The organism is Oceanobacter sp. 5_MG-2023, from assembly GCF_030548165.1.
GTDB lineage: Bacteria > Pseudomonadota > Gammaproteobacteria > Pseudomonadales > Oceanobacteraceae > Oceanobacter.
This window is the reverse complement of record NZ_JAUORS010000003.1, coordinates 1-57,671: the sequence shown is the minus strand read 5'-3', so window position 1 is coordinate 57,671 and position 57,671 is coordinate 1. Positions and strand designations below refer to the sequence as shown.

Sequence of the window (57,671 nt, the reverse complement as noted above, 5' to 3'; positions counted from 1 at the left end):
ATCTACCAGCCCGGTTGATAGGTGACCGTAATCATCTGCATACCTTGCTGCACAACCTCTATTCCCAGTTGCTGGCGTACACAGAGCTGGGGGAAATCCGTACCCACTTGAGTCCACAGCTGAATAACCGCAGCCAGATCTATGGTGTATCAATCCAGATCCAGATCCAGGGCACCATCACTCACCGTGATGATTTGCGCATTATTCTGGAGCGGCTTAGCAATGCCAACCAAGCCAGCAGTCACACGCCCTGGGATCAGGGTGTCTGCTGGCATCTGATTCGTTTTATGAAAGCCTCACTGGAGATGGAAAGCCTGTCCAACCACTCCGCTTCCCTCACCCTGTATCTGCCGATGGAACCTGAAGATACCCCGACTCAGATAAATCGGGATCATGACGACAACCTGATTGGCATGAGCGTTCTGATTGTTGATGACAATGCCTCCCTGCGGAATGTGATTGAAAAACAGGTGCGGCGCTGGGGTATTCGAGTGGAAAGCACCTACAGTGGCAAGGAAGCACTGGCGATGCTGCGCAACCAGGCCGCCACAGGGCAGGCTTTTGATGCTGCCATTATCGACCAGGATATGCCGGTCATGAATGGTCTTGAGCTGATGCAACGTATTCAGGATGACTCGGCCATTACCCGCAAACCCAGGGTATTGATGCTGACGGGTCTCAGTATCAGCTCCGTCAGAAAGCAGGCACATGCGGTTGGTATTTATCACTTGCTGGCCAAGCCAGCCAGTGGCGAACGCTTGAAACGGGCGTTACTGGAGCTGAAATACCACCCGCAACAAGACTGAACAGACTTACTGGATAGACTTAATCTTAATGTGCCAGCACAGAGCGCCCGGTTGCCCACCGGCGCAAATGCTGTAATTGCTCCGCCATCGTCACCGACAGTGGCTGGGTAGCATTGGCGGCATCGATCAATTGCGCAGTGGTCAGCGGTTGATGTCGGGAGCTGGCACCGTCGGCCACTCCGGATTCCGAACTGGCATACCAGGCTGCCACCACCACCTGCTCAATTTCAGCCCCAGAAAAACCTTCTGTTGCTGCTGCCAGCAATCCCAGATCAACGGCATCGGCATCATGGCCCCGCTTGCCCAGATGAATGCGGAAAATTGCCTCTCGCACACCGGCATCGGGCAAGTCGACAAAAAAGATTTCATCCAGACGGCCTTTACGCATCAACTCCGGTGGCAAGGCATGAATATTGTTGGCGGTTGCGACCACAAACACCGGTTGTTGCCGCTCCGCCATCCAGGTCAGCAAGGTGCCCAGCAAACGCTGGCTGACGCCGTTGTCCTGGCCACCTTCACCCGCCAATGCTTTTTCGATTTCATCAATCCAGACCACACATGGTGACATCAGCTCCGCCAGCTGCAGGGCCTCTCGCAAATTACGTTCGGTTTCACCAAAAAACTTGTTGTACAAGGCACCCATATCAAGCCGTAACAAGGGCACTCCCCAGCTCCCCGCCACGGCTTTTGCCGCCAGACTTTTACCACTGCCCTGTACCCCGAACAGCAGCATTCCCTTGGGCCGCATATTGGCATCAGCTTGCAAGAACGCCTGCTGCCGTCGTTGCAGCCATTGTTTCATGGTATCCAGTCCGGCCACATCGCCAAAGCGGGCGGTGTCGTACTCAAACCCCATCACGCCATCCATATCCATTAACTGGAGTTTGGCCCGGCTGACTTCGGGCACATCGTCTGCCGTAATCGCACCGTCATCCACAATTGCCCCGCGAATCAAGCGCCGCGCATCGGAATAGGTCAAGCCCCGGAGGTTGGCAACCAACCGCTTCAGCGTCGCTTCATCGGTTTTGACCCGCATCCCGCTTTGAGCGGTATAACGACGCGCTTCTTCCTGCACCAGGGTCATCAGTTGCTGCTCATTCGGCAATTGCAGCTGGAAGCGTGCGCTCAGTCGCATCAACTCATCCGGTACGGTGAGGCGATGACTGAGCAAGACCAGTGTCTTGCCACCATTGGCATGCTGCAAGGCAATATCTTTCAGCAAGCGGACCGTTGCCGGTTCAGAGAGAAACGGGTGCAAATCACAAAAAACAAAAATCCCCCCCTGCTGCTGCTGCTTGATATGCATCAGCGCCCGGTCCGGTACTTCACTCTGCTCCAGTCCCGGGTCTTCACCAAACCCCAGTCGCCGCAAGCCATCGGTCAGGGTCCACTGTTGCAGTGCCATACCCCGTTTGATCGCCAACCGCGTCAGTAAATCCAGCGCCCGTGGTTCTTCGTGGGTTTCTATCACCAGAATGGGCGTATGGCGCTCCAGCATCAGGGCCAGGTCGTGTACATCCTGCATACTTTGATTCTCTCTGTCAGGCTGTCAGTAAGGGGAGGAATATCGATGATACGAATCATGCATCAGAACGCAGAAAAACGTAAACTGTCAGCAGATTCAGTTTTCCGGGGATGGCCTGCCATACCCGCATTGCGGAGAGACTTTTTATGAGCCAGCCAACCACTCGCCAATATTCCTTGCCTGACCGTTTGCTTGCCAGTGCCGACCAGGCCCTGCGTACTCTGGTACCGGGAGCCGCGGCCGCGTCACGTCCATCGCCGGCCCAGCAGCGTGAGCAGCATGAGATGACCGACGCCGAACGACAGCATGCCGCCGCCTTGATGCGTATTAATCACACCGGTGAAGTTTGCGCCCAGGCCTTGTATCAGGGGCAGGCATTAACTGCCAAGCTGGCTGATGTGCGTGAGGCAATGGAAACAGCCGCGGCAGAAGAAATCGATCACCTGGCCTGGTGTGAAGCCCGAATCAAGGAACTGGACGGCCATACCAGCCTGCTCAACCCACTGTTTTATGGTTTGTCCCTCGGTATTGGTGCCGCAGCAGGAAAGATCGGTGACAAGGTCAGTCTGGGATTTGTTGCCGCAACAGAGCAGCAGGTATGCAAACACCTGACGTCTCACCTCAGCGCCTTGCCAGTGCAGGATGAACGCAGCAAGGCGGTGTTGTTACAGATGCTGGAAGACGAAGCCAGACACGCAACCACGGCTCTGGAAGCCGGTGGTCACAAATTCCCCTTACCTATCAAGATGGCCATGAGCGCCGTGTCCAGGGTTATGACCGGGGCGACGTACCGGATCTGATCCTTGTTGTTTGTTATCGTGGCCGTGTATGGGGGTATCCGGTGTTTGCCCATACCTCTGTCCATAACCGCTGTCATCATAACAACCAGGGTTATTCGGTCGGTCGTTAGCGCAACAGGTTATGACGGCGTGCAATCCAGTAATCCATACTCAGATAGCGGCCACCACCGGTAAAAAACAGGCTCAGTAGCATGATAAAATAGGTCGCAGCGAATTCGATGCCATTATTCAATATGGCAAAGGCACCGCGACCTGTCAGCCAGTCGTAATGTCCGTGTTCCTGCAGAATCGTACGAGCGGCTTCCAGCCGTTCTGCCGATGCCATAATCCGCTCATTGGCCAACCAGCTGGAAGCATCGGCAATGGCCAGCCAACCGTGCTGCCAATGTACTGACAGCGCTGCCATTATCATGATTAACATCAGCGGAATCGATATCCAGCGAACGGCCAGGCCGACAATCAATAGCCAGGCTCCAAAAAATTCAAAGCCCGATACCAGTGCGACCAGCACTTCCGGCATGGGCAGGCCCAGCCCCCAGCCTGTATTGCCAAACCAGCTGACTGTCTTATCAAATGTCATCATTTTGTCCCAGCCGGACTGCATCAGGACCGGAGCGAGATAGAGGCGCATCAACAGAGGGGCAAGGCCATCCAGTGGTTGCGCCGATCGCAAGACCCGGTCGGCTGGACGATAGAGTATATCGATAAGACTCATGAAAATTCCTGTCTGATAAATAGAGGATCAGCGCGTACCAATCCTCATTGGGTTATCAAGCTGTCGACACCATTTGGCCTCTGACAAGAAGTGCTGGAACGGCGTTATTCGTTGTCTTTGTTGTGGCCCTGCCAACCCGGTGGCTTGTCTTCCGGGTCATCACCCTGCGCAAAAGAACGCATCATGCCGCGTAATGATTGCATTTGCTGGCCAAAATTTTTACAGCCAGCGCAGATCATCGTATGAATTTTTAGCTCTGCCGTTTCTCCCAACGATAACTTGCGTTCTTGTGCTTCCGACATCAGCCGTGTTGCTTCACGACAATTCATCATGATTATGCCTCCTGTGCCCCTGAGAACCAGTTATTTTCCAGGCATTCCCGTAACTGCAGCCGCGCCCGATACAGCAAGACGTGCAAATTGCTGACACTGACCGACTGGGCAGAACAGATTTCGTTGCTGCTCAGTTCGAGAAATTCCCGCATCATAAAGACACGAGCCTGCTGTGCGGGCAAATGATTCAGGCAAGCATCAAAAACTTGCCAGAACTGCCGCTCATAAACCAGTCGCTGCGGGGCACCCCAATGCTGTGGGCGTTCGTCAGCTTGCCAGTGCCCCCGATGGTCAAACAATTGGTCGTCCAACTCCTCACCATTCTTACAGCCATCGTCATCATCTGGCAGCATATGTTCCTGCGAACGATACTTCTGCCGCAAGATATCGGTGATTTTGTTCTTGAGAATGGCAAAGACCCAGGTTTTTAAAGCCGCCTGGCGTTTGAATGCATCGGCATTTTTCAGGGCACCGGCCAGCGCTTCCTGCACGGCATCTTCAGCGAGATGGTCGTCATTCAACTGCAGACGGGCGAACGACAACATCTGGTGACGTAATTGTTCCAGGAAATGGCGATCAGCGAGCGTATTGCTAGGAGTGTCAGTCAATGTATTCATCCATCTGGGAACATTTATTGGTTCTGTTCATAAAAACGGAAAGACAAAAACACGCTCCCTGTTGTCTCACCGCCCAATCAGAGCGGTGTTGGTGCCTCAACCATTGCATCAGTTGCCAATCGGGCATACAAGTTCAGATCCCGCCATTGCTCGTCAAATTCCAGCTGCGCTGGCAAGCAACCTTCATACTGATAACCCAGCTGATCCAGAAAGGCTTCATGCCGGGTCGAACCAGGTAACAGCGCCACTTCCAGTCGATGTAATCCCAGCTCATTAAAACAAAAAGCCTCTATCGCGCCGATAATGGTTTCCAGCTCGTCAGCCTCAACGGATGGGCTGACTTCCCACTGCAGCCGAGCGCTATTCAGCATCCAGTTGATACTGTCCAGTGTGACACGCGCCAGCAGTTCTGCCAGGGCATCGACATCGCCGCTGTGACACTCCACCAGCCAGCAGGCCCCTTCACGGCTTTTGAATTTCATCGAGGCTCGACGTAATTCATCCAGTGACTGTACCGATGCATACATCGGTGGTTTGGGAATATGGGCACTGGCATCAGGGTCTTTGAGCAAGCCATACAAGGCATCGCCATCCTGATCAATAACCGGTAACCGGATTACAAAAGGCCCCGCTTGCAGATTCCAGTTCATAGCCGTGCCTCCGCCGTTGTTGCTGGCAAAATATGGTGATAAAGCGTCTGGTCACAGTAGTCATCCTGCCCCAGACGCCAACCATCCCGCATCACCACGGAGCGCTGGAAACCGATGCTTTCCAGCATTGCCGGAATGGCGTCGCTTTGTCCCTGAATCCAGGCATACGCAACGCTGCGCAGGTGATATTTTTCCGCCATAAAGTTTATACAGGCAGTCAATGCCGCCGCCCGGTCAGCCATGGTTAAACGGGGTAAACCGTCGATTCGTAATGCCACTTTCAACAGGGATGGCTGCCAGTCATAGGCACTGGCCATCCCCAGCAACTGATAACCACTGTTGTCATCACCCAGTTCGATTGCCCACATCATGCCGCGCTGGGTGGCGGCCATTTGCACACTGAGTTCGATCATGCGATCCAGCTGCTCAGGTTGCTCCAACGGGCGCTGGCCAGGTAATTCCGGCTGTTGATAAACCACAAACAGTGCGTCTCGGTCTGTCGCTTCCAGAGGCCGCAGGCGGCCGCCGTTAAATTTCAGCGTCGGGGTAAATTTCATTCAATATTCCTGAGTGACGTGTCACAGGCGCTGTTGCTGCCGGGCTGTGACGGGTATTAATATCTGCAGTCAATCACCGCTTTATTCATCCCCATAGTCATCATAACCATGGGCCAGATTTTCAAACCGCGTGTACTTGCCAATAAAGGCCAGGCGGTCGGTACCAATAGGGCCGTTACGGTGTTTGCCGGTAATAATTTCAGCCACGCCTTTTTCCGGCGTGTCTTCGTTATAGACTTCGTCGCGGTAGATAAACTGAATAATATCAGCATCCTGCTCGATCGCACCGGATTCCCTCAGATCTGACATCACCGGGCGCTTGTTCGGCCGTTGTTCCAGCGAGCGGTTCAACTGCGACAAGGCAATCACCGGGCATTCAAATTCCTTGGCAATGGCTTTGAGTGAGCGTGAGATTTCGGAAATTTCCTGGGTACGGCCTTCCGATTTTCCTGATACCTGCATCAGCTGCAGATAATCCACCATGATCAGGGCCAGATCGCCGCTTTCACGGTAAATCTTGCGAGCGCGGGCACGCATCTCCTGCGGTGTCAGGGCGGCGGTGTCATCGATATAGAGTGGCAAGTCTTTCAACATGGTGACAGCGGCGGAGAGCTTGGGCCAGTCTTCTTCAATCAGCTTGCCGCTACGAATCCGGCTCTGATCAATCTTGCCAATCGACGACAACATCCGCATCACAATCGATTCTGATGGCATTTCCATCGAGAACACCAGGCAAGGGCGCTTGCTGGCCAGCAAGGCATTTTCGACCAGATTCATTGCAAAGGTGGTTTTCCCCATCGATGGCCGCGCGGCCACAATCACCAGATCGGCTTTCTGGAAACCGGAGGTGCGCTGGTCAATGTGATCAAACCCGGTGGTCAGCCCGGTCAGGCCATCGGGCTGGTTGAACATCTGATCGAGTTGATCGAGGGTGTTTTTCAGAATCGGGGCAATTTTTTCAGGGCCACCGTCTTTGCGATTGCCTTCGGCGATTTCGGCAATGGCTTTTTCAGCATCCGAGATCAGGGTCAGGGTTTCATCCCCACCTGGCTCGTAGGCTTTTTGCATGATGTCGCTGGCGGCTTCGATCAGGCGGCGCTGCTGCGAGCGCTCACGAACAATTTCGGCATAGGCATCGCAGTTCTCGATCGACGGTGTCATATCGACCAAACGGGCCAGATAAGAACCACCTTTGATGCTTTCCAGCTGGCCACGCTCTTCCAGTTCTTCTGCTACCGTCACCACATCAATGGCTTGTTCAACCGAAGACAAATGCTGGATAGCACGAAAAATCAAGCGATGATCATGGCGATAGAAGTCGTTGTCCCGCAGTGTTTCACTGACCGACTCCCAGGCGCGCTCATCCAGCATCAAGGCCCCCAGTACCGATTGCTCCGCCTCTACCGAATGCGGAGGGGTACGCTGGCTGGTGGTTGCCGTGTCATCGTTGTGATAGTCGTCAGTCATACCATCCTTCCTGAATACTGTCTGATCAATACACGCTGTGCTCGTCGCGGGCATGCTGAAACGCAACCTGGTGCCCAGGCATCAGGCATAAAAAAAGGCCCTATAGAGTCTTTCCCTATAGTGCCTTTTTCCTCGCAGCCGGTGAACCGGTATAACCGGTATCCACAGACTGACAGCAGTTACTTATTCAGCCACAACGTGCAGTTTCAGTACCGCTTCTACTTCTGGGTGCAGGTGAATCGCCACATCAAATTCACCAACTGCGCGGATTGGACCTGTTGGCAGACGAACTTCTGCCTTGGCCAATTCAACGCCGGCTTGAGAAGCCAGGTCGGCAATATCGCGGTTACCCAGAGAACCGAACAGTTTGCCTTCATCACCGGCTTTAACGGCAACAGACAGTTCGATTTCTTCGATTTTCTCTTTACGGGATTCAGCTTCAGCCAATTTGGCTGCTGCAGTCGCTTCCAGTTCAGCGCGACGCGCCTGGAAGTGTTCAACGTTTGCTTTGGTTGCAGGAACTGCCTTGCCTTTAGGGATCAGGAAGTTACGTGCATAACCAGGCTTAACGTTAACCTGATCACCCAGTTCACCCAGGTTAGCGACTTTTTCTAACAGAATAATTTGCATCTTGGATTCCTCATTACAGGGAGTCGGTGCTATTTGTCACCAGACGCCGTGTCTTTTAGTCGCATGCGGATATCTAGTACGCTATCCAGCACCGCTACGAAAATTAGTAATGTGTACATGTAAGGCCCAAACACGACCAGACCGATATAAATCGGCAACAGCCAGTTCGAGCTGGCGTTAGTGCCATGCACCACGCCATGGAACACTGCCAGGCCTGCCAACATCATGGCCACGGTTAACACCGGTACCATGCCAGACAATCCCGGCAACAACTGGCCTGCGGTAAGCACAACCAGTACGGCAGGCAGTGTGAATGCCAACGGCAAACGCAACTGTCGAAATTCAATGCCAAACCCTTTCGGGTTATACAAGGCACTCTGCCAATAGCGTCCCAATAACAGACACAAGATAATAACCAGTGTGTGCAAAGCGGCCAGTACCCCATGAATCATGGGGGCAACCAGAGGTTGCAAGCGCGCTTGTAAATCCGGATTGGATTTTAACGCTTCACTGACGGCAACCTCGCTACTGGACACTACCAACGGCAGTACATCGGCCAGCAACAAGGGCAAACACCAATAAATCAATTCTCCCAGTACCACCGCCGTCAGAATCGCCCAATCAAGACGAATCGAATAACGAAGTACCTGAGCAGCCAGGATTGTTCCTGCTGCTACCAGAACAGGGGTCGGATCACCTGCTGCCATCCATGCCAATGCTGGCAAGGAAGACCACAGGACCATCGGCAGACTGTCCCTGGAGGGCTGACGCAACAGCACCAGCGCCTGGAACGCTGCTCCCAGCCAAAACAGCATGGGGACAGCGTAAGCAATGGCCGCAACCAGAGTTACCCTCTGGCGGCTTTGCATGGCCCATTGAGCCAGATTTTTCATGCTTGATGCTCATGTTGATTAAGGTAAACGGGCTTGTGGCTCAGTTTATCCAACCAACAAGACCAATCAATTATCGTGCGCGTCTGAATACGGCAGCAGTGCAATGTAACGTGCACGCTTGATAGCAGTAGACAGCTGACGCTGATACTTGGCGCGCGTACCAGTGATACGGCTTGGAACAATCTTGCCGGTTTCAGTGACATAGCCTTTCAGGGTATCCAGATCTTTATAATCGATCTCTGTGACACCTTCAGCAGTGAAACGGCAGAACTTGCGACGACGGAAAAAACGTGCCATGAGTAACTCCTCTCTTAATCTTCGTCTTTGGCGGAATCGGCAGAATCTTCAGTAGCAGATTCTTCAGTCTCAACCGCTTTTTCACGGTTGTCTTCGCGCGGCTCAGGACGACGACGATCTTCGCGGCTTTCAGCAGCTTTGATCGGAGAAACATCAGTCACCGCTTCATTACGACGGATCACCAGGTTACGCAGAATGGCATCGTTGTAACGGAAGTTGGTGGTCAGTTCGTCCAGGGCTTCCTGGGTACACTCTACGTTCATCAGAATATAGTGTGCTTTATGAACATCGTTGATCGGGTAAGCCAGGTGACGACGGCCCCAATCTTCGAAACGGTGGATAGATCCTGCAGTGCCTTCGATAGTCGCGGTGTAACGCTCAACCATCGCTGGAACTTGTTCGCTTTGATCTGGGTGAACCAGAAAAACGATTTCGTAGTGACGCATTGTCAGCTCCTTATGGGTAAAAAGCCTTCCGGCCAATCCGGTAAGACAAGGAGTCCGTTTTTATTATCAGCCGCTGTGGCGCTGTAAACAGCACCGCGGATTTAACAATAGTGTACGGATAAAAAGGAGCGCGGAATTTACCAGAATAACGGTGAAAAAACAAACAGGAAACGTATTCCTTGCGAGTGCTGTGATCGCGGCGGGATGCACGGCCCCTTATTCCGGATTTTTGTGTTTGGTATGGCTGGCCAACCCAGCACAGGTACCGCACAGGCCTTGCTGCGGCATCCAGTCACATTGCTGCTACATAACCCGGGAGTTATTCTGCTTGCGGGCTATGAGGGTAGCTCGATTCCCATCTGCTGGGGCGCTGATCTGATTCCGTCAGTGCTTTCAGCCTTTGCGCTAAGCAACGCCCGTAACCAACAACAATGGCACTGTTATTGGTTACGGGCGATTTTCTTGCCGCTTTCTCACCGTTTTGCCTTTTTCTTTCTTGTTCTTTCCGCTCGCCACACGCTGCGTTTCATGCCAGCACCGTCACATTCAGGATAACGCCAAACGGCGCAATCTGCACAGCCTTGGGGTATATTGCGCAAATAGATCCCGACTCTTCAGAGGCACAGCTACAACGATGACTTCCACTCTCCCTGATATCGAAATTTACCTGTTAAAAGCCGAACCGGAGCAAGTACGTGCCTGGCTCGAATCCAGTATTGGCCCCGTCACCGACACAACCCTCAAGGGTAACAGCCACTTCTGGCGTTGTGAAAATATGGACATGGTGTTTACCGTCCGGGCAGAAGGTAATTTCGACAGTCTATGGATCAAGCAGAACCATACGCCATGGGCAGATGATCTCGAATGTGCCCGTTCGGCCCATCATGTGCTGGAAACCGAGATTCGCTGTGCTGCCCGCGTTTGGAAAGAATCTGAAACCGAAGACCAGCCAGGCTGGGTCAAGCTGACCCATGGACAGGAAAAGCCATTCGAATGGAAATAATCATTCTCTATTGCAAATAAGAATAATTATCATTAGAGTGGTCTTGACCTGATCAGAAAGAGACCACGCTTATGTCCGCCACGCTACTCGCCTTTCCGACGCAACCTGCCCAAATCAATGCCATCCCTGACTCCGGCAGTCGCAGCAATAACCCCTGGCCACAACTGACTTCCGGGTCCAGCAACAGCCGGCGACTGGAACAACTGGAGCAGTTGATTCCGCAGCAACACAGCGATGTGTTACTGACACTCTGGGTGAATGAATATCTGGATATCGGCTTGGAACTGGCAGAAGAGGCCGGCAGCCGTCACCTGCCAGCCTTACAGGAAAGCTGGCTGCGTCGCCTTTACAGCCACCTGCGTAACACAGCTTTTGCCGATGACTGCAGCCCTCAATGTCGACAACTGTGCCTCGAAAGCCTGTATCAGCCCTTTTTTGCCCTGCGCTACTTATATCGGCAGCAGCCACAAGGGCGTCTCTGTATCCGCCGCCTGAGTCAGGATTTATCAGCCTCTACCCGCTACCTGATTTAACTGGAGCCACATCAATGACAGATATCGCTATTCTGTACGACAGCAGCTGTCGTTGTTCGACGGCGACCGCCTGCGCACTGGAGCACCATATTCATTGGGCTCCGGTCGCGCTGTGCAATTTGCTTAGCTGTATTCCGGAAGATATCCAGCCCTACCACACCCTGGTGATGGCGCTGCCAATCCATGCTTTTGGCACTCCGGAAACCCCTTGGGCAGACGCCTGGCCTATTCTGGAAGAGTTGAGTTATCACGGTAAACAAGTAGTGCTGTGCGGCACGGGCAACGAATTCTGCTATGACGATGACCGCCTGCACGCCCTGGCGCAGCTCAGTACTCAACTACAACAGCTAGGGGCTGAATTGCTCGAAGGGCTGACCGATATGCCCATGACGCTGCTGAACCAATGGCTGACACAACAGCACCCATGCCGCTGGCAACCGCAAACCCGGTTGATCTACTCCGATGGCCTGTCAACCCGACAACAACCACTGTACGACAAAGAGCTGGAAGCACTGGTCGAACGTATTCGGCTGCGCTACCAATCCAGTGGCACCATGCCCATGGCACGACCTCACCCCAACAGGCTGGACTGACACCCGACTCCCTTATTGACCACTGCTGCCGACCCGTAATCCAATCACTACCGGGTCATGATCGGATGAACGATAGCTATCGGCCTGACCATAGTGATCAACTGACGCATAGCTCTGACCATTGGCGTCGGTTTCATAACCCATCAGTGCATCTTCCACCGAGTTGATATGCCAGGCGCCCGCACTGACTACATGATCCGCAAAGGTGGCCGTTGCCAAGGCATGGTCCAGACTGCCGAGCAAGCCGTTGTAACTGTAGGTATAAGGTTTCGCTTCGGTTGCCACATCCGAGCGCTTGAGGTCATGGTATCCCCCTGCCAGCAATACCTGCAGCGGGTCTTCCTGGCTGTAAGCATTCAAATCCCCCATCACCAGGACAGCGGTGGATGTCACCCCCGTTGGCTGTGTTTGCAAATACTGCAACAAGCCAGTAGCCGCCCGGGTACGCATAAGATTGCAGTTACCCTGGCCATCGGCACCTTCGTGTTGCTCATGACAAGCCGAGCCTTTTGATTTGAAATGATTGATCGACAGCGTAAACACAAAGTCATGAAACTCGAACGACTGGATCAGGGATGGCCGGTGTTTGCGGTCGTTGAATAACACGCCCTGCCGGTCACGTGGCGAATTGGCCGATGACAGCACCTGGGTCGTGCCTCGTAACCGAAGACGTCCAGGCCGATACAGCAATCCGACCGTAATGGCATCCGTACCAATACGCGGCGTGCCCGGGTCCACAAACGCATACTCATCGCCGGGAGCCTGCAAGGCATTCATGGCATCCAGCAATTGCTGAATGGCACTGTGCTTGTCGTAGCCGTCGTTTTCGATTTCCATCAAACCAATGATATCCGCATCCATGGCAGCCATCGCCGCGACCACCTTGCTGCTTTGTAACTGGAAGGCGGCGTAGGTACTGGCACCACGGGAGGCAGGAAAGCCGCCACCCTGGCCATCACCGTTAAAATAGTTCAGCACGTTCATGGAAGCGATACGCAAATTGGCATCCGCACTCACCGTTGGTGTCGAGGTACGGGCATGACTGGCAGCCATACGGTATCGTTCGGGAATCAGCATAAAATCGTTTTTGAAATGATGGATCACGCCGCTCAAGGTGGTAAATGAATCACCGATCCGTACCGGGTTATCGGCGCGGTAGCCGGTTGTCGCATCAGGAAAAGGAATAAATGTGGGGTAACGGCCACTCATGCCGTCATCCACCAACAACCGGTCCAGCACATAACGTTCAAGCAGTGCATCCACAGCCTCTGACCCTGGCGGTACGACATCGGTCGGCTGAAAATGCAAAGAGGAAGACACCACCAGCTGACCATAATTGCCTAACCCATAACCGGCACCATACAGGTCGGCAACCAGCAGCCGGGTGTGACTGTGCACTCTCATGCCTTCGAGGGCTTCCCAGTCGGCCAGATCCCTCACCGGCAAGACCAGCGGCTGCGCCCGAGGTAACGCTGTATCCCGGCGACACACCGTCAGGTCACGGATATTACCCAGCCGCGTCACTCCTGACGTTTTCCCCACGGTTCCCTCCAGCCGTACGGTATCACCGACACGAATATCCGCCCCTTTGCTTTTAACAAATATCCCTTCTGAACTGCGGGCATCGTTATCGGCATCGGCGTCTTCTTCCTGTATCCAGAAGCCCCCATAGCCCACTCGGGCATCCAGTGTGACCACGGCTTCCACCAACACCCGTCGATTATTCAATGGGCTGGTATCGTCACTGACATGGCGAATACGGCCCTGGATAGCACTGATCCGGGTAACGCCCGTTGGATCACCACACTGCCCGGACCGGGATTGTTCCGGCTGATCGTGGCACGAATTCCGCGCACCGGGAGTCGCTTCGTCAACCTGAAAGGCGGCACCGGAGCGAGCGGATGTGGCACAGCGCTGGGAAGAATGCCTGTTTTTGTCGCCCGCTGAACCTTCATCGACCTGCACCGGGTCAGCCAGCATCAGGACGCTTAATAGTCCGCGATCGTCCGCATCACGGGTACCGTACACCAGAGCATCCACCAGATTGCTGGCGGTGACAGCCGTACCTTTGGGGAAATCAGCCACCGAACCATGGTACAGGGCAACGGCATCGGCACCGTTTTGCAGAATATTGTTCCCTATTTCCAGGCCGCAACCAGCGATCGTGGCAGCGCTACCACAGACCACAAAATACCCTTCCGCATTTGTGCGCCTGGCCGACAAATCCAGCGCCAGATAGGCGCGGTCGTTGCTGCCGTTATACAGCACCAGTACGTAGCCGGTTAATGACGTCGCACCACGACCACCGTTGTACAGCTCGATAAATTCGGCGTTGTCATTGCCTTCGGTGTCGGCATCTACCTCATTGATCAGTAGTGTTGCCTGACAGCTCAGTGCCAGCAGCGAAAGGCCAACCGCCGCCAGTACCGAATAAAACGTGCGCATCATCGCAACCTGCTTATTATCAGAAGATGAAGAGAATGGGATACCGCGACATGGCACACCAGGCTACGGCATGCCAAACGAGCGATGGTAACGATGGCAGTCCTGTGCCATCGGGATAAACAGACAATGGATAACGTCAGCCCGATGCCGCTACGCTAGGATGCCATCCCGCTTAACGCGCAGGCCTGCCAACCAGCTTCCAGCGCCGCTTGTGGCAACACGTTCAGATCGATCAATTCCAGCCGGTTTTCAAAAGCAATGACACTGGCGTCTCCCAGCAGCTGCTCCGTCAGAGTGCCTTCGCGCAGATTGAATGCCACTACCCCGGCGTCGGTTGCCAGTACCGCCTTGGCTCGTTCAATCTCCAGGCTATACAACCAGTTCCGCAATGCCGCCAACGAAAACAGCCATGGCTGCGCAATCAACCAGCCTAACGCATGATAGCCATCACCCTGATGTGGCAAAGCCCGAAAAGATTCACCAGCTTCCAACTGCAACGGCTGAGTCAGATCCAGCACCGGCGGGAGCCTGAGTGTTGTATTATTTGCCGTTACGCTTGCTTCTGATGCTCCAGCCTCAGCACCGGCTGCGATCAGCAAGTCGGGAGACAGCTGCCCCTGGGTAATCCGGACAGCCTGGAGTTGCGGATTCTCTAACTGTCGTTCGGCCACCAAGGCATCAAACAGCCGCAGATCTTCCGGCTGACAGACATCGATTTTATTGGCCACCAGCACATCCGCTACCGCAATCTGATCGGCGTAAATCTCATGCTGGCGATATTTCGGCTGACTCAGATGGCGCGGGTCGACCAGCGTCACCGTGTTTGCCACTTTCAGCACATCCTGATAACCCGACTGGGAGAGTATTTTCAGAATCTGGCGCGGATGACCCAGACCGGTTGGCTCAATCAGCAAGACATCCGGCTTTTCCCGACTGATCAGACTGTTCATGCCAATCTGGAACGGCAGCCCCGAGACACAGCACAGACAGCCGCCAGGGACTTCCCGTACCACCACCCCGTCTCCCAGTGTTTTCAATATGGTGCCATCCACCCCGACTTCGCCAAACTCATTCACCAGTACCGCCCATTTTTCTCCGGCTGGACGATGCTGTAACAAATTCAAGATCGTGGTGGTTTTGCCTGTCCCCAGAAAACCGGTAATAACAGACACCCGCACCTGGGGAAGTGGCGGTCTTGATGCTGTTCCAGCACGAGAGACCGAACCCGCAGTACCGGAATCTCCCTTGTCGGAAGCAGAGCAAGATTGATCAGTGGCTGGTGTGTCAGGAAGGGCCATAGCAAAATCCGCAGCAGGTCAAAACGTTGCAGACTAACATAGACGCTGTATTTTGACTTGTTGCGCCTCGCCCTGGCCGCTTGCACAGCTTAGGCCGGGCAGCTTATCAAGCCATTGAGCAACACCTTTTGGCAGCGCCAGATCAACGAATGATCTGGCATATGCCGATCATGTACTGCAAGTCAGCTCAACTCGCGCATCACAATCAAGGGCGCAACACGAATGGTTTTGCGCAAGAGCAGCGTCGCCAGCCCGGAGAGTACCAAAGCCGACAGCAAGGGTAACCACAACCAGATCCAGCCCAGACCACTGTACGGAATAGCCAGTACCTGGGTGTACAAGGCCCAGCACAAAGCTTCGGCGGCCAGCAACGCCAGCAACGCGGCAATCAGTCCCATCAGAGAAAACTCACAAAGCTGGGCCTTGCGTATCATCCCACTGCTGGCTCCCAGGGTTCTTAGCAGGGCACCTTCCTGCAAGCGTTCCCTCAGGCTCGCCACCAGCGCCGAGACCATTACCAGCATAGCGGCGATCAACACCACCGCCAGGATCAGCTCCACCGCCAGGCTGACCTGATACAACAACGATTGCAACTGCCCCAGCAACGCCTGCATATCAAGGATATTGATCGCTGGAAATTCCCGGATCAGGCTGGTCAATTCGGCCTGGGATTGCTCCGGGACGTTAAAGCTGGTGATGTAGCTGGGCGGCAATTGTTCCATCAGGTCAGAGGAAAACATCATAAAAAAGTTAGGACTGAGTGAAGTCCAGTCGACTTCCCGCAAACTGCTGACACTGGCTTCAAACTCAACACCGGCGGCTCGGAAAGCCAGGGTATCCCCCAGTCGTACACCTAACCGCTCCGCCAGTTCAACTTCTATCGACAGTTGGCCGGAACCACTCATCGCTTGCCAGTCCCCAGCCACAATACGATTGGAGGACGGCAACTGATGATCAGCCGTCAGCGCCAGATCGCGATCAATCGCACCTATATTCTCCAGCCCCAGCTCCTGGATACTGCGACCATTAATGGTCAGTAATCGTCCCGGCACCATGGGATAAATGGTCTGGGCATCAAAGCCGCGTTCTACCAGCCCGCTTTGAAAGCCTTCCTTGTCGTAACTCTGGATATTCATGGCAAATACATTCGGGGCATTGGCTGGCAAGCTGTTTTGCCAGTCAGCCAACAGGTCATTACGCAGCATCGCAATCACGATCATGACTTGCAGTGTCAGCGAAAAAGCCAGTATTTGCCCGGCAGTCTGGCGGCTGTTACGGCTCAGGTGCTGCCAGGCAAAACGCCAGTGTAGCGCCAGGCTGGTATTTTCCAGTCGCTTGCGTAAGCCGGAGATACCCAGCTGCAATACTCCGAGCAAGACCAAGACCAGAAGCGATCCGCCCCCCATCACTAACAAGGTGAGTAACAAATCACGGGTAAACACCCACAGCAGCAGGGTCAATGACAACAACGCCAAACCGGTCATCAGCCAACCGGCCAATGGCACCGGTGTCAGATCCCGCCGCAACACCCGCAAGGGTGACACGGTTGCCAGCGGCAGCAGATGCGGCAAGCCAAATCCCAACAGCGTCACCAACCCGGAGCTGAGGCCCAACAACCAGGCCAGCGCCGGAGCGGCGGGCATCTCGGCAGGCAAAACATCCGCCAGTAACTGGATAATCCCCGCTTGCAACAGCAGCGCCAGTAACGCCCCGATCGCCGCTGCCGCCACGCCCAATGTCACCAGTTGCCAAAGGTAGAGCCGCAGCACATCAGCCCGGTGCAAACCAAAGGTACGCATCAGGGCGCTGATATCAAAATGCCGGAGGGCGTAACGCTGCGCTGAAATCGCTACCGCAATGCTGGCCAGCACCACCGCCAACAGAGAGGCCAACGCCAGATACTGGCGGGCTTTTGCCAGCGAACGGGCCATACGCTGATTGCCATCTTCCAGGGTTTCAAATTTTTCCTTGTCGCTGAGCGGCCACTGGTCTTGCAGCTGTGCCAGAGCATCCGGCTCCCCCTGCATCAGCAAGCGATAGCGCAAACGACTGCCCGGCCCCAGCAAGGCACTGCCCTGAACATCGTCCCAGTGCACCATCATCCGTGGCGACAAGCTGTACAGGCCACCACCACGATCAGACTCTTCCATGATTTCCCCAGTGACCCGGTAGCTTTTGTCCCCCAGTTCCAGTTCATCCCCCAGAGAGGCACCCAGCAACGCCAGCAAGCGCGGTTCAACCCAGGCTTCTCCCGCTGCCGGGCCATGATTCTGTAACACCGGTTCCGGATGACTGGCGGCGATCACCTTTAATCGCGCCTGCATCGGATAGCCGTTATCCACCGCCTTGATTGCTGCCAGCGTCATATTGTCGCCGTGTAACACCACACTGGGAAAAGTCATTAACTGAGCGGTTTCCAGACCCAGACCGACTGCCAGTTGCCGTTGTTCATCGGTAAAGGGGGCGGTGGATCGAACCCGCAAATCAGCCCCGAGCCAGGCACTGGAGTTATCATCCAGCGACAGCTCGAGGCGGGCACTGAACAGCGCAATGGCAGTGGTGGATGTCACCGCAATCAGCAGCGCCAGTAAAATCAGCGTTAATTCACCACTGCGGGCCTCACGCCATAGCAGCCGTAATGCCAGCCGCCACTGTGCCAGCAAGGGTAATCGGGTCATGGGTAATGTTGTCATGCCGAAGCCTCGGCGACAGTCACATCCTGCAGTTGGCCATCGGTCATACGTACCTGACGCTGGCAACGCTGTGCCAGTTGTGGGTCGTGAGTCACCAGCACCAGCGTGGTGCCGTAGTCAGCGTTCATCTGGAATAACAAATCTTCAATCTGTTTGCCGGTGGCGCGATCCAGATTACCGGTGGGCTCATCAGCAAACAGAATATCCGGCTGACCCGCAAAGGCCCGCGCCAGCGCCACCCGTTGTTGCTCCCCCCCCGACAACTGGCTGGGGTAATGACTGATACGATGACCCAGACCAACGCTGTCCAGCAACGATTTTGCTTCACGCTGTGGTTTTGTTTGCTGGCGAATTTCCAGCGGCAACATGACATTTTCCAGTGCCGTCAACCCTGGCAATAACTGGAAGTTCTGAAACACAAAGCTGACCCCTTGCGCCCGTACTGCCGCCCGCTGGTCTTCATCCAGCTGGTCGAGCCGGTGTCCGAGCAGTGACAGCTCACCAGCAGAGGGTAAATCCAGCCCGGCCATAATCCCCAGCAAGGTGGATTTACCACTGCCGGAGGTACCGACAATAGCCAGACTGGTACCTGCTTCCACCTGCAGGGAAACCGCCTTCAATAACGTCAGCGGTTGTCCTCCCGCTTGCACTGTTTTACCAACACGGGTTAACTCAAGGGCTAGGCTGTGGTGACCGTCTGTCGCAGAGGACGAGGCCGGTTTTTCAAGGGGATCAAGCGAGATGTCGCGGTTATTACGCATGGCTAATATCAAAATCCTGTTAGTGGCACTGGTCGTATTGACCGGCTTGCCGTCACTGGCAGAACCGGCGGATACCGGGCGTCACGCCGCCCCGATGATTCTCGTCGTTGGAGACAGTATTAGTGCCGGATTCGGCGTGCCGATTCAACAAAGACAGGTCACTCTGCTTCAGCAGCAGCTGCAACAGCGTGTTCCACTGGTCACGGTAGTCAATGCCAGTATCAGTGGCGACACCAGCCAGACCTGCTGATAATCGAACTCGCGGCAACGATAGCCTGCGCGGCACACCACCCAGCGTTATCCGCAGCAGATGATTGCCATGGCCGAACACAGAGGCATCATGCTGCTGGGTATGCAAAATTCCCCCCAATTATGGCACTCGCTACACCGACGGCTTTGCCAATATTTATAACGATGTCCCCATCAGCAAGAAACCCGCGAGCGCCGAATGTGAATAGCGTCACATTTATTGAATTGCTCAATAAAAAAATACCATTTATACATTATCATGCAGGAGCCTGAGAACGAGAAAAGCCAGAATAATACAAAGATGCCGCTTAATAGTTTCAGGTGATATTTAGGTGACTACTGCCTTGAAAAACACTGAAGCATGGGTTATCGTGATTTTTGAATCTGATTCAAAGTATATATTATGAAAAAATCGCACTGGAATACAATAAGAGAGCAATTCCCGCGAAAAGGTTTTTCCAGTGCAACACTATTCATCTGGATATGCGATTTTATTTTGCTTGGACTCTCTTTCTACCTCTTTCAACTAAAAGGGGTTTACATAATATTATCCTGGTTTTTTCTGACCACAGTTTTATTACACGCATATTTATTCCAACACGAAGCCACACACAATACTTTAACCAGGAAAATCACAACCAATGATTTTTTAGGACATTTATTTAGTTGGTTGATTTTTATGCCTTATTTGTCAAGAAAACGATCACACGTATTACATCACCGTTATACAGGGCATCCGACTCTCGACCCTGCCAACAAAAGAGCGATCGATTTCTTCTCCGTCCTTTCTGACAAAATGTCCAGAAAACTAGAATTTGTCTGGAAATATTGGATACCATTATTTGTACTAAATGACAGAATCGGCCTTTGGCGAGATCCATTTCAAGATATACATAAAAATTATAATTCCCTGTCACTAAAAAAAGAGCGAAAGTATTCTGTTATTTATTTTTCTTTATACCTGTTAGCACTAATAATACTGTTTAGTTCCTCTCTCTTGGTAACGGCATTATTTTGGTATATTCCCGCACTTATATTATTGTTCTATCTCGAAGAGCTCGTTAATTTACCACATCATGCAGAAACACCACTATTAGACAAGGAAGACAAACCGTTGCATTTTTCTAAGCAATACTTGGTGTCTCATTCATGCAAGCATGTTCCAGTCTGGTCAAATTTTTTCTTGCTAAACTTCAACCGCCATATTCCGCATCATTTTTTTCCTTGGGTATCCTGGAATCAACTACCTCAATTAGATGAAAAAATCAGAATGAACATTGATCCGGGCTTGATAGAAGACAAAACACGTAATGAAATCAAGTGGTCCATAACCAATCGCAAGCGTTCCATTCTAGATATAATGGGGCATTATTTTGATAAGCGATAGTGTTTTTTGAGATTAGAGAACCCGGCCAATACAAACAAAATCCTTCAATCACAATTATATTACTCCATATGAAATTCAAATTAGTAGAAACTGATCAAGAACGCTATTTGGTACAAAAACTGTATCATGATTGCCTAGTGTCAGAAAACACCATACCTGCCCAAGCATCCGGAATTATCAATATGTATCCTCAACTAGAGGATCTGTACAATAGTGATGTAATATTCGTCAAAGAAGACGATAAAATAGTGGGGACAATCAGTGTTTCAAGAGATGTTCATATGGGCGCACCTGCTGATAAATACTTTCCCAAAGAAATGACACAGATACGTAAAAACAACAGCAATATTTGTAATGTTTGGCGTATTTGCACACACCCGGACTACAGGTCAAAGAACAGTTTGATAAAACAGCTTGTAAAGCAAGCGATACAGATTATCATTAAAAAAGACTATGAAGAGATTGTTATAGCAGTCAATCCTGAAAATGATTTTTTTTATAAGAGAGTTTTAAAATTCACTGAAATCGCCCGGATAACTCAAATGCCCAACGAACTGATACCGGCAGGTGTGGTGCTAATGAAGGTACCTCTACAAAATTTACCAGAATATTGGAAAAAAGGTGTGTCATACTTTTAATCAAGCTATCAGATCACTGGCTTTCATCCAGGTCAATTCGACTGAGTTTTGGCGATAATTCTTCGTTCATCGCACCGCGTTTATCGCCGCAAATCATCCCTCCGGTTGCATCCACCAATACCAGACAGTCATTCAATGGCATCGGGATACCCGCTGGTGAATGTTGTTTCTGATGGCCAATCAATAGCAGAAGGTCAGGGCATTATCGATTGACGGCATTGGCTTTTACTGCGGTTTTCACGTGATTTATTCGACGACGAACAGATGTGTGATCCAGTGTTTCTGGCGGCTGCAGCCATGTCTGCCCGAGCAAACCGTTGTAACAGTACATTGCCCTTGAACAGCCAATGCCAGCGCAGTAGCCCCATATCGTTCCGGTTCTTCCCCTGCTGAATATCAACAAACAGCGCCACATGATAGTGATTCGACATCACTGCATAAGCGGCCTGACTAATAATTTACCGGACAACCATGTTGGAAAATACCGCGGTGTCCGAGCAGTGACAGCTCGCCAACAGAGGGGAAACCCAACCCGGCCATAATCCCTAACAGCGTCGGCTTGTCACTGCCCGAGGTGCCCACCATCGCCAGACTGGTACCGACTTCCACTTTTCCTCTTGCAGAGAAACCGACCCCTTTAACAGGGTCAGCGGTTGTCCTCTTGCTTGCACTGTTTTGCCAACACAGGTTAACTCAGAGCTGGACTGTGGCTACCACCAGCCACAAAGGACGATGTCGATTTTTCAAGGGGACTAAGCGATATGTCACTGTTATCACGCATGGCTGGTATCAAAATCCTGTTAGTGGGGCTGGTCGTCTTGACCGGCCTGCCGTCATGGGCTGAGCCAATAGACACCGGTCACAGCAAGAATCCGGTCGTCCTGGTCATTGGAGATAGTATTAGTGCCGGATTTGGCGTGCCGGTTCAACAGGGATGGGTCACTCTGTTCCAACAACAGTTGCAGCAACGTGTTCCACACGTCACGGTAGTTAATGCCAGTATCAGTGGCGACACCACCCAGGGCGGTGTGGCGCGTTTGCCTGCGCTGATACAAAGCCATCAGCCAGACCTGCTGATTATCGAACTTGGTGGCAACGATGGCCTGCGCGGTACGTCACTCAGTGTCATTCGCAGCAATCTGGAACGGATGATCACCATGGCAGAGCATGAGGGTATTATGGTGATGTTACTGGGTATGCAGATACCCCCCAATTACGGCAGCCGTTATACCGAAGGCTTTGCCAATATTTACAGCGAACTCGCCAATCAGCAAGAAACCCTGTTACTCCCCTTTTTGCTGGAAGGCATCGCCACGCAGCCAGAGTTGATGCAGGCTGACGGCATTCATCCTGCCACCGCAGCCCAGCCAATGATGAGCACGGCCGTGATCGATGCCCTCGATATCTGGATACAGTTTGTTAACAACGAACTGTAACCAGGGTTGCATTTAATCGCTGAACGATTCAGCCCTTACTCGCCGACAGGAATCATGCACCATGAATTATCAACCCATGCTCGATCTGGCACTGTCACTGGCGCAACAGGCCGGTGATACCATTGCCCAACTGCGTAATGACCTGCAGATCAATTTCAAATACGACGGTGCTGAATTGGTTACCCAGGCCGACGTCGCCGCTGACCAGTTGATCAGTAACGGCATTCTGGCTGCCTTTCCGGATCATCATTTGTTATCGGAAGAACTGGGGCCGGAAAACAGCACCGAGTGCGAGCATCTCTGGATCATTGATCCGATCGATGGCACCGTCAATTACGCCCATGGCCAGCACCAGGTGGCTGTCTCGATTGCTTATTACCACCAAGGCAAGGCCCGGGCTGCGGTAGTGCATAGCCCGTTTCAGGGAGAAACGTTCCATGCTCTCGAAGGCCAGGGTGCTTGTATGAATAACCAGCCGATTCACTGCTCCGGCAAAACCGAGTTAAACCGCGCCCTGATTGGTACCGGCTTTCCTTATCAGAAAGATGATCTTGATTACCTGATCGGTCGTTTTGGACAAGTGCTCAAGCACTGTGCCGATCTGCGCCGGGTCGGTGCCGCCGCCCTCGATATGTGCTGGGTCGCCTGTGGCCGCCTCGATGGTTACTACGAAAACGTTAAAATCTGGGACTGCGCCGCAGCACAATTGATTGCCCGCGAAGCCGGTGCCCGACTCGGGCATATTCATCCCCTGCCAGACAGCACCAATCCACAGTTGGTCAGCAGTAATATCATGCTTGTGACCCCTGCGCTGTTTGAGCCATTACAAGCGCTGCTACGCCAGTCGGATGCCAGCTTCGGTCGCGACTAGACCACAGCCACCGTCCAGACAGCACTGACCGGCTTGCCGAGCCACTATCCGTCGGTCATTAAAAAACCCGTTGCCAAAAAATATCGGCAACGGGTTTTTTGTATCGATCACCTCCTCTCGGGAAGGTGGCCGGGATCATTACAGGCTCAGGACTTTCTCGCCACGAGAAATACCGGATACCCCTGTCCGCACGGTTTCCAGAACCGCAGCAGACCCAATCGCATCGATAAAGGCTTCCAGTTTGTCAGTCGCCCCTGTCAGCTGAATGGTGTACACACACGGAGATACATCCACGATCTGGCCACGGAAGATATCCGCCGTCCGCTTGATTTCTGCACGCTGGGCTCCTACCGCTTTCACCTTGATCAGCATCAGCTCACGTTCGATATGCTGACCTTCAGACAGGTCCACCAGCTTGACCACTTCAATCAGCTTGTTGAGCTGCTTGGTGATCTGTTCGATCTTGCGATCATCACAGTGTGTGGTCATGGTCAGACGCGACAGCGTCGGATCTTCCGTCGGTGCAACCGTCAGGGTTTCAATGTTGTAGCCACGCTGGGCGAACAGTCCGACCACCCGTGACAAGGCACCTGGTTCGTTTTCCAGCAGGATAGAAATTATATGTCGCATCATCTCAGGTACGCTCCGTCTTGCTCAGCCACATGTCGCGCATGGAACCCAAAGGCACCTGCATTGGATAAACGTGTTCTTCCGGATCAACAGCGACGTCAAGGAAGACCAGACGATCCTTGTACTTGTTCAGAGCATCGTCCAGCGCTTGCGGCAACTCGTCACGGCTTTTCACCTGAATACCGACATGGCCATAGGCTGCTGCCAGCTTGACAAAGTCCGGCAGCGATTTCATGTAGGAATTGGAGTGACGCCCTTCGTAGTTCATATCCTGCCACTGACGCACCATACCCAGAGAACCATTGTTCAGGCAGATGATCTTGACCGGAATACCGTACTGCAGGCAGGTCGACATTTCCTGAATGTTCATCTGGATCGAACCTTCACCGGTAACACATACCACTTCGTGATCCGGGAAGTTCATTTTCACGCCCATCGCAGCCGGAAAACCAAAGCCCATGGTGCCCAGACCGCCAGAGTTGATCCAGCGATTCGGCTTGTCGAACTTGTAGTACTGGGCAGCAAACATCTGGTGCTGACCAACATCAGAGGTAACGTAGGCATCGCCCTTGGTCGCAGTCCACAGCGCTTCGATCACTTCCTGGGGTTTCATCAGGCCGTTGTCGTTTTTCTCGTAACGCATGCCATGACGTGGACGCCAGTCGTTGATCTGTTTCCACCAGGAGGCAAGCGCATCGGCGTCGGGAGTTTCTCCGGCTTCGTCCAGCAACGCGGTCATTTCGTCCAGCACGGTACCCACTGGCCCAACGATCGGTACATCGGCAGTGATCGTTTTGGAAATCGACGATGGGTCGATATCGATATGAATGATCTTCGCATCCGGGCAAAACTTGTTGGTCGCATTGGTGACACGGTCGTCAAAGCGCGCACCAACCGCCAGAATAACATCCGCATGGTGCATCACCACGTTGGCTTCGTAGGTGCCGTGCATACCCAGCATGCCGAGGAAACGCTCACCGGTACCGGGATAACCACCCAGCCCCATCAGGGTACTGGTGCATGGGAAATCCAGACGGTCGACCAAGGCCCGCAGTTTGTCGGAGCTGCCATCGATAATGACGCCGCCGCCGCTGTATACCACCGGACGCTTGGCCGCCAGCAGCAACTCAACAGCCTTTTTGATCTGGCCGGAGTGACCACGCTGAGGGGGCGTGTAGGAGCGCAACTTGACCTTTTTCGGATAAACGTATTCGTAACGTTCATTCGGCATGGTCATGTCTTTTGGAATATCAATCAGTACAGGCCCTGGGCGGCCGGTATTGGCAATATAAAACGCCTTGGCGATCAGCTCCGGAATTTCTTCTGGCCGACGAACGCTGAAGCTGTGCTTCACTACCGGGCGTGAAACACCCAGCATGTCGGTTTCCTGAAAGGCATCGTCGCCCACCAAATGACTCATCACCTGACCAGAAATGACGACCATTGGAATGGAGTCGGTAAACGCTGTCGCGATACCGGTAATCGTGTTTGTAGCACCAGGGCCAGAGGTCACCATGACCACACCGGCCTTGCCGGTTGCACGTGCATAACCATCTGCCATATGGGCCGCCGCTTGCTCGTGGCGGACCAGGACATGTTTCACGGCACTTTGTTTGTAGACTGCGTCGTAAATGTGCAGCAGTGAGCCGCCCGGATAACCGTAAATGTATTCAACGCCTGCTTCGTGCAGGGCACGAACCAACATCTCTCCGCCGGAAAGTAATTCCACCGTACTATCCTCTTGCACAGGCTCTTGTCAGAGCATGAGTGATATAAAAATTGCAGGATCAACATCATCACACCCTGAAGGTGGATTGATCCCGGTGAGGATGAATAACTTGTAGTTGCTCATCAAGGTCCCGCAATCTGGTCATAAACGGCGGGTTGGAACCGAATCGGAGGATAACTCTGATCCAGAGGCCATGACTGCCAGAGTCCAGTACAGGGGTGTTGACTGTTCAATCCGGCAAAAGCGCTGCAATTTTAGCAGCATAGCGCCGTTTGTCCAGAGAACACGCGGGTCGCAGCATTCCGGAATTGCGGCTGTTTCCTTGACTTATTCCCCCGTTGCCATAGTGTTCGCTGCATCCCGGTTCTGTTGATTTATCAGGTTTTTATGAAATATCTATTTTCAACATCAGCGCTACTGCTAACCATATTGTTATCCAGCCCGTTACAAGCGCAGGTCTATCGCTGGACGGACGCCAATGGCCAGGTACACTTCGGCTCTCAACCGCCGCGGGACCAGCAGGTCAAGGCCGAAGCCTATGAGGTCCAGGTGTCACGCCCTGAAGCCGGTCAGGTTGCCGATGCCGCAGCACCAGCCAATGGCAAGCCGGAAAACGAAGCGCAACAACCAGACCCCGACGCAGGCAAGCCCAAAGTATCCAAAGAAGAGGCTGACAGCCGCTGCCAGCAGGGCCAGCAATACATGAACCAGCTCAGCAGCAATTACAGCCGTCGTTTCAAGGATGCCGAAACCGGTGAATTCCGCCCGTTAAGTGATGCCGAACGGCAACGGGAACAGGATAAGGCCCGTAAAATCATGGCGGATTATTGCCAGTAACGGAAAACACCGTCCGCGCTGGGCACTGCTCACAGATCCCGGAAACACGACAGCGCTTTATTCGCGCCAGATCAGACTGGCCTGGCGTCCGGTCTGGCCATCCCGGCGATAGGAATAGAAACGCTGCGGCTCACTGAAAGTACACCAGTCGCCTCCCAATACCCGCTCAACTCCGGCCTGCTGCAAACGCCAGCGGGCCAGGCCATACAGATCAGCGAAATAACGATCCCCCGCACCGGCTACAAAACAATCTGCCGGCGCATCCGCAAAGCAAGCCTTTACCTCTGGCCCCACTTCAAACGCCGTCGGCCCAATGGCCGGCCCCAGCATGGCGATCACCGGTCGACGGAAACAAGCCAGGGTCTGCTCCAGCACACCTCCCGCCAGACCACGCCAACCGGCATGGGCGGCGGCAACCTGCAAACCATCGTCGCTGACCAGCAACAGCGGCAAACAATCTGCCGTCATGACCGCACAGGCCATACCGGCTTCTGCACTCCAGCTGGCGTCGGCGCGCAGCAGCACATCGCTGCCACAGGCCTGTACGCAACGATTGCCATGCACCTGATCCAGCCACTGAATCGACTGCAGGCCCGGTAGTTGCCGGATCAGCGACAAGCGGTGCCGCAGTACCTGCTGTCGGTCATCACCTACGTGCAGCCCGAGGTTGGCCCCCTGCCACGGCGATGCAGACCCGTCACCGCACAACAGACGCCGGGTACTGAAAGCGATCTGTACCCCGTCAGGTAAAGACCAGTCCGGACGGATCAGCTCAACGGTTGTGCGCGTCACGCCGGTCTTCCTCCAGCATTTCCAGCAGTTCGATGATGTCATCGGGCAGATCAACTTCCCATTCCATCCATTCCTGTTCTACCGGATGCAATAGCCCCAGCGCCTTGGCATGTAACGCCTGACGGGGAAAACTCTGCAACAGGCTGCGCAGGGAAGAACCAATACCCTTGGTCAGACGCGTACGGGCAGCGTAGGTGGCATCACCAACCAGCGGATGACCGATATGCGTCATATGCACCCGGATCTGGTGTGTCCGGCCGGTTTCCAGCTTGCAGCGAATATGGGTGTGGGTCGGAAATTTATGCAGCACCCGGTAATGGGTTACCGCGTCTTTGCCAACCGGATTGACGGCCATACGGGTACGCTGGGTACCGTGTCGGCCAATCGGCTCGTCCACCTTGCCGCCACCGGTCATATACCCTTGTACAACCGCTTCGTACTCCCGTCCCATGGTGCGGTCTTGCAGCTGCGCCACCAGGTGAGCCTGGGCTTGCAGGGTCTTGGCCACCACCATCAATCCGGTGGTGTCCTTGTCGAGCCGATGCACAATCCCTGCCCGTGGAATATTGGCCAGTTCCGGGCAATGGTGCAGCAGGCCATTCAGCAAGGTGCCTTCGCGATTGCCGGCGGCAGGGTGCACTACCAGATCGGCTTGTTTGTTGAGCACCAGAATATGATCGTCTTCGTAGACGATATCGAGATCCATCGCCTCCGGCAGCCAATCACCTTCCGGTGACAATTCAGCTTCCAGCGCGAGGGTTTCGCCGCCAGTGAGTTTGTCCCGGCCACGCCAGAGCTTGCCATCAACGGTCAGCTGGCCGTCCTTGATCCATTGCTGCAGTCGTGAACGGGAATAATCAGGGAACAGTTGTGCCGCTACCTGGTCTAGTCGTTTGTTGCCCTGGTCGAAGGGTACCTGGGTACTGATAGAAATCTGATTGGTCATAGTTTGCCAAATCGGAGAGGGTCGATACGGTACCAGACCTCTGCGCCGCCAATTGGTTGGGGCTGTGTCGGGACTGTGTTTTAATACCGCGCTTTACTGAAGTATATCCACAATTAGGAATGCGCTCCATGACGTGCCGCTGGCTGTTGATTTTATTATCTGTCCTGATGGTCGCCTGCTCCGGAAATCCGGACAAACCCAGAGAACAGACCGAGCAACAATTGTATCAGGAAGCCCGAGCCGCACTGGACAAGGACAGCAATGTGCTTGCCATTGAAAAACTCAAGGCCCTCGAATCCCAATACCCTTTTGGTGAGTATGCCGAACAGGCCCAGCTGGAGCTGATTTACGTTTATTTCAAAACCAGTGATCTGGAATCTGCCCTCGAAATGGCAGAGCGGTTTATTCGCTTGCATCCGCTGCACCCCCAGATCGACTATGCCTATTACATTCGCGCACTGACAACCTATGAAATGGGCTTCACCATGGTCGAGCGACGCTTGTCCAACGATGTCGCCCAACGGGACCCGACGCCACTGCGCGATGCGTTCCAGTATTTTTCTGAATTATTAACCCGCTTTCCGGACAGCCCTTACACCGCAGATGCCCGGGCGCGCATGGTCTATCTGCGTGAACGACTGGCCAGCCACGATATTGGTGTTGCACGCTATTACATGAAACGCCACGCCTTTATCGCCGCAGCCAACCGGGCCAATAAAGTGGTCTCAGACTACCCTGGCACCACAGCGGTTGCCGATGGTCTGGTTATTATGACGGAAGCTTACCGGGAGCTGTCGATGGACAAGGAAGCCGATCGCTCACTGGCCTTGCTGAAGTACAATTTTCCTGACCATTCACAACTGCAGGATGGTGAATTTATAACCAGCGGTCTGGCTGAGACGGATCGTCGCAGCTGGCTGGAAATCATTACCTTTGGTCTGAGCAAGTAAATCCGCCAACCTGAACAGGCAGCGATCACATGAGCAGCCAGTCTGCTCATGTTCCCATCCTGCCATAGCGACGACCATGGCAGGACGCCAATCAGATACCGGCGCGCCAGCCACTGGTGATCGGGTAACGGCGGTCACGACCGAAGCCTCGCGGAGTAACCCGTACTCCGACCGGAGCCTGGCGACGCTTGTATTCGTTAACGTCCACCAGCCGCAGTACCCGCATCACATCCTCACGATCAAAGCCACTGGCAATAATGGCTTCGGCGCTCATGTCCTGTTCGATGTACTGTTCCAGAATGGTATCCAGCACCGGATAAGGTGGCAGACTGTCTTCGTCTTTCTGATCCGGGGCCAATTCTGCAGACGGTGGACGGTCGATCACCCGTTGTGGGATCACTTCGCCATCGCCGATGGTATTGCGGTAGTGTGCCAGCGCAAACACCCGTGTTTTATAAACATCCTTCAAGGCCCCGTAACCACCTGCCATATCGCCATACAGGGTGGCGTATCCGACGGCCATTTCACTCTTGTTTCCGGTAGTCAGCACCATGTATCCGGTTTTGTTTGACAGCGCCATCAGCAGGACACCGCGGCAACGGGCTTGCAGGTTTTCTTCCGTCGTATCAACAGGCAAGCCGGCAAAGTCCGGTGCCAGGGTGTTCATAAACTGTTCGTAGATAGGGGCAATCGATAACGACTGATAACGGACCCCCATTACCTCTGCCTGCCGGGCTGCGTCTTCCTTGCTCATGCCCGAGGTATAGGTAAAGGGCATCATGACGGCCTGCACCCGGTCAGCACCCAGGGCATCTACCGCAATCGCCAGCGTCAGGGCTGAGTCAATACCGCCCGACAATCCCAGAATCACGCCCTTGAAGTGGTTTTTATTGACGTAGTCACGCACCCCCAGCACCAGTGCGTCGTAGAGACTGGCCAGTTCATGATGATGGGCTTCCGGCAGCGGTGCGCTATCCATTCCCTGCAAGGTACCATCAACAAAGCGGATATCCGCCATGGCTTCCTGGTACGCCGGTAACTGAGCCACATTGCGCCCTTCTGCGTCCATCGCAAACGAGGCACCATCAAACACCAGCTCATCTTGTCCACCGACCTGATTGACGTACACAATTGGCACCCCCAGACGGCTGATATGCTCGCGCAGGATGCCCTGGCGTTCGTGGTGTTTGCCAATATGGAACGGCGAAGCGTTCAGGTTAAGAATCAGTTCGGCACCTGCAGCCACACTTTGCTCGGCTGGCCCGGTAAACCAGATGTCTTCACAAATCGTTAATCCCAGTGCAACACCGGCAATGGTCACCACCAACGGCTGATCACCAACACTGAAGTAGCGTTTTTCGTCAAACACCTGATAGTTTGGCAAACATTGTTTGGCGTAACGCCCCAGCGATATCCCCTGATGCCACACACCGGCGCAATTATAGAGTTGCCCATCTTGCCGCCATGGAAAACCCGCTACTATGGCGATGTCCTGGCTGGCGTCGGCCAGGCGTTGTATGGCGGCTTCGACACGTGGCTGCAAACTGGGTCGCAGCAACAGATCTTCTGGCGGGTAACCGGTCAGCGCCAGCTCAGAAAACAGGATAAGATCAGCGCCGCGCTGACGGGCGGCGTCCACTTGGCTGAGCATCTGATCGCAGTTGCCGGTAATATCGCCAACCAGAAAGTTGCATTGCGCCATGGCGATGTGGAGTGACTCTGTCATGCTGTCGCGTTACCTTATGCTGTTTTTCCGCGGTATTGTCTGGAAATTCTGCAAGTTAGGCAAACACATTAACGCCCGACCTTATGAACACCAGCAGGCAACAGGACAGTTAACATGCCATCCAACGTGAGTGATCTGGTCGTCAACGGCAAACGACTGCTGCAAATATACAGCTACTATTCATTATTGCTGGCCTTGTTGATTATGGCGGCTCATACCGTCGATGACGCTACCCTGATTGGCCATGATGCCCCTTATATCAGCCTGGTAGCGACGGTACTGTATGTTGTAATCGCCGCCAGTTTTGTTGCCATTGCCAGCCTGGGGCCCCATGTTCAACTGGCAACCAGCTATTTTTTCCTCGAAACCGCTCTGCTATCGATACTGATGTTTGCCTCCGGCGGGCTCGATACCGGGTTTTCCAGTCTGATCCTGCTTTGTGTGGTGATCGCCAACTTGCTAGCCCCGGGAGTCCTCGGCTTTGCGGTCGCCGCCTGGACCACGCTGGCCATTATGGTGATTCAGCATTTCTGGCCGGAACGTTATCAAACGGGTGAGTTGGTCAATTCTGGCATTTACGGCTTTTTGTGCTTTTTGTTGGCGGCCCTGACCCAGGCACTGTCCCGGCGACTGAACAGTGCCCTGGAACTGGCCAGTGACCAATCGGTACGGTTGCGCCGCCTGCAGAATATCAGCTGGCAGGCATTGGCTGACTTGCCCAACGGTATCATTGCCTGTGATCGCGACAACCAAATCCTGTTTTTTAACCAACAAGCACAACGCTGGCTTAATATCAGCGATGACGAAGAGTTGCCGGCACCATTGCTAACCGTGCTGGATGACCCCGGCCGCAAACACGCACTGACACTGCGGGGGGAGTCCCTGCAGGTCAGTAAAATGCTGTTGCCAGATTCCTTGCCTGGCGACTACTTGCTGTTTATCGAAGACCAGTCCCGTATCGCAGCAACAGCACAACAATTGAAACTGGCTTCTCTCGGGCGCCTGACCGCCAGTATTGCCCACGAAATACGCAATCCGCTCAGCGCGTTACGTCAGGCCAGCCAACTGTTGGCGGAAACCCCTTACCTGAAAGAAGAAGAGCTGTATCTCAGCCAGGTTATTGAACAGCATTGTATGCGAATCAATCGTACCGTCGAAGATATCTTGCAGCTCAGTCGCAAACGCCAGCCCTCGATTGAGGTCTTGCGCCTGAAACCCTGGCTGGAGCACTTTCGTGAGCAGTTTATCGGGATGCACAGGGAGCAGCCGTTCCAGCTGTTTATCCATTGCCACGATCAGCAGCAAATCGCCTTTGACCCGGATCATCTGCAGCAGATTCTGCATAACCTCTGCGCCAACGGTTTGCGTTATGCCCTCAAACAGCAGCCCAATGATGCCCGCCTGATGCTTTCGGCCAAACCCCAGAGTCACAACCGTATGTCACTGGATGTGATGGACAACGGCACGGGTATCGCCGACGACAAAATCGAACAACTGTTCGAGCCTTTTTTTACCACCGAGCATAACGGCACCGGCCTGGGGCTTTATCTCTGTCGTGAGTTGTGCGAAGCCAATCAGGCCAACATCCAGTATCATCGTATCCGGGCGGGTTCCTGTTTCCGCCTGACATTGAGAACGGACTTAACCCTATGAAAAAATACTCCGCCCTGATCATCGACGATGAACCGGATATCCGCCAACTGATCGCCCTGACCCTCAGTCGTATGGACATGGAGTGTTACCAGGCTGCCAACGTCAGTGAAGCACTGTCATTACTCAGCGAACGCCCATACCATTTCTGCGTCACCGACATGAAACTGCCGGATGGCAACGGCCTCGAGATCATCCAGCTCTGTCACGCCCGTTATAGCGATATGCCAGTCGCCATGATTACCGCGTACGGCAGCATGGACATGGCAGTTGAAGCCCTGAAAGCCGGCGCCTTTGATGTCGTCGCCAAGCCCCTCGATATTACTCGCCTGCGTGAACTGGTTGCCGCCGCCCTGCAACTGACCCGGGTGCCAGTGCATCTGGAGTCGCTGCCATCCAGTGATGCGTTGCTGGGACGCTCCACGGCGATGATGGCACTCAAGGAAAAAATCCAGAAAGTCGCCCGCACCCAGGCACCGGTTTTTATCCATGGCGAATCCGGTACCGGCAAGGAGCTGGTCGCTCGACTGATTCACCATCAAAGCTCCCGCGCCGATAGCCCGTTTATTCCGGTTAACTGCGGTGCGATCCCGAAAGACCTGATGGAAAGTGAATTTTTTGGTCACAAACGCGGGGCATTTACCGGCGCCAGTGCTGACAAGGACGGTTTTTTCAAAGCCGCGGAAGGTGGCACCCTGTTTCTCGATGAAGTGGCCGAATTGCCCATTGAAATGCAAGCCAAGCTGTTACGGGTAATCCAGGAAAAAGCCACCCGTGCCGTTGGCAGTGAGCACGAGATCCCTATCGATGTACGGATTCTCAGTGCCAGCCATAAAGACCTCGCCCAATTGGTCGAGCAGGAGCGTTTCCGCCAGGATTTGTTTTTCCGCCTCGATGTGATCCAGATTGCCGTGCCACGCTTGTCAGAACGACAGGAAGACATCCCCACCCTCGTTGGCCACTTTATTCGCAAATACAGCAGCGAATGGGGTATGCCGGAAGCCAGCATCGATCAGAAGGCCATGACAGCCCTGATCCAGTACCACTACCCCGGCAATGTCCGAGAGCTGGAGAATATTCTCCAACGCGCCGTTACCATGGCGGAAGGAGATGAAATCAGCCAGGCTGACCTGAACCTGCCCGATCAGGTCACTACCACTCCCAGCACGCTATTGATGCCCGCCATCGACCCGGCGGCGGCGATAGAAACCAGTAATCTGGAAGCCTACCTCGAAAATATCGAACGTAATGCCATTACCCAGGCACTGGAAGCGACTCGCTGGAACAAGACAGCGGCAGCCGAGAAACTGGGTATCAGTTTTCGGGCATTACGTTACCGTTGCAAAAAGCTTGATATTGATTAAACCGTGATCAGTCGATGGCATGAGTAACAACCGGTATCACTAAGCCATCTGCCTGAGTGACAAAAGCCGGATCCTCGCTAAGATAACCAGCAAACCCATCGCAATAGCCAGTCAGGGAGGACAGGCCATGACACGGTTTGCACACGGAATGACCTTGACCGAACTGATGGTCGTGATCGCCGTCCTGGCGATCAGTAGCGTGACCATTACTCCTGCCGCGACCCATATTATCCAGCAACAACTCGCGGATCGGGATATTTCCCGGATTCATATGGCCATTGCCAGCGCCCGAACTCGCGCCATCCTGACACAGACCTCCCATACGTTATGCCCGCTCGACAGCAGCAAGCGCTGCAGTTCACTCTGGAATGGCGAATTAACCCTGTTTTCTGACCGTGAGCGTAACCGCACACTGGATGATGACGACCAGGTGTTGCAGCGTATCCCCGCCGCCGATGACACCGTGCTGCGCAGCTACAACCGTATTGCCATCGCCTTCAGCGCCACTGGATTTGCTGGCGGCTACAACGGCTCTTTCGGTTATTGCCGCACCATGCCCGACGGCCAGTACAAAAGCGCCGCTTTTATTCTCTCGCGCATCGGCCGTTTGCGACCGGGCATCGACGCCAACAACAATGATCGCGTCGAGCTGGCCAACGGCCAAGACGTATCGTGTCGCTGAAACCTCACCGACACCAGGCCAGGGCCAGATACCATTTGTCGTCTTCACTACTCCGTTAGTCCAGCATCTCTGGGCCTCACAGGGTCGCAACAGGTACTGTCCTACAATCAGTACGTCGGCGGAGATTTATCATGCACATTCACTGGACCACACAACCATCCCGGCAACGAGGGTCAACCCTTCTGGTTAGCTTGGGGGTACTCACTGCGATTACCATTGGCGCCACCGTAGCCATGCAACAATCCACCACGCAAGTACGCATGGTGACCAGTATGAATGTTGAAAAACAGACCTTTGCAGCCTCTTATAGCCACCTTAGCCGAGCCGTAAAAAACCTGGGAAACTCCGGTGGTACCCTGCTAACCGATTTGATCACCCGACAAAATGCCAATATCGAGGCACAGATTAATGACGGTGTGGAGGAAAGCGACCTGCAATACAACTCCGAATACATCAATGCCTATTCCGATTTTGGCTGGCAGACCCCGGAGGTGGATTTACTCACCGGCGTCGCCGCCACCACCGTGCTGATTACCTACCCTTCCGACCAGATTGCACAGACTGACACCAGCACACCGAATCTGAAAAATACCGAAGGCTCGTCCGGATCAGCCAGCTCTGCCTATCCATTTGTATTAACGGCTACAACGGCCAGTTCAAGCGGCAATATTTCGTCGACCCAGCAGGTTGGCATAAAAAGAATTGGTGCTTCGGCTCAGTAACGACATTCGCGAGGATTATCATGAATACCCGACTTATTAGCTTGTTCTCCCTGCTGTTATTGTTCAGCCCGATCAGCCTGGCGGTCTCTCCCAACCTGATGCGACATGCTGAATTTCATGTACCGCCGCAAGATCTGATCACCTTTTCCAGTGCCGCCATCACCGTCAAGCTGTGTGATGAATGTCAGGCTGAAAGTATTGCCCTGAAAGCCGATACCGCCTTGTTTGAATATGAACAAGCCATTGACCTCAGCCGGGCATCTGAGATTTACCTGCGCAAGAACATCCCGGTTATTTTTATCGGCATCGACCGCCAGCAAAAACTGGTGGACTACATTAACTTTGGCGGCCATGCGCCGGGCGAACACTGAGGAGCCTTCTTATGAAACTCTACTGGCTAACACTGATCGCCCTGGGGCTGTTCAGTCATCGTCCGGTCCTGGCCGACGACACCGAAATTTACGTTCAGACCACCACCACCACAGCGCCGAATGTGGTCTTTATCATGGATACCTCGGGCAGTATGGGCAGCAGCGTCTACGAAGACGGTTCTTATGCCGGCTCTCGCCTGGATGTGGTTCGGGATGCCGCGATTGAGGTGATCAACAGCACAACCGGTATCAACCTCTCCTTGTTCCGCTTCAACAGTTCCAGCTCCGAGGGTGCCTGGATGAGTAGCCCGATGTTATCGATTGATGCTGAAGGCGTCCGTAGCATGGTCGAGGATATTCTCGATTCCTACTCTCCCGGTGGTGCCACCCCGATTACAGAAAGTGTTTATGAAGCGGCGGCCTACCTCCGTGGCGATGCCATGAAATACGGCAAAACCACCACCGCCAACTCCGATTTGTGTATGGTCTGGGAAGAACAGGAAATCGCTGTTACCGGCTCTGGTTCCAGCGGTAGCTCCAGCTCATCTTCTGGCAGTGTTGATACCAGCCTCTGGTGGTTTCAAATGATGGCCGGTGATGATACCTGGGCCATCGAAGACTACTATCTGAAAAACAACAACACTGACTGGAACTCCTGGAACAAGGTCCATAAAAACTACAAGGGAACCTTACTGGATAGCTACGGCGTAACCCAGTCGGAGTACGAAGCCAGTGAACCCGCCTGGTTTATGGTAATGGATACCTGGAGATGGCCATATGTGGTTGATACAGACACCGGGGCTTATACACCATGGGACGACCTGGACAGCTGGTTTCAAAACGCTCTGATCAAAACTTACGGCATCAGTGAATCCGACTATATTTCCTATACCGCTTCCTCTTCTGAAGATGATGATGGCGATGATTCAGGGGATGACAGTGAACCTGCCACAGAAACCATTCTGGTCTGTACCGAGTACCTGAACCTGGATGATACCCACGATGGTAACGGCAATTATATCTCGCCCATCACCGAAGAATGCCAAACCAACCACGTGGTGATTTTCAGTGACGGTGCGCCTTACTACGACACCAGTATCAACTCCAAGGTGAGATCATTACTGACCGAACTGCCCAGTGCCGATTTCCCCAATGACGATGACTTCAGCTCCTCTTGCACCGGTGACGGTGGTTGCGCCGAAGAACTGGCCTATTACCTGTATAACGCCGACAACAGCGATGACTTCAGTGGCCGTCAGCCGATTTATGTGCACACGATTGGTGGTTTTGTCGCCGGCAGCACCCAGGAACGACTCGATGATATGGCCTCTTACGGTGGCGGTGTTGCCGGTAGTGGTTCCGATTCAGACTCCCTGCGCCTGGCGCTGGTCAAGGTTTTTGAAAACATCTCCAAAACCTCCGGTACCTTTGCCGCCCCTGCCGTGGCGGTCAACGCCTATAACAGCCTGGAGCATCTCGACCAGCTGTATTATTCCGTCTTCAGTCCATCCACTGCTGCAGACTGGACCGGCAATATCAAACGCTACCGGCTCGACAGCAGCGGTGACATCATGGACGTTGATGGCGATCTTGCCATCGACTCATCCACCGGCTACTTTTCTGACAATGCCCGCAGCTACTGGACCCTGGATGAAGATGCTCCGGATGGCGAAACCGTCACCAAGGGAGGGATCGCCCGTCGCCTGTCTGATCCTGGCAGCCGCCGTATCATGACCGATATCGCAGGAAGCAGCATCAGCACGACGGACAACCGTATCAGCAGCAGCAATACGTCACTACCGGACAATCTGCCGAGCGTCGTACCGGATGACGAAAAATCCGACTTTATCCTCTGGCTGGCTGGCTACGACCCCGACTCATCCAGCACTACTCCACGACGGGAAATCGAAGACGCCCTGCACAGCCGCCCGGTATTGATGTCCTACAGTTCCGGCAGCAGCAGCAAAACCGCGCTGTTTGTTGGTACCAACTCGGGCTATCTGCACGCATTTAACACCGATGAGGATAATCCTGAAGAATACTTTGCCTTTATTCCTTCGGATCTGTTTGAAAGCGCTTATGCCTATTTTGACCAAAGTCCTGATCGGACCTACGGTATGGATGGGTATATCTCCAAATATCACATCGACAGTAACAGCAACAATATCGTCGACTCTGGAGAAAAAGCATATCTGTACAGCGGCATGCGCCGTGGCGGACGAAACTATTACGCACTCGACGTCAGTGATCTTGATGCCCCAACACTGGCCTGGACCATTGAAGGCGGCAGCGGTGATTTTGCTGAGCTGGGACAAACCTGGTCCAAGATGCTGCCAATTACCGTACTGTGGAAAGGTGAGCAAACCGATGTACTGGTCTTTGCCGGTGGTTATGACGAGGCTGAAGACGACTATACCAAGCGCACCGCCCACAGCATGGGTAACGCCATTTATATGGTTGACCCGACTACTGGAGAGCTGCTCTGGAAAGCCTCGAAATCCAGCGGCAATCTGAGGCTGAGTGATATGACCAGTGGCATAGTTGGTGATCTGGTACCTGCCGATAACGATGGCGATGGCGATGTTGACACTATGTATGCCGCAGACCTCGGTGGTCGTATCTGGCGTATAGACTTCGCCCAGGAAGACAGCCTGTCCAATAATGCCTCTACTTTTGCAACCGGCGGCATGATTGCCGACCTGGGTAATGACGAGACCGAAATCAATAACGTCCGGTTTTTCGCCACACCGGATCTGACTTACTCGTCACGGGATACTTTTCTGGATAAAACCACCGGTTACAGTTACGCCGCCAGTCGCTACCAGCTGGTCATCGGCTCTGGTTACCGGGCGCACCCGTTAAACACCATCACCAAGGACCGTATCTATATCATCAACGATTTTGATGTAGATGCGGCACCGGAAACGTACACAGCGCTAACGCAGGATGATCTGGTTGATTACGACGATATCGCAACAGCCGATACCGACGATCTCAAGAACGGGGTCTACCTCGACTTGTCAGGCAGTGGCGAAAAAGTACTTTCCAATGCCATCTCATTAAATTACTACAGCTATATCAACAGTTATCAGCCAACGGATGAGGCTTATCGTTCCGGTTGTGAGCCAGATACCGGCCAGAGCACCCTGTACGTCCTGTCATTGCAGTACACCGCCGGTGAACTCTCGGTCTACAAGGATGAGATTGAATCCAACTTCCCCGGTATCCAGGACACCCCGGTTGTTGTGTACCAGGAAACTGCACAGCCCGTTGATGAAGATGATGAGGAAGAAGATCAGGACAGCACCGTCATCACTTCCAAGCCCACTATCGTCAATGGCACCACTACCGTTGATGCCCTGGGCGCATCAGACCCGGTTGAACAAACCTTCTGGAGGGAATTGGAACAATGATTCAGGCCAGACGGGTTGCAGTATCAGCAAGGGGACCAGTGGCAGGGCTTACCCTGATCGAACTGATGATCACCATCGCGGTATTCGCCATTCTGGCTGCGGTGGGCACCCCTTCCATGACTCGTTACCTGAATAACCAGACTGCCGACCGGATTGCCCGACAGCTGCATACCGACATTCAGTATGCCCGCAGCCATGCCGCCAATTACAAGCTGACAGTTAATGTTCAGCCCAAATCCGGCAGCTGGAGCAATGGCTGGGAGGTCCGCGAGGCCACATCCAATACCATCCTGCGCCAGGCCAGCCTGGATTCCAGCGACGGTACCATCACGGCATCCTCCATGGGTTCCGGGCTTTTATCCTTCAATGGCGCCGGTCGCGCAACCGCCGTCGGAGCCTTGACCATCAAGATTACCGGCTGCAGCGGAAACAGGGTATACCGCATAGAAATACTGGCGATTGGTCAGATCATTCGATCGGAGAGTGCATGTTGATCCAAAGCAAGCGGAGCATATCCGCCACAAAAGGTTTCAGCCTGATAGAAATTCTGGTGACTGTCGCCATTACCACCGTCGGGCTGGTTGGACTGGTGGCTCTGTTGCTGGAGTCTGACCGTTCAGCCCAGGATTCGACCAGTCGCTCCCTGGCGGCCTGGATGATCGATGACCTGACCAACCGTATCATGGCCAATCAGGATGCCGTTGCCAGTTATGACACTGGCGCAGCGGCAGTCAGCTGCGCCGCTCGCCCGACCATGTGTGCCTACTATCACGATGGCACTTCACGCAAGGCCAGCGCCAATTGCAGCGGCGCTCAAATGGCGGCGTTTGATTTATGGGACGTGGCCTGCCCTTCTGATGTATCGGTAACAGACTCTGATATTACCCGCGCCGGTAATGCCGACTTTCTTGCACCGCCTTCCCTCGTTGTTGATGTACAGGCCGGACTCGGCGTCGGTGCTTCGTCAACCCAGGTGCAAATCACGATAACCTGGGATGTCAGAACCTCAGGTACCCTGGATGATGGCAGCACCAACTATCTGAACGAAGGCGACATTACCAACCGTACCGACTCTCTTTCAACGGAGATCGACTTGTGAAAACGTTACCGATAAAACAGCAGGGCATGACACTGATCGAGTTAATGATCGCTGGGATTATCTCGATCATTATCGGTCTGGCTGTGATGCAATTAATGGTCGGCTCCAACCGTGCATCTAACCGTATTGATGGCATGTCACAAGTGCAAGAGAGTGCCCGCTTCACCCTCACCTGGCTATCCAAGCAGGTTCGCCACGGAGGATTCAACCCAGACCTGTTTGGTGAGGCCATTCAACCCGTTGCCGACCTTTGCAGCGATGCCACCCTGATACCTCCAGCCGCCAATGCGGACTGCAACTGGGAATCCACAGATCAGGCCGGTGACCGACTGGCCATCCGCCGCACCTTTGAAGATTCAACGGCGAATACCTGGGACCAGACAACCTGTAGCGGTGTCGACCTGGCAGGGGCGGGCGTTGCTTCGGGTTCAGTGATCGTTGATGTGTACTGGGTTGCACTGGATACCAGCGGTGGTACTGATGATGAATATGACGATGTCTTGCGCTGTGCCAGCTATCTGGAAAATGATGCCGGTTCTGACACCATTCTCGGAGACGGTGTACAGACGATTGCCTCCGGGATCGAATCCTTTCAGGTGCTGTATACCGACCCGGGCGCAAGCAACACCAATGCCAGTCGTTATGTCAGCGCCGACCTCGCCACTCTGGCCGACGTTACAGCTGTCCGTATTGCTATCCTGACCAAAGCGTTCAGCGATGCAGCCCGAGTCGATGGTACCCGCAGCTATCTGGTACTGGATGCTGATCCGATTACCCGGACAGATAATATACCGCGCCAGATTCTTGAAACGACTGTATTTTTCCCGAACCGCTAACCTTCACCATGAAGGCTATTTCCCGATCGACAACAGGAAACCTGAAACCGATGAGATTGCCAGCCCACCTTGCTCCCAGCCGAGGTTTTACCCTGATTGAACTGATGATTGTGATCGCCATTATCGGCATTCTGGCAGCAATCGTTATACCTGGCTATCACAGCTATATAAGCCGGGCCATTCGTGCAGACACTGCCCAGGAATTATCACGTATCATGGCCGCCCAGGAACGTTATTATTCCGATGAGCTGACCTACACCACGGATTTGAGCAAACTGGGACTGACTCTCAGCAGCGGCTATTACCTGATCAAAAGCGGCGATACCACCGCCTACAAAGTGAGTGCTTCCAGTTGCTCTGGTGCTTTCCTGAGCCAATGTATCCAGATCACTGCCACGGCGGTCGGCAGCCAGGCAAGCGACGGCAATCTGGTACTGGACTCCACCGGTACCCAGACCCGTACCGTAGGCAGTGACGTCTTCGAATGGTAAAACACCGGCCAGCCGGTATTGGTTGACAGCCTGCGGCTATCACAAATGACGGCAGGCCAACCAACCACCGTCAGCAGGCGCCAGACCGGGCTCAGACTTCGCTCAAGCGCAGTTCCTTGGGCAGCGAAAACACCACGTTTTCTTCGGTTCCCTGAACTTCTTCAGGGGTCCGACCGCCCAGATTCACCAGGCACTGCACTACTTCTTTCACCAGCACTTCCGGGGCTGATGCACCGGCCGTCACCCCTACGTGGCCAATGTCGTTCAACCATTCAGGGCGGATTTCGCTGGCGTTATCAACCAGATAGGCCTTGGCTCCCATCCGCTCTCCCAGCTCGCGCAAGCGATTCGAGTTTGAGCTGTTGGGTGAACCAACCACCAACAGGACTTCACATTCAGCAGCCAGCTGTTTCACGGCATCCTGCCGGTTCTGGGTGGCGTAGCAAATATCATTCTTGCGTGGCCCCTGAATAGCAGGGAACTTCTGTCTCAGGGCATCAATTACCTTGGCGGTATCGTCCATCGACAAGGTCGTCTGGGTCACATAAGACAACCGGGAGGCGTCACGGACAGACAGGTTGGCGACATCCTCTTCATTTTCAACCAGGTAAATACTGCCACCCCGGCTGTAATCGTATTGCCCCATGGTGCCTTCCACTTCGGGATGGCCTTTATGTCCAATCAGCACACACTCGCTGCCATCGGCACTGTACCGGGCCACTTCAAGGTGGACCTTGGTAACCAGTGGGCAGGTGGCATCAAAAACCTTGAGGTGGCGGTCAGTGGCATTCTTGCGTACCGCCTGGGCCACACCATGGGCAGAAAAGATAACAATGCTGCCGTCCGGTATTTCATCCAGCTCATCCACAAAGATGGCGCCACGCTGGCGTAAATCGTTCACCACAAACTTGTTGTGTACCACTTCATGGCGCACATAAATCGGTGGCTCGAACAATTCCAGTGCCCGGTTGACGATATCGATAGCCCGATCAACCCCCGCACAAAATCCGCGTGGATTGGCGAGTTTAATTTGCATGGCTGATCTCTGTCGGTTTGACGTCAAGAATCTGAACCTCGAATGTCAGGATTTTACCTGCCAGAGGATGATTAAAATCCACCTCGACCCACTCGCCTTCCACACTGGCAATCACGCCTGGCAGCTCGGTGTTGGATGCATCCGCAAATGACACCACCAGACCGGGAGAAATCGGCAAGTCCGCGGCAAAGTCGGAACGCTTCATCCGCTGGACATTGTTCGGGTTATGCTGGCCAAAAGCGTGTTCAGGAGCAACACTGAAGGTTTCATGAGCTCCGGGGGCCAAACCTACAAGCAGGCTTTCAAAGCCTTCTGGCAAATTGCCATCACCAATCACCAGCTGCGCAGGCGTGGCATCAAAGGTTGAGTCAATCACCTGGCCATCTGCCAGTTTCAAGGCAAAATGCAGGGATACCGTGCTGCCACTGGAAATAATGTCTGCGGCCATGAGTTCACCTCTTGTTAGGCGTTTGTTGGGCGCTCGCCAGATACCGGGTTACGCCAATGTATGTCAGCCGTACGGATTCAATCGCTGCGACTGACGGAGTCAGAAGCCGGTTTCTGTGTGCTGATGCTGTCCCGTATCACGTCGATTGCCATCATGATGGCCCCTGCCGTAATGGCAGAGTCCGCAATATTGAAGGCAGGAAAATACGCGTTGTCCCAGTGCACGGAAATAAAGTCAATCACATGACCAAACAGCACCCGGTCGACCAGATTGCCCACCGCGCCCCCCAGAATCAGTGCCAGTGACACCGCCAGCCAGGGTTGGCTGCGCGGTAAGCGCCGCATCCAGACCATCAGCATGACACTGACGGCGGCTGAGATAAACGTAAAGAACCAGCGTTGCCAGCCCGGCTGGTCGGCCAGCAAACTGAATGCAGCCCCCTTGTTATACAGCAAGGTAAAATCCAGCACCGGTAACAGATATACCGGATTGCCATAGTGCAGCCAGGCTTCGGCCATTTGTTTGGTGGCCAGATCAATGACCAGAACCAGCAGGCTGAGCCACGACCAGATCAGGGCGCTGTTTTTTATCGATGTCATCAGGCGTACAGGCGAACTTCGCCCTCTCCCTCAACGTTGTCGATGCAACGGCGACACAGCGTTGGGTGGGCGGCATCGCTGCCAACCGTCTCGCTGTGATGCCAGCAACGCTCACATTTTTCTGCTGTCGAGGCGACGACACTGACGCGCAAGTCGCTCAGATCAGTGGCTTCGCCTTGCTCATCATCCCATGCTGCCACCCGGGCTGAAGACGTCATCAGCACAAAGCGTAATTCATCACCCAGTTGCTCCAGAGCCACTCGCAGTTCGTCATTGGCGTACAGCACCAGATCCGCTCCCAGGCTGGCACCGATCAGCTTGTCACTACGGGCTTTTTCCAGCTGGCCATTTACGGCTTCCTTGACCTTGAGAATGGTTTGCCAGTACCCGTTGTCGAAGCCGTTATCAGACACAACCGGAAAGTCGGTGTACCACTCGGCCAACAACACGGAGGCATCACGATCACCGGGCAAGTTGTCCCAGATTTCTTCCGCAGTAAAGGACAATACCGGGGCAATCCAGCGAGCCATGGCTTCCAGTACATGGAACAACGCCGTCTGGGCACTGCGACGCGGCAAGCCATCATGTTTGCCGGTGTATTGGCGGTCCTTGATGATATCCAGATAGAAGCCACCCAGCTCACTGACACAGAAATTCATCAACGTTTTGGTCAGCCCCTTGAAATCGTAATCCAGATAGAAGGCGATCACCTTCTCTTGCAGGGTGCGGGTGTATTCCACAATCCAGGCGTCCAGCGGCAGCAGTTGTTCACCGGCCACCAGATCTGTTTTTGGATCAAAACCATGAATATTGGCCAACAGGAAACGACAGGTATTACGCACCCGACGGTAGGCATCGGCGTTGCGCTTGAGAATCTCGTCCGAGACGGTCATTTCACCGCTGTAGTCGGTATCGGCCACCCACCAGCGCAGGATGTCGCCACCCAGGCTGTTAAGCACTTTCTGTGGTTCAACCGTGTTGCCCAGGGATTTGGACATCTTGCGACCGTTGGCGTCGACGGTGAAACCATGGGTCAGCACCGTTTTATAGGGGGCATGGCCATACGCCGCCACACTGGTCAGCAAGGAACTCTGGAACCAGCCGCGATGCTGGTCAGAACCTTCCAGATACATATCGGCCGGGAAAGTCAGTTCTTCACGACGCTGACAAACGGAAGTATGGGTGACGCCGGAGTCAAACCAGACATCCAGGGTATCCGTCACCTTGACGTAGTCGGCGGCTTCATCGCCCAACAGTTCCGCGGCATCCAGTTCAAACCAGGCATCAATACCCACGGCTTCTACTTTTTGCGCTACCTGTTCAATCAGTTCGGCAGTACGGGGATGCAATTCACTGCTGTCTTTATGGACAAACAGCGCGATCGGTACGCCCCAGGTACGCTGACGCGAAATACACCAATCCGGCCGGTCGGTCAGCATGCCTTCAATACGGGCCTTGCCCCAACCCGGGCGCCATTCCACTGCGTTTTCCACTTCGTCCATGGCCTGCTGCAGCAAGCCATTCTGATTCATGGCAATAAACCACTGGGGCGTTGCCCGGAAAATAATCGGGGTTTTGTGACGCCAGCAGTGTGGATAACTGTGGGTGATATTGGCTTTTTTCAGCAACGCACCACATTCATTAAGAATGGCCAATACCCGGAAGTTACCCTTGTTCGCGGTGCTTAACCCGGTCAGTTCCAAGGCTTGCAAGGTGGCGTTATCGATAAAATTGCCGTGGCTGTCGACCAGCATCTCGGCGGAGCGGATGCCGAAGGTCTGACATACACTGTAGTCATCCGCACCGTGCATTGGAGCGGTATGGACAGAGCCGGTACCGGAATCGGCGGTGACGTGCTCGCCGGTGATGATCGGTACGTATTTTTCGGCGCTATCGGCTGCTGGCATAAAAGGGTGTCGAACCACAAACGGAGCGCTGTCACCAGCCGCCAGTTGTTCCGGAGTCCAACCCAATACTGCGCCCTTGGCAGTAGCCACCACCTCGTAATCACTGGCATCAATGCCATAACGGGCCATTGAGTCAGCCACCAGGTCGGCCGCCAGCACCAATAGTTCATCCTGTTCTTTCAGCAGTACCAGCGAGTATTCCAGCGTCGGGTGTACCGATACGGCTTCGTTCGCCGGCAGAGTCCAGGGAGTGGTTGTCCAGATCACAATGCTGGCCGTTTTACTCGCCAGTGTCGCTTCGGCACCAAAGGCCGCCAGCAACTGCGCGGTATCCGGGAAAGCAAACTTCACATCAATCGCTACGGACTTTTTATCCTGGTGCTCAACTTCCGCTTCCGCCAATGCAGAACCACATTCCGGGCACCAGTTCACTGGCTTGAAGCCCTTGTGCAAGTGGCCCTTGTCGATGATTTTGCCCAGCGTACGAATGATGTCCGCTTCGGTTGTAAAATCCATGGTGAGATAAGGGTTATCCCAGTCTCCCAACACCATCAGGCGTTTGAAGTCCTCGCGCTGGCCATCGACCTGTTTGGCGGCGTATTCGCGGCAATGACGACGAAATTCACTGGCGCTGACCTTGTCACCCGCCTTGCCTACCTGCTCTTCCACTTTCAGTTCAATCGGCAAGCCATGGCAATCCCATCCCGGTACATAAGGAGCATCAAAGCCACTCATGGTCCGTGACTTGACGATCATGTCTTTCAGAATCTTGTTAACGGCGTGACCAATATGAATCTTGCCATTGGCGTATGGCGGGCCATCATGCAGGATAAACTTGTTACGACCGGCACGTGCCGCACGAATCTGCTGGTACAGCCCCATTTTTTCCCAACGAGCCAGCATGTCAGGCTCTCGCTTGGCCAAATTACCGCGCATGGGAAATTCGGTATCCGGTAAATTCAGAGTCGATTTGTACTGGCTGTCCACTTTATCGTTCATAACGGGTCACTTCTGATAAATTCAATTCGGTCGTCGTTATCCGGGTCGATCCCGAATCACGGAAAGAGTATGGCAATGTGGCGAAATAATGCTGGGCCGAGCGTTTGTCATCGTCAATAGCGGCTTGTAGTGATTCCAGGCCATCAAAGGCACGCTCACCACGAATACGATGCCAGAATTCGACCGTCAGATGCTGGCCATACAGATCACCGGAAAATCCGAACAGGTGAACCTCCAGTGACGGCTCAGGCTTCAGGCTGATGGTCGGTTTGATTCCGACATTGGCCACTCCCAGATATTCTTCGCCGGTCTCCTGGATACGTGTGGCCACGGCATACACTCCACACAAAGGCAGGCGGCGGCGATGGATCATCACATTGGCGGTGGGAGTATTCAGCGTACGGCCCAGTTCCCGGCCGTGGGCAACCCGCCCGGACATGCGATAGGTACGCCCCAGCAACTTGCGCACTTCGCCCAGACGGTTGGCTTCCAGCTCCTTGCGGATACGGGTACTGCTGACGCGTTCTCCGGCCACCAGAAAGGTCGAGGAGTTCTGCACCACAAAACCGTATTGCTGGCCAGCACTGGCCAGCAGCGCATAATCACCCCGGCGATCACAGCCAAAGCGGAAGTCATCTCCCACGATCAGATGGCGAATACCGAGCGTATCCACCAGTACCTGCTTGATAAAATCATCCGCCGACATTGATCGCAGCGCCTGATTAAACGGCAGGCACAGAACGTAATCGACGTGATCGGCATCAAGATCAAGTAATTTCTCGCGCAGATTGGCCAGTCGCGCGGGGGCTTGGTCCGCGGCAAAAAATTCCTTGGGCTGCGGCTCAAAAATCATTACCAGCGTTGGCACAGCCAACCCGGTTGCCGCGGCATGGAGTCCATGCAAAATAGCCTGATGCCCCAGATGCAAGCCATCAAAATTACCAATGGTGATCGCACAGCCAGAGAATTCCGCTGGAATATTATGTAAGCCTCGCAGCAGACGCATGAGCGATGACAGTCCTCAGTGATTCAGTTACCGGAACAAACAGATAACCAGACAAAAATACAAGGGGCTGGATTATAGCCAAGGCACCGCGCCGGGAACAGTCAAACACCGGAAACAGCCGCTATAGACTGAATTTAGCCTCGAACCACCCCATCAGGCGCAGCGGGCACCAGCCCTCTAGTCAAACAAGGCACCACGCAAGTGCCGGGGCCGCAGCCCGGCAACAAGCAACACCAGCACATAGACGACAACGCCCGAAACAACCACCAGCGTCATTTGTACCATACGCTCAGAAGCTGACCACAGCAGCCAATCGGCCACATCCCCCATGAGCCACCAGGTCACTCCCAGCAAGGCAGCATTTGCCAATGCCAGCTTGGCCATAAACCCCAACCAGCCTCGACTGTGTTGCAGCACCCCGGCTTTGCGCAACCCCAGATATAACATCAGAGCATTAAAGTACGATGAGATAGCGGTGGCCAGCGCCAGCCCGACATGGGCAAACGGCAACACCAGCGCCAGATTAAACACCATATTCACGACCATCGCCTGAATACCAATACGTACCGGTGTGCGGGTATCCTGCCGTGCATAATAACCGGGAGCCAAGACCTTGATCAGCATAAAGGCCAACAGGCCCGAGGCGTAAGCTTGCAAGGCGACCGACATTTGCTCAATGTCATAAGTCGTCATTTCACCGTGATAAAAAATGGTTGCCATCAACGGCTGAGCCAACAGCGCCAGCGCCAGGGCTGCCGGTAATGCCAGCAGCAACACCATGCGCACCGCCCAATCGAGCGTACGAGCAAAGCCCTCAGCCTGTTCTCCAGCGTGCTTACTCGACAGCGCAGGCAAGATCACCACACCAATGGCGATGGCAAAAATTCCCAGCGGCAGGTTATTGAGCCGATCGGCATAATACAGCCAGCTGACGCTGCCATCTTCCAGAAATGATGCCAGTACCGTATCCAGCAACAGATTAATCTGACTGACCGACACCCCGAACAAAGCCGGTATCATCAAGCTGACAATACGTCGAACCCCTTCATCATCCCGTTTTACCGTCGGCCGCACCAACAGCTGCAAGCGGGCGAGAAACGGCAGCTGAAACAGCAATTGCAGCAGTCCGGCAAAAAAGACTCCCCAGGCCAATGCAAACAATGGCTCCTCAAACCAGTCAACCATCAGCCATGTTGCGGCAATCAGTGTCAGATTCAGCAACACCGGAGTAAAAGCCGGGATGGCAAAACGGCCGTAACTGTTCAGCACCCCACCCGCAAAGGCCGTCATGGCAATAAACAACAGATAAGGAAAGGTAATACGCAGCAGATCCCCGGTCAGGGCAAATTTTTCCGGATTGGTAGCAAAACCGGGGGCAAACAACCAGGGCAGGTAGTCCGCCGCTAACAACGCCAGTGTCGTCACCGTCAGCAATGCCAGACCCAGGGTACCGGATACCCGCGACACCAGCAGTTGCACCTCATCCAGAGAACGACGGGTACGGTATTCACTCAGTACCGGAACAAAAGCGACCGAGAAGGCACCTTCGGCAAACAGGCGACGAAAAAAATTGGGGATTTTAAAAGCCACCAGAAAGGCATCAACCCGGGTGCCAAAATACTGTGCCACCACAATATCACGCACCAGCCCCAGCACCCGACTGAGCAAGGTGAACACGCTGACGACCGATGAAGAACGCAGCAGACTACTGCCTGTCGACCGGGCACCCGCTTCCGTGGTTGTTGACGATGCTGCTTTTTGTTTGTCCACGACGGATTTCTCTTGTTGTACAACCTGGTACGGGCTGCGCAGGATGCTTCACCCAGAAGGGCCTTGCCAACAGACAGCCACAAAAAAGCCCGCAAAAGCGGGCTTTTTTATCGTCGAAAGGCCTTAGCCTTTCAGCGCAACAACCTGCGAATTCAGACGGCTTTTGGTACGGGCTGCAGTGTTTTTATGCAGAATACCTTTGTTGACCATCTTATCGATATACGGTTGGGCTTTAACGAACGCAGCTTGGGCCTGTTCGTAGTTATCAGACGCTACAGCAGCGTGTACTTTCTTGATGTAGGTACGCACCATAGAACGCAGTGCGATCGTACGGGCACGGCGTTTGATAGCCTGACGGGCGCGTTTACGAGAACCAGCAGAATTTGCCACAGTCGGCTCCTTAATAAGGGGTTTAGTGAATTCCAAGAGGGCCGGGATTATCCCGGCCAGCCCCTTCCATGTCAACCAGAAGTCGCTTTATTTCAACAAACTGGCCGGTTTTCTTGCAACTTAGCCGATAACAACCTTATCGAACGATTTAACCAGGTCATCCACTGCTTTCATTTGTTTCAAATAAACTTCCAGCTTATCGAGTGGCAAGGCGCAAGGGCCATCACATTTGGCTTCTGCAGGGTTAGGGTGAGCCTCGATAAACAGGCCACCAATACCCAACGCCATCCCCGAACGCGCCAGTTCAAACGCCTGCTGACGACGCCCATCCGCCGAATCCGTACGACCACCCGGGCGCTGCAACGCATGGGTCGCATCAAAAATAACCGGTGCCATGGGTTTCATATCATCCATACCGAGCATATCAACCACCAGGTTGTTATAGCCGAATGAAGAACCACGCTCACACAACATCACCCGCTCGTTACCGGCTTCGGCAAATTTCTTGATGATATGACGCATTTCATGCGGTGCCAGAAACTGGGGTTTTTTCACATTAATGGCAGCACCTGTCTCAGCCATCGCCACCACCAGATCAGTCTGACGCGCCAGAAAAGCCGGTAACTGAATCACATCAACCACCTCGGCAACAGGAGCTGCCTGATAGGTTTCATGAACGTCGGTAATAATTGGCACATTAAACGTTGCCTTGATCTCTTCAAAGATCTTCAGGCCTTCTTCCATACCGGGACCGCGATAGGAGTTGATCGAGGAACGGTTCGCCTTGTCAAACGACGCCTTGAAGACATACGGAATACCCAGGCGAGTGGTCACCTCCACATAATGCTCACAAATGGCCATGGCAAGATCACGGCTCTCAAGCACATTCATACCGCCAAACAGGGTAAAAGGCTTGTCGTTGCTGACTTCCAGACCGCCAAAGGCTACCGACTCAATCATAGTGTTCCTCAGATATACATTTAGAAAGTTCAGGGACTCAGACGTGTACCCTGCACGAATGAGGCGCAAAGCAATAATAACGGTGTATTGCGTCTGTCTGGTTATATTACCACCAGATTATCCCTGTGGATCATTTCCTGTTCCACAACAAAACCCAGCACCTGTTCCAACTCGGACGACGGTGTGCGCAAGATCTTGTTGGCTTCGCTGCGACTGTAATTCACCAGCCCTTTGGCAACCAGCTCGCCACGTTCATTTTTACAGGCAACCACTTCGCCGCGCTCAAAGCGGCCATTCAGCGCCACCACACCAATCGGCAGCAGACTGCGATGACCATTACGCAGGGCATTTACCGCCCCATCGTCCAGAATCAATTCCCCGCGAGTCTGCAGGTGACCGGCAATCCACTGCTTGCGCGCCGCAACTGGCTCGCGATCAGCCACCAACAAGGTGCCCAGCAGTTCACCCGCACGCAAACGCGGCAACACATTCTCAATCCGGCCGCCGACAATCAGGGTATCCGCTCCGGAACGGGATGCCAGAGACGCCGCTCGTACCTTGGTGACCATACCACCACGCCCCAACGCACCACCGCTGCCCGCCATATCGGCAATGGCAGGGTCAGACGCCTTGGCTTCCAGTACCAGCTCGGCATCCGGGCAGGAACGGGGATCGGCAGTGAACAGCCCTTGCTGATCGGTCAGAATCACCAGTACATCAGCCTCTACCAGATTGGCAACCAGAGCGCCCAGCGTATCGTTATCCCCAAAGCAGATTTCATCGGTTACGACGGTGTCATTTTCATTCACCACCGGCACCACACCCAGATTCATCAGAGTGCGTAACGTGCTGCGAGCGTTAAGATAACGGGTACGGTTACTGAGATCATCATGGGTCAGCAACACCTGGGCGGTGAGCCGGTCATGTTTACCAAAAGCGGTTTCATAAGCCTGCACCAACCCCATCTGCCCGACCGCCGCCGCCGCCTGCAACTGATAAAGTTCTTCCGGTCGCTTATGCCAGCCAAGACGGGTCATACCGGCGGCAACCGAGCCGGACGAGACCAGAATAATATCGTGCCCCAGGCGCTGTAATTCGGCCATCTGATCAACCCAGGATTGCATCCCTTCGAGATCAAGACCCTGGCCGTCATTGGTCAGCAGAGCGCTGCCAATCTTGATAACCCAGCGCTTTTTCTGCGCCAGCCGAATACGATGCTGCTGAATTTGCTGTTGAGAGTCCAAAGCCATTCCAAAAGCTATTGATGCAAGGCCATGGCAGAAAGCAATGGCCGGGATACTGGGACAACCTGGCTGGCGCGGCAATCACACCAACAGGGAGCCAACCAGCGACGTGGTAACCGCGGCGGCTACCTGAAAACTATTCGTTAAGATAAACAACTTCGACGTCGTAGTCATCGTCGTCATTGTCGTTTGACGCCGCCCGAATCGCAGCCCGCTCGGCGCGATGCCGCTCTTCCAGCTCTTCGATACGTTCGCGGGCTTCTTCTTCGACCACTTCGCGCTCCCGCTCGATCTGGGCAGCAAACTCTTCGTCCTGCTCAGCCCGCAGGCGGCGTTCTTCGATATATTCCATAATGTCGCAACTCAACGGGAAAGTACCATCCTTGTTGATTGCAGCAATCTGGTAAACCGGGCCTTGCCAGTCCAGCTTGTCCAGAACGTCCTGACAGGCGGCTTGTCGCTCGTCTTCCGGCAACAGATCCAGCTTGTTCAGAATCAGCCAGCGATCCCGCTTGACCAGTCCGGGAGAAAAATACTCCAGCTCATCGATAATGGTACGCGCACACTCTGCAGGATCAGCGCCATCCGGTGGAGCCATATCCACAATATGCAGTAACAAATGAGTCCGCACCAAATGCTTCAGAAAGCGAACACCCAAGCCCGCACCTTCTGATGCACCTTCGATCAGCCCGGGAATATCGGCAATCACAAAACTGCGATGCTGCTCTATGGAAACCACCCCCAGATTCGGCACCAGTGTGGTGAAGGGATAATCAGCAACCTTCGGGCGAGCGGCAGAGACAGACCGGATAAAGGTAGACTTACCAGCATTGGGCAAGCCCAGCAAACCGACATCAGCCAGTACTTTCAGCTCCAGCTTGAGGTTACGTGACTCTCCCTCTTGCCCTGGCTTGGTCTGGCGTGGTGCCTGGTTGGTACTCGACTTGTAACGGGTATTCCCAAGACCGTGAAAACCACCCCGAGCCACCATCAGGCGTTGGCCGATTGCCGTCAGATCACCCAGCGTCTCACCGGTATCTTCGTCGATCGCCGTGGTACCGACAGGTACCGGCAAGACAATATCTTCACCTTTGGCACCGGTACAGTTACGACTGGCGCCACCCTGACCGTTCTGGGCGCGATGACGCCGGGTATAACGATAATCCACCAGCGTATTGATCGAGTCGTTGGCTTCAAGATACACCGAACCACCGTCACCGCCGTCGCCGCCATCCGGGCCGCCTTTAGGAATGAACTTTTCGCGACGAAAGCTCAAACAGCCGTTGCCGCCCTTTCCCGCTTCAACTGTAATTCGTGCTTCGTCAACGAACTTCATATCGATACCTCAAAAAAACATACAAAAACGCCCCAACTGCAAGCAGCTGGGGCGCTTTTTACGGCAAACCAACCGCCGACAACCTTGAACCGGTTGTCGATCAGGCAGGAACGACGCTAACAGTCTTGCGATTGTTTGGACCTTTCACTTCAAATTTGACAACGCCTTCGGCAGTTGCAAACAGAGTGTGGTCACGAGCAACACGGACATTGTCACCGGCGTGTACACGAGTGCCACGCTGACGAATAATGATTGCGCCTGCTTTTGCTGCCTGGCCGCCGTACAGTTTCACGCCAAGGCGTTTACTTTCGGAATCGCGACCGTTCTTGGTAGAACCACCAGCTTTTTTGTGAGCCATGCTTCTTTCTCCTTCTGAGGGACCACTACAACACTGCGGATGCGGTGACCGTCATTCACAGTCACCCGGGCCCAAATTGAATTTAAAAAAATTAGCCAGCGATGCTGGTGATTTTCAGTTCAGTGAACCACTGACGGTGGCCCATTTGTTTCATGTGGTGCTTACGACGCTTGAACTTCATGATTTTCACTTTCTTGTGACGACCATGGGCAACCACTTCTGCCGTTACTTTAGCGCCTTCAACCACAGGAGTGCCAATTTTAACGTCATCGCCGTTACCAATCAGCAAAACTTTTTCCAGTTCAACCGCATCGCCTGTTGCTACTTCCAGTTTTTCAACCTTCAGTGTTTGGCCTTCTTCAACACGGTATTGCTTACCGCCGGTAATTACTACTGCGTACATGAGGTTCTCCACCTGCTGCATTTTTAGCCGGGCCTCTGATCAGCACCGGTCCATAACCGAATACGCTACTTTCACAACCTGCTTCTACTGGGAACGCACGGGTTACCATATGGCAGGGAGCTGAAATTCGGGCGCGAGACTGTACCTCAGAGCAAGCTGCGTTGCAAGTCGGAGATTCTCGCATTTCCTTGACAGTGTCGACGCTCAACTCTAGCATTTGCGGCAGTTTTCCCGAGACATTATGAATATGCCGTCATCCAACATCACATCCCCATCTCCGGCCCCGTCCATGTCGCTGGCCGACATACTGACATGTGTTGATGATGATTTTCAGGCGGTCAACCGGCTCATCAACGAGCAGCTGGAATCCCGCGTTCCACTGGTCGAAAAAATCGCTGACTATATCGTCAACAGTGGTGGCAAGCGCATCCGGCCATTGCTGGTGCTTCTGAGCGCCCGGGCATTGGGCAACTGCGATCAGGGTGCGATCAAACTGGCGGCCATTATCGAGTTCTTGCACACCGCCACCCTGTTGCACGACGATGTGGTGGATACCTCGGACATGCGCCGGGGCAACCCGACCGCCAATGCCAAATGGGGTAATGCTCCCAGCGTACTGGTCGGTGACTTCCTTTACAGCCGCTCGTTTAACATGCTGGTGGAACTGGCCAACCTCAAGGTAATGGATATTCTTTCCTCGACCACCTGTGTGATTGCCGAAGGCGAGGTGCTGCAGCTGACCAACGTCAAAAACCCGAATATCACCGAAGCCCAGTATATGGACGTGATTCAGGGTAAAACCGCACAACTGTTTGAAGCCTCAACCCACGGCACCGCCGCCCTGCTGCAAGCTCCGGATGACATCCAGGAAGCGCTGCGTATTTACGGCAAGGAACTGGGGCTGGCCTTCCAGTTAATCGACGATGTGCTGGATTACGAAGGCAATGCCGCCGATCTCGGCAAAAACGTTGGTGATGACCTGGCGGAAGGCAAGCCAACACTGCCACTGATTCATGCCATGGCCAATGCCGATGAAACCGGCCGCAAACTGGTGCGCCAGGCCATTCGCAAAGGTGGTCTGGATAACATGGAGGATGTCATGGCCGTGGTCACACATACCCGCTCAATGGAGTACACCCGCAACAAAGCCAATGCCTGTGTGCAACGGGCCGAACAACAGCTGCAACTTTTACCCCAATCGGCGGCCAAAGACGCCCTGATTGCTCTGGCCAGAATCGCCGTCCAGCGCAAAACCTAACTCTACCCACCCAGAACCGGGGATTTTTATGCAGGTTGTTGCCAGATATCTGATTGCCATCCTGGCGCTGCTCGCCCTGACGCCTACTGTCCAGGCCGGGCTATTTGATCCACTCGGCGGCGCTGAACCCAAATTTTTACCGGTGGAACAGGCTTTTCCACTCCAGACAGATATTGATGGCGGCCTGTTAATTGCCCAATGGCAAACCCCGCCTGGCTACTATTTGTATCAACATCGTATTTATCTGAGCCAGGATGACATACAGCAGGACCCTGCCAGCTTTTCAGAACCCGGCATTGATAAATACGACGAAGCCTTTGGCGATATCATTGCCCATTACGGCCCACGGGAAGTTATCTTCAAGCTGGATTCATTCAGTGCCGGTGTCGTCACCCTCCACTATCAGGGTTGCGCCGATGCCGGGCTGTGTTACCCACCCCAGCGTATCAATATCACCATTGCGGCCAGTGACCTTCCATCAGCCAGTCCGGTTCCCGCAGCTGCCACACCATCGGCTCCCTGGGAAAATACCGCAACAGATACCGCAACTACCGCAGCAGGCACCACCACGAACGCTGTCACTCAGTCAGCAACCACCAGCGCCAGCTCTGGCATTAACAGCAACAATACTTATCCTCCCGCGACCGGCCAGCCAGCCAGCAGTTCCGCTCACTGGTTTGAAGGCTCCTGGCTGACCACCATTGGCCTGTTCTTCCTGCTCGGCATCGGACTGACATTTACCCCTTGTGTGCTGCCGATGATTCCGATCATGTCGGCGGTGGTGATGGGTCAAAACCAGACCATTTCCGCCCGGCGCGGTTTTTTGCTGTCCAGCACCTATGTACTCGGAATGGCCATTACCTACGCCCTGGCGGGGGTTATCATGGGACTACTGGGAGCCGGAGCCAATATCCAGGCCTGGATGCAAACCCCCTGGGTGCTGGTGCTCTTTGCCCTGCTGTTCGTGTTGCTGGCGTTGTCGATGTTTGGTCTCTATGAACTGCAATTACCCAGCAAACTCCGCAATCGCCTTAATCAAATGAGCCAACAGCAATCCGGTGGCCACCTGCTCAGCGTGTTTGTGATTGGCATCCTTTCGGCACTGGTTGTGTCGCCCTGTGTCTCGGCACCGTTGGCCGGAGCACTGGTTTACCTCAGTACCACCGGCAACGTCTGGCTCGGCGGTGGCGCCCTGCTGGCGCTTGGGTTGGGCATGGGGGCACCACTTATTATCCTGGGTACCAGCGGCGGCTCGCTGATGCCCAAAGCCGGTGCCTGGATGAACCAGATCAAAATCTTTTTTGGGGTATTACTGCTGGCCGTTGCACTCTGGCTGGTCAGCCGCATTCTGCCCGGGTCACTGAGTCTTGCACTCTGGGGGCTGCTGGCACTGGTTTATGCCGTGGTTGCCGGTGTATTTGAACCGGCATCAACACCACGCCATCGCGCCTTCAAAGGCCTGGCCTGGGCACTGCTGGTTTACGGCGTCGCCGCCTTCTGGGGCGCATTGCAAGGCAACCATAATCCGTTACAGCCACTGGCATCTACTCATGCCGGGTCTGCTGCCAGCGCTGAACAACAGGCCAACGCTTTTTATCGCACCGAGTCGGTGACTGACATCCAGCGCCTGATCAAAAACAGCCAGCAACCCGTCATGCTGGATCTCTACGCCGACTGGTGCATCAGCTGCAAAGTCATGGATGAAGAAATTTTTGCCGATGATGAAGTACAGCGCCAATTGAGCCATATGACCTGGCTGCAGCTCGACATTACCCGTAATACCGACGAACAGATTGCCCTGTTACAAAGCCTGGCCGTTTTTGGCCCTCCGACGGTACTGTTCTTCCACGAAGGTATTGAAGTTCCTGAGCGCCGTATCGTCGGGGAAATATCCAAAGCCGAATTTCTGCGCCTGACCCAACCCTGACCCGACACCAACCGATGCAAGTGCCCATCCGCATATCGGGGATATACTTGAATAATCATAACCAGGCACACATATAGGGGGCATCTATTTAATCCGGTGCTCACTCTGGGCTACCGGATGGTTTCGAATCACGAAGCCGACTTGCAGGCC

58 protein-coding genes (1 of these 58 running past the window's edge) are annotated in these 57,671 nt (G+C 53.9%); 24 read left to right on the top strand and 34 right to left on the bottom strand.

Annotated features, from left to right (window positions below):
- Positions 1-806, top strand: partial view of a response regulator gene (locus Q4551_RS03260; RefSeq protein WP_303431778.1) — the final stretch only. It extends 1,531 nt beyond the left edge of the window; only the last 806 of its 2,337 coding nucleotides appear in the window; the start codon falls outside the window, past its left edge; the stop codon is at positions 804-806.
- 25 nt (positions 807-831) lie between these two features.
- Here the strand turns inward: Q4551_RS03260 and Q4551_RS03255 are convergent, their stop codons facing one another.
- On the bottom strand, positions 832-2,331 hold the full coding sequence (locus Q4551_RS03255; RefSeq protein ID WP_303431777.1) for an AAA family ATPase: 1,500 nt from the start codon (positions 2,329-2,331) through the stop codon (positions 832-834).
- 146 nt (positions 2,332-2,477) lie between these two features.
- Between Q4551_RS03255 and coq7 the strand changes: the two genes are divergently transcribed.
- A complete protein-coding gene (gene coq7, locus Q4551_RS03250) occupies positions 2,478-3,131 on the top strand; it encodes a 2-polyprenyl-3-methyl-6-methoxy-1,4-benzoquinone monooxygenase (RefSeq protein ID WP_303431776.1) in 654 nt (217 codons plus the stop codon).
- A gap of 106 nt (positions 3,132-3,237) precedes the next feature.
- Here coq7 and Q4551_RS03245 read toward each other — a convergent pair whose 3' ends face one another.
- From Q4551_RS03245 to rpsF, 10 genes are all read right to left on the bottom strand, one after another.
- Positions 3,238-3,846, bottom strand: a complete 609-nt coding sequence (locus tag Q4551_RS03245) for a DoxX family protein (protein ID WP_303431775.1) — start codon at positions 3,844-3,846, stop codon at positions 3,238-3,240.
- A gap of 104 nt (positions 3,847-3,950) precedes the next feature.
- Positions 3,951-4,178 carry a zf-HC2 domain-containing protein gene (locus Q4551_RS03240; RefSeq protein WP_303431774.1) on the bottom strand — a complete coding sequence of 76 codons (228 nt, stop codon included), beginning with the start codon at positions 4,176-4,178 and terminating at the stop codon, positions 3,951-3,953.
- A 2-nt stretch (positions 4,179-4,180) separates the two neighbouring features.
- On the bottom strand, positions 4,181-4,786 hold the full coding sequence (locus Q4551_RS03235) for an RNA polymerase factor sigma-70 (RefSeq protein ID WP_303431773.1): 606 nt from the start codon (positions 4,784-4,786) through the stop codon (positions 4,181-4,183).
- An 86-nt stretch (positions 4,787-4,872) separates the two neighbouring features.
- Positions 4,873-5,445 carry a GNAT family N-acetyltransferase gene (locus Q4551_RS03230; protein ID WP_303431772.1) on the bottom strand — a complete coding sequence of 191 codons (573 nt, stop codon included), beginning with the start codon at positions 5,443-5,445 and terminating at the stop codon, positions 4,873-4,875.
- Positions 5,442-6,002, bottom strand: coding sequence for a GNAT family N-acetyltransferase (locus tag Q4551_RS03225; protein ID WP_303431771.1), 561 nt, complete (start codon positions 6,000-6,002; stop codon positions 5,442-5,444). The genes Q4551_RS03230 and Q4551_RS03225 overlap by 4 nt, the downstream gene beginning before the upstream one ends.
- Before the next feature lie 81 nt (positions 6,003-6,083).
- Positions 6,084-7,469 (bottom strand): replicative DNA helicase, encoded by a 1,386-nt coding sequence (gene dnaB / locus Q4551_RS03220; RefSeq protein WP_303431770.1) that lies wholly within the window; start codon positions 7,467-7,469, stop codon positions 6,084-6,086.
- Positions 7,470-7,652: 183 nt separating this feature from the next.
- The gene (gene rplI / locus Q4551_RS03215) at positions 7,653-8,099 is read right to left on the bottom strand and encodes a 50S ribosomal protein L9 (RefSeq protein WP_303431769.1); all 447 of its coding nucleotides are present in this window, start codon (positions 8,097-8,099) and stop codon (positions 7,653-7,655) included.
- A 29-nt stretch (positions 8,100-8,128) separates the two neighbouring features.
- Positions 8,129-8,992, bottom strand: a complete 864-nt coding sequence (locus Q4551_RS03210; protein ID WP_303431768.1) for a hypothetical protein — start codon at positions 8,990-8,992, stop codon at positions 8,129-8,131.
- A 66-nt stretch (positions 8,993-9,058) separates the two neighbouring features.
- The gene (gene rpsR, locus Q4551_RS03205; protein ID WP_303431767.1) at positions 9,059-9,289 is read right to left on the bottom strand and encodes a 30S ribosomal protein S18; all 231 of its coding nucleotides are present in this window, start codon (positions 9,287-9,289) and stop codon (positions 9,059-9,061) included.
- 14 nt (positions 9,290-9,303) lie between these two features.
- A complete protein-coding gene (rpsF, locus tag Q4551_RS03200; RefSeq protein WP_303431766.1) occupies positions 9,304-9,735 on the bottom strand; it encodes a 30S ribosomal protein S6 in 432 nt (143 codons plus the stop codon).
- A 634-nt stretch (positions 9,736-10,369) separates the two neighbouring features.
- Between rpsF and Q4551_RS03195 the strand changes: the two genes are divergently transcribed.
- The 3 genes from Q4551_RS03195 (at position 10,370) to Q4551_RS03185 (ending at position 11,864) form a co-directional block, all read left to right on the top strand.
- The gene (locus tag Q4551_RS03195) at positions 10,370-10,738 is read left to right on the top strand and encodes a hypothetical protein (RefSeq protein ID WP_303431765.1); all 369 of its coding nucleotides are present in this window, start codon (positions 10,370-10,372) and stop codon (positions 10,736-10,738) included.
- A 71-nt stretch (positions 10,739-10,809) separates the two neighbouring features.
- Complete coding sequence (locus tag Q4551_RS03190) at positions 10,810-11,271, top strand: hypothetical protein (RefSeq protein ID WP_303431764.1); 462 nt, start codon at positions 10,810-10,812, stop codon at positions 11,269-11,271.
- Positions 11,272-11,285: 14 nt separating this feature from the next.
- Complete coding sequence (locus Q4551_RS03185) at positions 11,286-11,864, top strand: hypothetical protein (RefSeq protein WP_303431763.1); 579 nt, start codon at positions 11,286-11,288, stop codon at positions 11,862-11,864.
- A 12-nt stretch (positions 11,865-11,876) separates the two neighbouring features.
- On the opposite strand, the gene Q4551_RS03180 is transcribed toward Q4551_RS03185, so the two are convergent.
- The 4 genes from Q4551_RS03180 to Q4551_RS03165 all read right to left on the bottom strand — a co-directional run bounded on the left by Q4551_RS03180 (position 11,877) and on the right by Q4551_RS03165 (position 19,061).
- Entirely contained in the window at positions 11,877-14,312 is a 2,436-nt protein-coding gene (locus tag Q4551_RS03180) for an ExeM/NucH family extracellular endonuclease (protein WP_303431762.1), read from the bottom strand.
- A gap of 152 nt (positions 14,313-14,464) precedes the next feature.
- The gene (locus Q4551_RS03175) at positions 14,465-15,607 is read right to left on the bottom strand and encodes a GTP-binding protein (RefSeq protein ID WP_303431761.1); all 1,143 of its coding nucleotides are present in this window, start codon (positions 15,605-15,607) and stop codon (positions 14,465-14,467) included.
- Between the two features lie 182 nt (positions 15,608-15,789).
- Entirely contained in the window at positions 15,790-18,300 is a 2,511-nt protein-coding gene (locus Q4551_RS03170) for an ABC transporter permease (protein ID WP_303431760.1), read from the bottom strand.
- Complete coding sequence (locus tag Q4551_RS03165) at positions 18,297-19,061, bottom strand: ABC transporter ATP-binding protein (RefSeq protein WP_303431759.1); 765 nt, start codon at positions 19,059-19,061, stop codon at positions 18,297-18,299. The genes Q4551_RS03170 and Q4551_RS03165 overlap by 4 nt, the downstream gene beginning before the upstream one ends.
- Here Q4551_RS03165 and Q4551_RS03160 point away from each other — a divergent pair.
- From Q4551_RS03160 to Q4551_RS03150, 3 genes are all read left to right on the top strand, one after another.
- On the top strand, positions 19,060-19,311 hold the full coding sequence (locus Q4551_RS03160; RefSeq protein ID WP_303431758.1) for a hypothetical protein: 252 nt from the start codon (positions 19,060-19,062) through the stop codon (positions 19,309-19,311). The two genes, Q4551_RS03165 and Q4551_RS03160, sit on opposite strands and share 2 nt — an antisense overlap.
- Before the next feature lie 402 nt (positions 19,312-19,713).
- Positions 19,714-20,697 (top strand): fatty acid desaturase, encoded by a 984-nt coding sequence (locus Q4551_RS03155; RefSeq protein WP_303431757.1) that lies wholly within the window; start codon positions 19,714-19,716, stop codon positions 20,695-20,697.
- Positions 20,697-21,335 (top strand): GNAT family N-acetyltransferase, encoded by a 639-nt coding sequence (locus tag Q4551_RS03150; RefSeq protein WP_303431756.1) that lies wholly within the window; start codon positions 20,697-20,699, stop codon positions 21,333-21,335. Before Q4551_RS03155 ends, Q4551_RS03150 begins: the two co-directional genes overlap by 1 nt.
- Positions 21,336-21,348: 13 nt before the next feature.
- Here the strand turns inward: Q4551_RS03150 and Q4551_RS03145 are convergent, their stop codons facing one another.
- Together Q4551_RS03145 and Q4551_RS03140 are read right to left on the bottom strand one after the other, a co-directional pair.
- Positions 21,349-21,477 carry a hypothetical protein gene (locus Q4551_RS03145; protein WP_303431755.1) on the bottom strand — a complete coding sequence of 43 codons (129 nt, stop codon included), beginning with the start codon at positions 21,475-21,477 and terminating at the stop codon, positions 21,349-21,351.
- A 308-nt stretch (positions 21,478-21,785) separates the two neighbouring features.
- The gene (locus Q4551_RS03140) at positions 21,786-21,944 is read right to left on the bottom strand and encodes a hypothetical protein (protein ID WP_303431754.1); all 159 of its coding nucleotides are present in this window, start codon (positions 21,942-21,944) and stop codon (positions 21,786-21,788) included.
- Positions 21,945-22,096: 152 nt separating this feature from the next.
- Between Q4551_RS03140 and Q4551_RS03135 the strand changes: the two genes are divergently transcribed.
- Together Q4551_RS03135 and Q4551_RS03130 are read left to right on the top strand one after the other, a co-directional pair.
- The gene (locus Q4551_RS03135; RefSeq protein ID WP_303431753.1) at positions 22,097-22,771 is read left to right on the top strand and encodes an arylesterase; all 675 of its coding nucleotides are present in this window, start codon (positions 22,097-22,099) and stop codon (positions 22,769-22,771) included.
- Positions 22,772-22,832: 61 nt separating this feature from the next.
- Positions 22,833-23,642, top strand: a complete 810-nt coding sequence (locus Q4551_RS03130) for an inositol monophosphatase family protein (protein WP_303431752.1) — start codon at positions 22,833-22,835, stop codon at positions 23,640-23,642.
- Positions 23,643-23,780: 138 nt separating this feature from the next.
- On the opposite strand, the gene ilvN is transcribed toward Q4551_RS03130, so the two are convergent.
- Complete coding sequence (gene ilvN, locus Q4551_RS03125) at positions 23,781-24,272, bottom strand: acetolactate synthase small subunit (protein ID WP_303431904.1); 492 nt, start codon at positions 24,270-24,272, stop codon at positions 23,781-23,783.
- A gap of 4 nt (positions 24,273-24,276) precedes the next feature.
- Positions 24,277-26,001, bottom strand: coding sequence for an acetolactate synthase 3 large subunit (locus Q4551_RS03120; protein ID WP_303431751.1), 1,725 nt, complete (start codon positions 25,999-26,001; stop codon positions 24,277-24,279).
- 387 nt (positions 26,002-26,388) lie between these two features.
- Between Q4551_RS03120 and Q4551_RS03115 the strand changes: the two genes are divergently transcribed.
- Positions 26,389-26,838 (top strand): DUF4124 domain-containing protein, encoded by a 450-nt coding sequence (locus Q4551_RS03115; RefSeq protein WP_303431750.1) that lies wholly within the window; start codon positions 26,389-26,391, stop codon positions 26,836-26,838.
- Positions 26,839-26,895: 57 nt separating this feature from the next.
- Here Q4551_RS03115 and pgeF read toward each other — a convergent pair whose 3' ends face one another.
- Complete coding sequence (pgeF, locus tag Q4551_RS03110; RefSeq protein ID WP_303431749.1) at positions 26,896-27,630, bottom strand: peptidoglycan editing factor PgeF; 735 nt, start codon at positions 27,628-27,630, stop codon at positions 26,896-26,898.
- Positions 27,611-28,576, bottom strand: a complete 966-nt coding sequence (rluD, locus tag Q4551_RS03105) for a 23S rRNA pseudouridine(1911/1915/1917) synthase RluD (RefSeq protein WP_303431748.1) — start codon at positions 28,574-28,576, stop codon at positions 27,611-27,613. The genes pgeF and rluD overlap by 20 nt, the downstream gene beginning before the upstream one ends.
- Before the next feature lie 128 nt (positions 28,577-28,704).
- Here rluD and Q4551_RS03100 point away from each other — a divergent pair, with 128 nt between their 5' ends.
- Positions 28,705-29,526, top strand: coding sequence for an outer membrane protein assembly factor BamD (locus Q4551_RS03100; RefSeq protein ID WP_303431747.1), 822 nt, complete (start codon positions 28,705-28,707; stop codon positions 29,524-29,526).
- A 91-nt stretch (positions 29,527-29,617) separates the two neighbouring features.
- Here the strand turns inward: Q4551_RS03100 and Q4551_RS03095 are convergent, their stop codons facing one another.
- Positions 29,618-31,252, bottom strand: a complete 1,635-nt coding sequence (locus Q4551_RS03095) for an NAD+ synthase (RefSeq protein ID WP_303431746.1) — start codon at positions 31,250-31,252, stop codon at positions 29,618-29,620.
- A gap of 114 nt (positions 31,253-31,366) precedes the next feature.
- Here Q4551_RS03095 and Q4551_RS03090 point away from each other — a divergent pair, with 114 nt between their 5' ends.
- The 10 genes from Q4551_RS03090 to Q4551_RS03045 all read left to right on the top strand — a co-directional run bounded on the left by Q4551_RS03090 (position 31,367) and on the right by Q4551_RS03045 (position 41,880).
- The gene (locus Q4551_RS03090) at positions 31,367-32,905 is read left to right on the top strand and encodes a PAS domain-containing sensor histidine kinase (protein ID WP_303431745.1); all 1,539 of its coding nucleotides are present in this window, start codon (positions 31,367-31,369) and stop codon (positions 32,903-32,905) included.
- Complete coding sequence (locus Q4551_RS03085; RefSeq protein WP_303431744.1) at positions 32,902-34,266, top strand: sigma-54 dependent transcriptional regulator; 1,365 nt, start codon at positions 32,902-32,904, stop codon at positions 34,264-34,266. Before Q4551_RS03090 ends, Q4551_RS03085 begins: the two co-directional genes overlap by 4 nt.
- Positions 34,267-34,393: 127 nt before the next feature.
- Complete coding sequence (locus tag Q4551_RS03080) at positions 34,394-34,948, top strand: GspH/FimT family pseudopilin (RefSeq protein ID WP_303431743.1); 555 nt, start codon at positions 34,394-34,396, stop codon at positions 34,946-34,948.
- Between the two features lie 131 nt (positions 34,949-35,079).
- Entirely contained in the window at positions 35,080-35,670 is a 591-nt protein-coding gene (locus tag Q4551_RS03075) for a hypothetical protein (RefSeq protein ID WP_303431742.1), read from the top strand.
- Between the two features lie 20 nt (positions 35,671-35,690).
- Positions 35,691-36,041 (top strand): hypothetical protein, encoded by a 351-nt coding sequence (locus Q4551_RS03070; RefSeq protein ID WP_303431741.1) that lies wholly within the window; start codon positions 35,691-35,693, stop codon positions 36,039-36,041.
- 11 nt (positions 36,042-36,052) lie between these two features.
- Positions 36,053-39,454, top strand: a complete 3,402-nt coding sequence (locus Q4551_RS03065) for a PilC/PilY family type IV pilus protein (protein ID WP_303431740.1) — start codon at positions 36,053-36,055, stop codon at positions 39,452-39,454.
- A complete protein-coding gene (locus tag Q4551_RS03060) occupies positions 39,451-39,948 on the top strand; it encodes a GspH/FimT family pseudopilin (protein WP_303431739.1) in 498 nt (165 codons plus the stop codon). Before Q4551_RS03065 ends, Q4551_RS03060 begins: the two co-directional genes overlap by 4 nt.
- Positions 39,942-40,553, top strand: coding sequence for a prepilin-type N-terminal cleavage/methylation domain-containing protein (locus Q4551_RS03055; RefSeq protein WP_303431738.1), 612 nt, complete (start codon positions 39,942-39,944; stop codon positions 40,551-40,553). The genes Q4551_RS03060 and Q4551_RS03055 overlap by 7 nt, the downstream gene beginning before the upstream one ends.
- Positions 40,550-41,389, top strand: a complete 840-nt coding sequence (locus tag Q4551_RS03050) for a PilW family protein (protein WP_303431737.1) — start codon at positions 40,550-40,552, stop codon at positions 41,387-41,389. Before Q4551_RS03055 ends, Q4551_RS03050 begins: the two co-directional genes overlap by 4 nt.
- A gap of 50 nt (positions 41,390-41,439) precedes the next feature.
- The gene (locus Q4551_RS03045; protein ID WP_303431736.1) at positions 41,440-41,880 is read left to right on the top strand and encodes a type IV pilin protein; all 441 of its coding nucleotides are present in this window, start codon (positions 41,440-41,442) and stop codon (positions 41,878-41,880) included.
- A 91-nt stretch (positions 41,881-41,971) separates the two neighbouring features.
- On the opposite strand, the gene ispH is transcribed toward Q4551_RS03045, so the two are convergent.
- From ispH to rplU, 12 genes are all read right to left on the bottom strand, one after another.
- A complete protein-coding gene (ispH, locus tag Q4551_RS03040; protein WP_303431735.1) occupies positions 41,972-42,916 on the bottom strand; it encodes a 4-hydroxy-3-methylbut-2-enyl diphosphate reductase in 945 nt (314 codons plus the stop codon).
- On the bottom strand, positions 42,906-43,364 hold the full coding sequence (locus Q4551_RS03035; protein ID WP_303431734.1) for a peptidylprolyl isomerase: 459 nt from the start codon (positions 43,362-43,364) through the stop codon (positions 42,906-42,908). Before Q4551_RS03035 ends, ispH begins: the two co-directional genes overlap by 11 nt.
- A gap of 77 nt (positions 43,365-43,441) precedes the next feature.
- Positions 43,442-43,963 (bottom strand): signal peptidase II, encoded by a 522-nt coding sequence (gene lspA, locus Q4551_RS03030; RefSeq protein WP_303431733.1) that lies wholly within the window; start codon positions 43,961-43,963, stop codon positions 43,442-43,444.
- Complete coding sequence (ileS, locus tag Q4551_RS03025; RefSeq protein ID WP_303431732.1) at positions 43,963-46,869, bottom strand: isoleucine--tRNA ligase; 2,907 nt, start codon at positions 46,867-46,869, stop codon at positions 43,963-43,965. The genes lspA and ileS overlap by 1 nt, the downstream gene beginning before the upstream one ends.
- Complete coding sequence (ribF, locus tag Q4551_RS03020; protein WP_303431731.1) at positions 46,859-47,875, bottom strand: bifunctional riboflavin kinase/FAD synthetase; 1,017 nt, start codon at positions 47,873-47,875, stop codon at positions 46,859-46,861. Before ribF ends, ileS begins: the two co-directional genes overlap by 11 nt.
- 177 nt (positions 47,876-48,052) lie before the next feature.
- On the bottom strand, positions 48,053-49,645 hold the full coding sequence (gene murJ / locus Q4551_RS03015) for a murein biosynthesis integral membrane protein MurJ (protein ID WP_303431730.1): 1,593 nt from the start codon (positions 49,643-49,645) through the stop codon (positions 48,053-48,055).
- A gap of 123 nt (positions 49,646-49,768) precedes the next feature.
- Complete coding sequence (gene rpsT, locus Q4551_RS03010; RefSeq protein WP_303431729.1) at positions 49,769-50,035, bottom strand: 30S ribosomal protein S20; 267 nt, start codon at positions 50,033-50,035, stop codon at positions 49,769-49,771.
- Positions 50,036-50,155: 120 nt separating this feature from the next.
- Entirely contained in the window at positions 50,156-50,995 is an 840-nt protein-coding gene (gene kdsA, locus Q4551_RS03005) for a 3-deoxy-8-phosphooctulonate synthase (RefSeq protein ID WP_303431728.1), read from the bottom strand.
- Positions 50,996-51,096: 101 nt separating this feature from the next.
- Positions 51,097-52,245, bottom strand: coding sequence for a glutamate 5-kinase (gene proB, locus Q4551_RS03000; protein ID WP_303431727.1), 1,149 nt, complete (start codon positions 52,243-52,245; stop codon positions 51,097-51,099).
- A gap of 130 nt (positions 52,246-52,375) precedes the next feature.
- Positions 52,376-53,575, bottom strand: coding sequence for an Obg family GTPase CgtA (gene cgtA / locus Q4551_RS02995; protein ID WP_303431726.1), 1,200 nt, complete (start codon positions 53,573-53,575; stop codon positions 52,376-52,378).
- A gap of 100 nt (positions 53,576-53,675) precedes the next feature.
- Entirely contained in the window at positions 53,676-53,933 is a 258-nt protein-coding gene (rpmA, locus tag Q4551_RS02990; protein WP_303431725.1) for a 50S ribosomal protein L27, read from the bottom strand.
- Positions 53,934-54,024: 91 nt separating this feature from the next.
- Positions 54,025-54,336 (bottom strand): 50S ribosomal protein L21, encoded by a 312-nt coding sequence (gene rplU / locus Q4551_RS02985; protein ID WP_303431724.1) that lies wholly within the window; start codon positions 54,334-54,336, stop codon positions 54,025-54,027.
- Positions 54,337-54,583: 247 nt separating this feature from the next.
- On the opposite strand from rplU, the gene Q4551_RS02980 reads away from it, so the two are divergent.
- Complete coding sequence (locus tag Q4551_RS02980; protein ID WP_303431903.1) at positions 54,584-55,594, top strand: polyprenyl synthetase family protein; 1,011 nt, start codon at positions 54,584-54,586, stop codon at positions 55,592-55,594.
- A 28-nt stretch (positions 55,595-55,622) separates the two neighbouring features.
- Positions 55,623-57,521: a protein-disulfide reductase DsbD gene (gene dsbD, locus Q4551_RS02975; protein ID WP_303431723.1), complete on the top strand. Its 1,899-nt coding sequence runs from the start codon at positions 55,623-55,625 to the stop codon at positions 57,519-57,521.
- The last annotated feature ends 150 nt before the right edge of the window (positions 57,522-57,671 follow it).

Excerpts from the sequence above, each read along its gene's own strand:
- lspA (WP_303431733.1), bottom strand. The coding sequence starts at position 43,963 with ATGACATCGATAAAAAACAGCGCCCTGATCTGGTCGTGGCTCAGCCTG.
- Q4551_RS03055 (WP_303431738.1), top strand. The coding sequence starts at position 39,942 with ATGTTGATCCAAAGCAAGCGGAGCATATCCGCCACAAAAGGTTTCAGC.
- coq7 (WP_303431776.1), top strand. The coding sequence starts at position 2,478 with ATGAGCCAGCCAACCACTCGCCAATATTCCTTGCCTGACCGTTTGCTT.
- dsbD (WP_303431723.1), top strand. The coding sequence starts at position 55,623 with ATGCAGGTTGTTGCCAGATATCTGATTGCCATCCTGGCGCTGCTCGCC.
- Q4551_RS03185 (WP_303431763.1), top strand. The coding sequence starts at position 11,286 with ATGACAGATATCGCTATTCTGTACGACAGCAGCTGTCGTTGTTCGACG.
- rplU (WP_303431724.1), bottom strand. The coding sequence starts at position 54,336 with ATGTACGCAGTAGTAATTACCGGCGGTAAGCAATACCGTGTTGAAGAA.
- Q4551_RS03060 (WP_303431739.1), top strand. The coding sequence starts at position 39,451 with ATGATTCAGGCCAGACGGGTTGCAGTATCAGCAAGGGGACCAGTGGCA.
- cgtA (WP_303431726.1), bottom strand. The coding sequence starts at position 53,575 with ATGAAGTTCGTTGACGAAGCACGAATTACAGTTGAAGCGGGAAAGGGC.
- Q4551_RS03100 (WP_303431747.1), top strand. The coding sequence starts at position 28,705 with ATGACGTGCCGCTGGCTGTTGATTTTATTATCTGTCCTGATGGTCGCC.
- rplI (WP_303431769.1), bottom strand. The coding sequence starts at position 8,099 with ATGCAAATTATTCTGTTAGAAAAAGTCGCTAACCTGGGTGAACTGGGT.
- Q4551_RS03230 (WP_303431772.1), bottom strand. The coding sequence starts at position 5,445 with ATGAACTGGAATCTGCAAGCGGGGCCTTTTGTAATCCGGTTACCGGTT.
- Q4551_RS02980 (WP_303431903.1), top strand. The coding sequence starts at position 54,584 with ATGCCGTCATCCAACATCACATCCCCATCTCCGGCCCCGTCCATGTCG.
- ribF (WP_303431731.1), bottom strand. The coding sequence starts at position 47,875 with ATGCGTCTGCTGCGAGGCTTACATAATATTCCAGCGGAATTCTCTGGC.
- kdsA (WP_303431728.1), bottom strand. The coding sequence starts at position 50,995 with ATGATTGAGTCGGTAGCCTTTGGCGGTCTGGAAGTCAGCAACGACAAG.
- dnaB (WP_303431770.1), bottom strand. The coding sequence starts at position 7,469 with ATGACTGACGACTATCACAACGATGACACGGCAACCACCAGCCAGCGT.
- rluD (WP_303431748.1), bottom strand. The coding sequence starts at position 28,576 with ATGACCAATCAGATTTCTATCAGTACCCAGGTACCCTTCGACCAGGGC.
- Q4551_RS03135 (WP_303431753.1), top strand. The coding sequence starts at position 22,097 with ATGTCACTGTTATCACGCATGGCTGGTATCAAAATCCTGTTAGTGGGG.
- rpmA (WP_303431725.1), bottom strand. The coding sequence starts at position 53,933 with ATGGCTCACAAAAAAGCTGGTGGTTCTACCAAGAACGGTCGCGATTCC.
- Q4551_RS03075 (WP_303431742.1), top strand. The coding sequence starts at position 35,080 with ATGCACATTCACTGGACCACACAACCATCCCGGCAACGAGGGTCAACC.
- Q4551_RS03045 (WP_303431736.1), top strand. The coding sequence starts at position 41,440 with ATGAGATTGCCAGCCCACCTTGCTCCCAGCCGAGGTTTTACCCTGATT.
- Q4551_RS03245 (WP_303431775.1), bottom strand. The coding sequence starts at position 3,846 with ATGAGTCTTATCGATATACTCTATCGTCCAGCCGACCGGGTCTTGCGA.
- Q4551_RS03190 (WP_303431764.1), top strand. The coding sequence starts at position 10,810 with ATGTCCGCCACGCTACTCGCCTTTCCGACGCAACCTGCCCAAATCAAT.
- ispH (WP_303431735.1), bottom strand. The coding sequence starts at position 42,916 with ATGCAAATTAAACTCGCCAATCCACGCGGATTTTGTGCGGGGGTTGAT.
- ileS (WP_303431732.1), bottom strand. The coding sequence starts at position 46,869 with ATGAACGATAAAGTGGACAGCCAGTACAAATCGACTCTGAATTTACCG.
- Q4551_RS03145 (WP_303431755.1), bottom strand. The coding sequence starts at position 21,477 with ATGCCATTGAATGACTGTCTGGTATTGGTGGATGCAACCGGAGGGATG.
- rpsF (WP_303431766.1), bottom strand. The coding sequence starts at position 9,735 with ATGCGTCACTACGAAATCGTTTTTCTGGTTCACCCAGATCAAAGCGAA.
- Q4551_RS03225 (WP_303431771.1), bottom strand. The coding sequence starts at position 6,002 with ATGAAATTTACCCCGACGCTGAAATTTAACGGCGGCCGCCTGCGGCCT.
- Q4551_RS03195 (WP_303431765.1), top strand. The coding sequence starts at position 10,370 with ATGACTTCCACTCTCCCTGATATCGAAATTTACCTGTTAAAAGCCGAA.
- Q4551_RS03210 (WP_303431768.1), bottom strand. The coding sequence starts at position 8,992 with ATGAAAAATCTGGCTCAATGGGCCATGCAAAGCCGCCAGAGGGTAACT.
- Q4551_RS03255 (WP_303431777.1), bottom strand. The coding sequence starts at position 2,331 with ATGCAGGATGTACACGACCTGGCCCTGATGCTGGAGCGCCATACGCCC.
- proB (WP_303431727.1), bottom strand. The coding sequence starts at position 52,245 with ATGGCTTTGGACTCTCAACAGCAAATTCAGCAGCATCGTATTCGGCTG.
- Q4551_RS03070 (WP_303431741.1), top strand. The coding sequence starts at position 35,691 with ATGAATACCCGACTTATTAGCTTGTTCTCCCTGCTGTTATTGTTCAGC.
- Q4551_RS03240 (WP_303431774.1), bottom strand. The coding sequence starts at position 4,178 with ATGATGAATTGTCGTGAAGCAACACGGCTGATGTCGGAAGCACAAGAA.
- Q4551_RS03095 (WP_303431746.1), bottom strand. The coding sequence starts at position 31,252 with ATGACAGAGTCACTCCACATCGCCATGGCGCAATGCAACTTTCTGGTT.
- Q4551_RS03180 (WP_303431762.1), bottom strand. The coding sequence starts at position 14,312 with ATGATGCGCACGTTTTATTCGGTACTGGCGGCGGTTGGCCTTTCGCTG.
- Q4551_RS03165 (WP_303431759.1), bottom strand. The coding sequence starts at position 19,061 with ATGCGTAATAACCGCGACATCTCGCTTGATCCCCTTGAAAAACCGGCC.
- ilvN (WP_303431904.1), bottom strand. The coding sequence starts at position 24,272 with ATGCGACATATAATTTCTATCCTGCTGGAAAACGAACCAGGTGCCTTG.
- Q4551_RS03035 (WP_303431734.1), bottom strand. The coding sequence starts at position 43,364 with ATGGCCGCAGACATTATTTCCAGTGGCAGCACGGTATCCCTGCATTTT.
- Q4551_RS03115 (WP_303431750.1), top strand. The coding sequence starts at position 26,389 with ATGAAATATCTATTTTCAACATCAGCGCTACTGCTAACCATATTGTTA.
- Q4551_RS03085 (WP_303431744.1), top strand. The coding sequence starts at position 32,902 with ATGAAAAAATACTCCGCCCTGATCATCGACGATGAACCGGATATCCGC.
- Q4551_RS03175 (WP_303431761.1), bottom strand. The coding sequence starts at position 15,607 with ATGGCCCTTCCTGACACACCAGCCACTGATCAATCTTGCTCTGCTTCC.
- Q4551_RS03080 (WP_303431743.1), top strand. The coding sequence starts at position 34,394 with ATGACACGGTTTGCACACGGAATGACCTTGACCGAACTGATGGTCGTG.
- Q4551_RS03155 (WP_303431757.1), top strand. The coding sequence starts at position 19,714 with ATGAAAAAATCGCACTGGAATACAATAAGAGAGCAATTCCCGCGAAAA.
- Q4551_RS03170 (WP_303431760.1), bottom strand. The coding sequence starts at position 18,300 with ATGACAACATTACCCATGACCCGATTACCCTTGCTGGCACAGTGGCGG.
- Q4551_RS03065 (WP_303431740.1), top strand. The coding sequence starts at position 36,053 with ATGAAACTCTACTGGCTAACACTGATCGCCCTGGGGCTGTTCAGTCAT.
- Q4551_RS03130 (WP_303431752.1), top strand. The coding sequence starts at position 22,833 with ATGAATTATCAACCCATGCTCGATCTGGCACTGTCACTGGCGCAACAG.
- Q4551_RS03090 (WP_303431745.1), top strand. The coding sequence starts at position 31,367 with ATGCCATCCAACGTGAGTGATCTGGTCGTCAACGGCAAACGACTGCTG.
- Q4551_RS03160 (WP_303431758.1), top strand. The coding sequence starts at position 19,060 with ATGGCTAATATCAAAATCCTGTTAGTGGCACTGGTCGTATTGACCGGC.
- rpsR (WP_303431767.1), bottom strand. The coding sequence starts at position 9,289 with ATGGCACGTTTTTTCCGTCGTCGCAAGTTCTGCCGTTTCACTGCTGAA.